Origin of the sequence: Acinetobacter sp. WCHA45 (assembly GCF_002165255.2) — a bacterium.
In the GTDB taxonomy this organism is placed as follows: domain Bacteria; phylum Pseudomonadota; class Gammaproteobacteria; order Pseudomonadales; family Moraxellaceae; genus Acinetobacter.
Genome location: NZ_CP028561.1, coordinates 2,537,279 through 2,594,949, shown reverse-complemented (window position 1 = coordinate 2,594,949; position 57,671 = coordinate 2,537,279). Strand labels below are relative to the sequence as shown.

Annotated in this window: 52 protein-coding genes, 5 tRNA genes and 1 riboswitch (2 of these 58 running past the window's edge); of the genes, 41 read left to right on the top strand and 16 right to left on the bottom strand. The window is 40.3% G+C overall.

Features of this window, described 5'->3' with window-relative positions; genetic code table 11:
- From thrC to xerD, 4 genes are all read right to left on the bottom strand, one after another.
- Positions 1 to 1,119 carry the 5' portion of a threonine synthase gene (gene thrC / locus CDG55_RS13890; RefSeq protein ID WP_004957346.1) on the bottom strand. Its footprint begins 21 nt before the window's first position, so the window shows 1,119 of its 1,140 coding nt (coding positions 1–1,119); the start codon lies at positions 1,117 to 1,119; its stop codon lies beyond the left edge, outside the window.
- Positions 1,120 to 1,177: 58 nt separating this feature from the next.
- Positions 1,178 to 2,479 carry a homoserine dehydrogenase gene (locus tag CDG55_RS13885; RefSeq protein ID WP_005163149.1) on the bottom strand — a complete coding sequence of 434 codons (1,302 nt, stop codon included), beginning with the start codon at positions 2,477 to 2,479 and terminating at the stop codon, positions 1,178 to 1,180.
- A gap of 127 nt (positions 2,480 to 2,606) precedes the next feature.
- Positions 2,607 to 3,422 carry a DsbC family protein gene (locus CDG55_RS13880; protein WP_087536542.1) on the bottom strand — a complete coding sequence of 272 codons (816 nt, stop codon included), beginning with the start codon at positions 3,420 to 3,422 and terminating at the stop codon, positions 2,607 to 2,609.
- A gap of 119 nt (positions 3,423 to 3,541) precedes the next feature.
- Positions 3,542 to 4,462, bottom strand: a complete 921-nt coding sequence (gene xerD / locus CDG55_RS13875) for a site-specific tyrosine recombinase XerD (protein ID WP_005163144.1) — start codon at positions 4,460 to 4,462, stop codon at positions 3,542 to 3,544.
- A gap of 150 nt (positions 4,463 to 4,612) precedes the next feature.
- Between xerD and CDG55_RS13870 the strand changes: the two genes are divergently transcribed.
- The 6 genes from CDG55_RS13870 to ftsW all read left to right on the top strand — a co-directional run bounded on the left by CDG55_RS13870 (position 4,613) and on the right by ftsW (position 10,217).
- Positions 4,613 to 4,873: a FeoA family protein gene (locus CDG55_RS13870; RefSeq protein WP_034600743.1), complete on the top strand. Its 261-nt coding sequence runs from the start codon at positions 4,613 to 4,615 to the stop codon at positions 4,871 to 4,873.
- Positions 4,870 to 6,723, top strand: coding sequence for a ferrous iron transporter B (gene feoB, locus CDG55_RS13865; protein WP_087536543.1), 1,854 nt, complete (start codon positions 4,870 to 4,872; stop codon positions 6,721 to 6,723). Before CDG55_RS13870 ends, feoB begins: the two co-directional genes overlap by 4 nt.
- A 12-nt stretch (positions 6,724 to 6,735) precedes the next feature.
- Positions 6,736 to 6,990, top strand: a complete 255-nt coding sequence (locus tag CDG55_RS13860; RefSeq protein WP_005163132.1) for a DUF6587 family protein — start codon at positions 6,736 to 6,738, stop codon at positions 6,988 to 6,990.
- Between the two features lie 75 nt (positions 6,991 to 7,065).
- Complete coding sequence (locus CDG55_RS13855) at positions 7,066 to 7,353, top strand: hypothetical protein (protein ID WP_087536563.1); 288 nt, start codon at positions 7,066 to 7,068, stop codon at positions 7,351 to 7,353.
- 301 nt (positions 7,354 to 7,654) lie between these two features.
- Positions 7,655 to 9,013, top strand: a complete 1,359-nt coding sequence (gene murD, locus CDG55_RS13850; RefSeq protein WP_087536544.1) for a UDP-N-acetylmuramoyl-L-alanine--D-glutamate ligase — start codon at positions 7,655 to 7,657, stop codon at positions 9,011 to 9,013.
- A gap of 10 nt (positions 9,014 to 9,023) precedes the next feature.
- Entirely contained in the window at positions 9,024 to 10,217 is a 1,194-nt protein-coding gene (ftsW, locus tag CDG55_RS13845; protein ID WP_087536545.1) for a putative lipid II flippase FtsW, read from the top strand.
- A gap of 48 nt (positions 10,218 to 10,265) precedes the next feature.
- On the opposite strand, the gene gluQRS is transcribed toward ftsW, so the two are convergent.
- The 5 genes from gluQRS to thiC form a co-directional block, all read right to left on the bottom strand.
- Complete coding sequence (gluQRS, locus tag CDG55_RS13840; RefSeq protein ID WP_087536546.1) at positions 10,266 to 11,129, bottom strand: tRNA glutamyl-Q(34) synthetase GluQRS; 864 nt, start codon at positions 11,127 to 11,129, stop codon at positions 10,266 to 10,268.
- A gap of 129 nt (positions 11,130 to 11,258) precedes the next feature.
- Entirely contained in the window at positions 11,259 to 11,792 is a 534-nt protein-coding gene (gene dksA / locus CDG55_RS13835) for an RNA polymerase-binding protein DksA (protein WP_005163120.1), read from the bottom strand.
- Positions 11,793 to 11,981: 189 nt separating this feature from the next.
- On the bottom strand, positions 11,982 to 12,797 hold the full coding sequence (cpdA, locus tag CDG55_RS13830; RefSeq protein ID WP_087536547.1) for a 3',5'-cyclic-AMP phosphodiesterase: 816 nt from the start codon (positions 12,795 to 12,797) through the stop codon (positions 11,982 to 11,984).
- Positions 12,798 to 12,817: 20 nt separating this feature from the next.
- A complete protein-coding gene (locus tag CDG55_RS13825) occupies positions 12,818 to 13,429 on the bottom strand; it encodes an NUDIX domain-containing protein (RefSeq protein ID WP_005163115.1) in 612 nt (203 codons plus the stop codon).
- A 75-nt stretch (positions 13,430 to 13,504) separates the two neighbouring features.
- Entirely contained in the window at positions 13,505 to 15,400 is a 1,896-nt protein-coding gene (thiC, locus tag CDG55_RS13820; RefSeq protein WP_087536548.1) for a phosphomethylpyrimidine synthase ThiC, read from the bottom strand.
- A gap of 84 nt (positions 15,401 to 15,484) precedes the next feature.
- A riboswitch (TPP riboswitch) is annotated at positions 15,485 to 15,605 on the bottom strand.
- A gap of 146 nt (positions 15,606 to 15,751) precedes the next feature.
- Here thiC and phoU point away from each other — a divergent pair.
- Complete coding sequence (gene phoU / locus CDG55_RS13815) at positions 15,752 to 16,474, top strand: phosphate signaling complex protein PhoU (RefSeq protein ID WP_087536549.1); 723 nt, start codon at positions 15,752 to 15,754, stop codon at positions 16,472 to 16,474.
- A 473-nt stretch (positions 16,475 to 16,947) separates the two neighbouring features.
- On the opposite strand, the gene CDG55_RS13810 is transcribed toward phoU, so the two are convergent.
- Together CDG55_RS13810 and argH are read right to left on the bottom strand one after the other, a co-directional pair.
- Positions 16,948 to 17,220, bottom strand: a complete 273-nt coding sequence (locus CDG55_RS13810; protein ID WP_004773983.1) for an oxidative damage protection protein — start codon at positions 17,218 to 17,220, stop codon at positions 16,948 to 16,950.
- A 9-nt stretch (positions 17,221 to 17,229) separates the two neighbouring features.
- Positions 17,230 to 18,663 carry an argininosuccinate lyase gene (gene argH / locus CDG55_RS13805; protein ID WP_034602814.1) on the bottom strand — a complete coding sequence of 478 codons (1,434 nt, stop codon included), beginning with the start codon at positions 18,661 to 18,663 and terminating at the stop codon, positions 17,230 to 17,232.
- On the opposite strand from argH, the gene CDG55_RS13800 reads away from it, so the two are divergent.
- The 29 genes from CDG55_RS13800 to CDG55_RS13660 all read left to right on the top strand — a co-directional run bounded on the left by CDG55_RS13800 (position 18,654) and on the right by CDG55_RS13660 (position 47,412).
- Positions 18,654 to 19,796, top strand: coding sequence for a sensor histidine kinase (locus CDG55_RS13800; protein ID WP_087536550.1), 1,143 nt, complete (start codon positions 18,654 to 18,656; stop codon positions 19,794 to 19,796). The two genes, argH and CDG55_RS13800, sit on opposite strands and share 10 nt — an antisense overlap.
- A 58-nt stretch (positions 19,797 to 19,854) precedes the next feature.
- Complete coding sequence (locus CDG55_RS13795; protein ID WP_087536551.1) at positions 19,855 to 20,595, top strand: LytR/AlgR family response regulator transcription factor; 741 nt, start codon at positions 19,855 to 19,857, stop codon at positions 20,593 to 20,595.
- Positions 20,596 to 20,699: 104 nt separating this feature from the next.
- Positions 20,700 to 21,617: a hydroxymethylbilane synthase gene (hemC, locus tag CDG55_RS13790; RefSeq protein ID WP_087536552.1), complete on the top strand. Its 918-nt coding sequence runs from the start codon at positions 20,700 to 20,702 to the stop codon at positions 21,615 to 21,617.
- Positions 21,617 to 22,393 (top strand): uroporphyrinogen-III synthase, encoded by a 777-nt coding sequence (locus CDG55_RS13785; protein WP_087536553.1) that lies wholly within the window; start codon positions 21,617 to 21,619, stop codon positions 22,391 to 22,393. The genes hemC and CDG55_RS13785 overlap by 1 nt, the downstream gene beginning before the upstream one ends.
- The gene (locus CDG55_RS13780) at positions 22,390 to 23,217 is read left to right on the top strand and encodes a hypothetical protein (protein WP_087536554.1); all 828 of its coding nucleotides are present in this window, start codon (positions 22,390 to 22,392) and stop codon (positions 23,215 to 23,217) included. Before CDG55_RS13785 ends, CDG55_RS13780 begins: the two co-directional genes overlap by 4 nt.
- Before the next feature lie 7 nt (positions 23,218 to 23,224).
- A complete protein-coding gene (locus CDG55_RS13775; RefSeq protein WP_087536555.1) occupies positions 23,225 to 24,418 on the top strand; it encodes a heme biosynthesis protein HemY in 1,194 nt (397 codons plus the stop codon).
- 7 nt (positions 24,419 to 24,425) lie between these two features.
- Positions 24,426 to 24,863, top strand: coding sequence for an acyl-CoA thioesterase (locus CDG55_RS13770; RefSeq protein ID WP_087536556.1), 438 nt, complete (start codon positions 24,426 to 24,428; stop codon positions 24,861 to 24,863).
- Positions 24,864 to 25,252: 389 nt separating this feature from the next.
- Positions 25,253 to 25,579 (top strand): H-NS family nucleoid-associated regulatory protein, encoded by a 327-nt coding sequence (locus tag CDG55_RS13765; protein WP_005163077.1) that lies wholly within the window; start codon positions 25,253 to 25,255, stop codon positions 25,577 to 25,579.
- A 178-nt stretch (positions 25,580 to 25,757) separates the two neighbouring features.
- Positions 25,758 to 26,501: a type II secretion system protein N gene (gene gspN, locus CDG55_RS13760; protein ID WP_087536557.1), complete on the top strand. Its 744-nt coding sequence runs from the start codon at positions 25,758 to 25,760 to the stop codon at positions 26,499 to 26,501.
- The gene (locus tag CDG55_RS13755; RefSeq protein ID WP_087536558.1) at positions 26,501 to 27,337 is read left to right on the top strand and encodes a type II secretion system protein N; all 837 of its coding nucleotides are present in this window, start codon (positions 26,501 to 26,503) and stop codon (positions 27,335 to 27,337) included. The genes gspN and CDG55_RS13755 overlap by 1 nt, the downstream gene beginning before the upstream one ends.
- A 41-nt stretch (positions 27,338 to 27,378) precedes the next feature.
- On the top strand, positions 27,379 to 29,631 hold the full coding sequence (gene gspD, locus CDG55_RS13750; RefSeq protein ID WP_087536559.1) for a type II secretion system secretin GspD: 2,253 nt from the start codon (positions 27,379 to 27,381) through the stop codon (positions 29,629 to 29,631).
- 64 nt (positions 29,632 to 29,695) lie between these two features.
- On the top strand, positions 29,696 to 30,319 hold the full coding sequence (locus CDG55_RS13745; RefSeq protein WP_005163069.1) for an FHA domain-containing protein: 624 nt from the start codon (positions 29,696 to 29,698) through the stop codon (positions 30,317 to 30,319).
- Positions 30,320 to 30,388: 69 nt separating this feature from the next.
- The gene (locus CDG55_RS13740) at positions 30,389 to 31,081 is read left to right on the top strand and encodes a phosphoglycolate phosphatase (protein WP_087536560.1); all 693 of its coding nucleotides are present in this window, start codon (positions 30,389 to 30,391) and stop codon (positions 31,079 to 31,081) included.
- Between the two features lie 82 nt (positions 31,082 to 31,163).
- On the top strand, positions 31,164 to 32,657 hold the full coding sequence (trpE, locus tag CDG55_RS13735) for an anthranilate synthase component I (protein WP_087536561.1): 1,494 nt from the start codon (positions 31,164 to 31,166) through the stop codon (positions 32,655 to 32,657).
- Between the two features lie 99 nt (positions 32,658 to 32,756).
- Positions 32,757 to 32,832: transfer RNA gene (locus tag CDG55_RS13730), tRNA-Thr, on the top strand.
- Positions 32,833 to 32,884: 52 nt separating this feature from the next.
- A tRNA-Tyr gene (locus CDG55_RS13725) sits at positions 32,885 to 32,968 on the top strand.
- Between the two features lie 33 nt (positions 32,969 to 33,001).
- A tRNA-Gly gene (locus CDG55_RS13720) sits at positions 33,002 to 33,077 on the top strand.
- A gap of 11 nt (positions 33,078 to 33,088) precedes the next feature.
- Positions 33,089 to 33,163, top strand: a tRNA-Thr gene (locus tag CDG55_RS13715).
- A gap of 164 nt (positions 33,164 to 33,327) precedes the next feature.
- Positions 33,328 to 34,518 carry an elongation factor Tu gene (gene tuf, locus CDG55_RS13710; RefSeq protein ID WP_004659362.1) on the top strand — a complete coding sequence of 397 codons (1,191 nt, stop codon included), beginning with the start codon at positions 33,328 to 33,330 and terminating at the stop codon, positions 34,516 to 34,518.
- Positions 34,519 to 34,572: 54 nt separating this feature from the next.
- Positions 34,573 to 34,648: transfer RNA gene (locus CDG55_RS13705), tRNA-Trp, on the top strand.
- 76 nt (positions 34,649 to 34,724) lie between these two features.
- Complete coding sequence (secE, locus tag CDG55_RS13700; protein WP_087537417.1) at positions 34,725 to 35,165, top strand: preprotein translocase subunit SecE; 441 nt, start codon at positions 34,725 to 34,727, stop codon at positions 35,163 to 35,165.
- A 7-nt stretch (positions 35,166 to 35,172) separates the two neighbouring features.
- A complete protein-coding gene (gene nusG / locus CDG55_RS13695; RefSeq protein WP_004659359.1) occupies positions 35,173 to 35,706 on the top strand; it encodes a transcription termination/antitermination protein NusG in 534 nt (177 codons plus the stop codon).
- A gap of 112 nt (positions 35,707 to 35,818) precedes the next feature.
- Positions 35,819 to 36,247, top strand: coding sequence for a 50S ribosomal protein L11 (gene rplK / locus CDG55_RS13690; RefSeq protein WP_004637639.1), 429 nt, complete (start codon positions 35,819 to 35,821; stop codon positions 36,245 to 36,247).
- A gap of 3 nt (positions 36,248 to 36,250) precedes the next feature.
- Positions 36,251 to 36,946 carry a 50S ribosomal protein L1 gene (gene rplA, locus CDG55_RS13685; protein ID WP_005163060.1) on the top strand — a complete coding sequence of 232 codons (696 nt, stop codon included), beginning with the start codon at positions 36,251 to 36,253 and terminating at the stop codon, positions 36,944 to 36,946.
- Positions 36,947 to 37,234: 288 nt separating this feature from the next.
- Positions 37,235 to 37,741 (top strand): 50S ribosomal protein L10, encoded by a 507-nt coding sequence (gene rplJ / locus CDG55_RS13680; protein ID WP_005163057.1) that lies wholly within the window; start codon positions 37,235 to 37,237, stop codon positions 37,739 to 37,741.
- Positions 37,742 to 37,783: 42 nt separating this feature from the next.
- Positions 37,784 to 38,152, top strand: a complete 369-nt coding sequence (rplL, locus tag CDG55_RS13675) for a 50S ribosomal protein L7/L12 (RefSeq protein WP_004656287.1) — start codon at positions 37,784 to 37,786, stop codon at positions 38,150 to 38,152.
- 309 nt (positions 38,153 to 38,461) lie between these two features.
- A complete protein-coding gene (gene rpoB, locus CDG55_RS13670) occupies positions 38,462 to 42,550 on the top strand; it encodes a DNA-directed RNA polymerase subunit beta (protein WP_087537418.1) in 4,089 nt (1,362 codons plus the stop codon).
- 141 nt (positions 42,551 to 42,691) lie between these two features.
- Complete coding sequence (gene rpoC, locus CDG55_RS13665; RefSeq protein WP_004916929.1) at positions 42,692 to 46,885, top strand: DNA-directed RNA polymerase subunit beta'; 4,194 nt, start codon at positions 42,692 to 42,694, stop codon at positions 46,883 to 46,885.
- Between the two features lie 170 nt (positions 46,886 to 47,055).
- Positions 47,056 to 47,412: a hypothetical protein gene (locus CDG55_RS13660; RefSeq protein WP_004916926.1), complete on the top strand. Its 357-nt coding sequence runs from the start codon at positions 47,056 to 47,058 to the stop codon at positions 47,410 to 47,412.
- A gap of 65 nt (positions 47,413 to 47,477) precedes the next feature.
- Here CDG55_RS13660 and CDG55_RS13655 read toward each other — a convergent pair whose 3' ends face one another.
- Entirely contained in the window at positions 47,478 to 47,963 is a 486-nt protein-coding gene (locus tag CDG55_RS13655; protein WP_087537429.1) for a DUF4442 domain-containing protein, read from the bottom strand.
- A 114-nt stretch (positions 47,964 to 48,077) separates the two neighbouring features.
- On the opposite strand from CDG55_RS13655, the gene CDG55_RS13650 reads away from it, so the two are divergent.
- The 5 genes from CDG55_RS13650 (at position 48,078) to htpG (ending at position 54,102) form a co-directional block, all read left to right on the top strand.
- On the top strand, positions 48,078 to 48,953 hold the full coding sequence (locus CDG55_RS13650) for an alpha/beta fold hydrolase (protein ID WP_087537419.1): 876 nt from the start codon (positions 48,078 to 48,080) through the stop codon (positions 48,951 to 48,953).
- A 123-nt stretch (positions 48,954 to 49,076) separates the two neighbouring features.
- A complete protein-coding gene (locus tag CDG55_RS13645; protein WP_087537420.1) occupies positions 49,077 to 50,498 on the top strand; it encodes a Na+/H+ antiporter family protein in 1,422 nt (473 codons plus the stop codon).
- A 500-nt stretch (positions 50,499 to 50,998) separates the two neighbouring features.
- A complete protein-coding gene (locus CDG55_RS13640; RefSeq protein WP_005163031.1) occupies positions 50,999 to 51,583 on the top strand; it encodes an OmpW/AlkL family protein in 585 nt (194 codons plus the stop codon).
- Between the two features lie 132 nt (positions 51,584 to 51,715).
- Positions 51,716 to 52,066 carry a lysozyme inhibitor LprI family protein gene (locus CDG55_RS13635; protein WP_050042044.1) on the top strand — a complete coding sequence of 117 codons (351 nt, stop codon included), beginning with the start codon at positions 51,716 to 51,718 and terminating at the stop codon, positions 52,064 to 52,066.
- Between the two features lie 116 nt (positions 52,067 to 52,182).
- Complete coding sequence (htpG, locus tag CDG55_RS13630; protein WP_087537421.1) at positions 52,183 to 54,102, top strand: molecular chaperone HtpG; 1,920 nt, start codon at positions 52,183 to 52,185, stop codon at positions 54,100 to 54,102.
- 94 nt (positions 54,103 to 54,196) lie between these two features.
- On the opposite strand, the gene CDG55_RS13625 is transcribed toward htpG, so the two are convergent.
- From CDG55_RS13625 to CDG55_RS13610, 4 genes are all read right to left on the bottom strand, one after another.
- The gene (locus CDG55_RS13625) at positions 54,197 to 55,318 is read right to left on the bottom strand and encodes a hypothetical protein (RefSeq protein WP_087537422.1); all 1,122 of its coding nucleotides are present in this window, start codon (positions 55,316 to 55,318) and stop codon (positions 54,197 to 54,199) included.
- A 171-nt stretch (positions 55,319 to 55,489) separates the two neighbouring features.
- On the bottom strand, positions 55,490 to 56,929 hold the full coding sequence (locus tag CDG55_RS13620; RefSeq protein ID WP_087537423.1) for a hypothetical protein: 1,440 nt from the start codon (positions 56,927 to 56,929) through the stop codon (positions 55,490 to 55,492).
- Between the two features lie 11 nt (positions 56,930 to 56,940).
- A complete protein-coding gene (locus CDG55_RS13615) occupies positions 56,941 to 57,126 on the bottom strand; it encodes a hypothetical protein (RefSeq protein ID WP_005163017.1) in 186 nt (61 codons plus the stop codon).
- 393 nt (positions 57,127 to 57,519) lie between these two features.
- On the bottom strand, positions 57,520 to 57,671 hold the 3' end of the coding sequence (locus CDG55_RS13610) for a DsbA family oxidoreductase (protein WP_087537424.1). 544 nt of this gene lie beyond the right edge of the window; only the last 152 of its 696 coding nucleotides appear in the window; its start codon lies off the right edge, out of view; it ends in the stop codon at positions 57,520 to 57,522.

The window sequence follows — 57,671 nt, the reverse complement described above, 5'->3', positions numbered from 1 at the left end:
ATCTTTAACTTGATCCATCGTTGCATCGATGGATAACATCACAGCATCCGCACATTGTTTGATTGCTGTATCTGGATCTTTCAAACCGTTACCTGTCACAGTACATACGATCACAGAACCTTCAGCAATTTTACCTGCTTTGATGTCACGAATAGCACCACCGATAGAAGCAGCAGAAGCTGGCTCTACGAAAACACCTTCATACATAGAAAGTAAGCGTTGAGCTTCAAGAATTTCGCTATCTTGAAGTTCATCGAACCAACCTTTCGAATCACGTACAACTGCTTTTGCATGATTCCAGCTTTGTGGATTACCAATACGAATAGCCGTTGCAACGGTTTCTGGACTTTCCACTGGAGCACCACGTAAGAATGGCGCTGCGCCAGAAGCTTGATAACCAACCATCGTTGGTAAGCCTTCAGGTTTAGGACCCGTGAATTGATCTGTTGCGGCATCATAGATGACTTGTTCGAACTGATCAGCAGGTTGATTTGCTACTGCTTCTGTATACCCCATCCAGTGTGCAGTGATATTCCCTGCGTTACCTACTGGTAAACAGTGGTAGTCAGGTGCACGCCCTAGAGCTTCAACAATTTCGTACGCAATGGTTTTTTGACCTTGCAAACGGTAAGGATTGATTGAGTTTACGATAGTCACAGGCGCTTGATCTGCTACTTCTTTTACTAGACGCATACCGTCATCGAAGTTACCGCGGATTTGCATGGTGATTGCACCGTACATCATTGCTTGAGCCATTTTACCCATTGCAATTTTGCCTTCAGGAATCAAAACGAATGCTTTAATTCCTGCACGTGCTGCATATGCCGCTGCTGCAGCTGAAGTATTTCCAGTAGATGCACAGATAATCGCTTTTGAACCTTCTTCAACAGCTTTTGTTACAGCCATCGTCATACCACGGTCTTTAAATGAACCTGTTGGGTTAAGACCTTCGTACTTCACATAGATTTCAACGTTTTTGCCAATAATACGTGGAATATTCTCAAGTTTAATAAGAGGAGTATTTCCTTCACCTAGAGAAATTGCACGTGTAGTTGCAGACACAGGTAAACGGTCACGATAACGATCTACAAGACCAGTATAACGATTGGCATTCGACATGATGGTGTTCCAATATGAGGTAGAGCTGGGAGAGGGAATGCATTTTCCCTCAACCTGATTAACTATCGAGCGATTCTAAACGAATTCTTACGATTTCGCCACGAATAGCTGGTAATGCTTGAATTTGAGCAAGTGCTTCATCCATTTTTGATTCAACAATTGGGTCTGTCAAAATCACGATAGGAATCAAATCTTTCAAGCGAGATTGCTGCATGATCGCATCGATGCTGATACCAGCACGGCTAAGGATGGTGGTTATATCAGCGAGTACGCCCGTTTGGTCTTCAGCATTTAAACGGATGTAGTATCCAGTCGTCATTTCTTCACGACTCAGGATAGGCATGTTCGTTAGTGCTTCAAATGCTAATTGTGGAATCGTTCCTGCACCATCTTCGGTATAAGAAATATCACGTACGATATCAATCACATCAGCAACAACTGCAGAAGCCGTTGGACCAGCGCCAGCACCAGCACCATAGTAAAGCGTTGGGCCTACGGCATGTGCTTGTACCAATACCGCATTTTTAACACCGTTCACATTGGCAATCAGTTGTTCTGCTGGAATCAGTGTAGGATGAACACGTAACTCAATACCATTACTTGCACGACGCGCAATACCCAAATGTTTGATACGGAAGCCAAGTTCTTCAGCATATTTCACATCTTGTGCGGTAATTTTGCTAATGCCTTCTGTGTAGACCTTATCAAACTGTAATGGGATACCAAAAGCACATGACGCCAAGATAGTGAGTTTGTGCGCAGCATCAATGCCTTCTACATCAAAAGTTGGATCTGCTTCAGCATAACCGAGTTCTTGAGCTTCTTTGAGCACATCATCAAATGCACGGCCTTTTTCGCGCATTTCAGTCAGAATGAAGTTACCTGTACCATTAATGATACCTGCAAGCCATTGAATATGGTTTGCAGCTAGACCTTCACGAATGACTTTAATAATTGGAATACCACCAGCAACCGCTGCTTCATAAGCGATTTGAACAGCATTATCTTCAGCTGCTTTAAACAACTCATTACCATGTTCTGCAAGTAGTGCTTTATTGGCAGTAACCACTTGCTTGCCATGTTTGATGGCTTCCATGATAACTTCATAGGCAGGATGAATACCGCCCATCACTTCGACTACGACATCAACATCAGGTTGACGTACGATGTCCATGAGATCATCACTTTGTTTGATCCCTTCGAGTTGTAAATCTGGACGTGGACGGCGTGTGCCTACATGTGTAATTTGAATTTCGCGACCGGTACGGCGTTTAATTTCAGCAGCATTTTCTTGTAATAATTTAAGGGCTCCACCACCTACAGTACCAAGACCGAGTATCGCCAGACGAACTGGTTTCACGTCACACTCCATTTTATTCAATCATTTTAATGAAGCTTGATCATAGCTAAAAAAGTGCGCAGACACTAGGGCTAAGATCATCTTTAATCTGTCGCCCGAGTCGTGGTGAGGTGGTGTAGAGAATGTTTTATTTTTCTAGGCGTTTAATGATTTCATCTGGAGTCATGTATCCACCTAAATACACACCTTCAATATTATAAATTGCAGGTGTACCATTCACGCCCATATTTAAGCCTAATTGATATTGATCACGAACTGGATTTTTACATTCTGCTGATGCAACTGGTAAGCCTTGCGCAGCTTGATCGAATGCAGCTTTACGATCTTGACTACACCAAATCGCTTGCATGGTTGGCATAAATTGCTCTCCACGTGGCCATGCGATGTAACGGACTTCAATGCCTTTCGCATTAATTTCGGCAAGATGTTCATGTAGTTTGTGACAATAAGGGCAGCTTGAATCAGTGAATACATAAATGACGTGTTTCGCTTTACCCCCTTGTGCTGGGTAAACGATAAGGTCTTCTGTTTTGAGTGCTGCTAAGTGCTTTTTATTTTCAGTCGCTTGTAAAGCTTCACTCACATTTTTTAATTGTTTTTCACCAAGACGAATGACATCACCTTGAATGATATATTGCCCATCACTGGTCGCATAAACTGATCCCATGCCTTCTAGGCTCACCCAAAATAAATTTGGAACCTCGGTTTTTTTAATGGCAAGAATTTTGGCATTAATATTGGCGGTTTTAAAATGTTTTTCTAAAGTAGAAACCAGACGTTGTTGTGCATTACGTTCATTTAAAGTTGATGCTTCACCCGTGGCTGGTGCACTCGCCGTCAGAGCATCAGGCTTTTGTGCTGAATTTTCTTTTGAACAAGCGCTGATCAAAAGTGTTGAGGTTAATGCACATGCAATGAACAACTGAGACCGAGTAAACAACATAAACAACCTTTGATACTGTATTTATAAGCTTGCCCAAGCATACCAAAAATTTAAACTGAGTTCGTTAAATCTTGCTGATGCCATGTGAATGAAATCATGTTGATTGATAAAAGGTAGTTTTATCCTCTTGGATGGTATTTGTTATGTAGTTCTTGCATCCGATGCTGAGCAACATGCGTGTAAATTTGAGTAGTTGATAAATCACTGTGGCCAAGTAGCATTTGCACAACACGTAAATCAGCACCATGATTGAGTAAATGTGTTGCAAACGCGTGTCGTAAGGTATGTGGGGATAGTTCAGCGAGAATATTCGCTTGTAGTGCATAACGTTTAATCGCATACCAAAAATTTTGCCGACTCATGATGCCGCCATGTTGCGTCAAAAATAAATAATCCGTACTACTTTTATAGAGCTGAGGTCGTGATTCGGCGAGATATTTTTCGATCCACTCACAAGCGTGTTGTCCGAGAGGGACGAGGCGTTCTTTATTGCCTTTACCTGTAATACGAAGAAAACCCTGTTTTAGATTAATCAATTCCAAACGTAAATTAAGTAGTTCTGATACACGTAAGCCACAGGCATATAACACTTCAAACATTGCTCGGTCACGGAGACCAAGCGCCGTATTCACATCGGGTGCATTGATTAATGCTTCTACATCTTGTTCTGATAAATCTTTAGGTAAAGCACGTCCAATTTTAGGAGAACGATGGTTTGCCACGGGATTATCATCTCTTAGTTTCTGTTCTCTCAGAAATTTATAAAATTGACGTAAAGCAGACAAGCAGCGTGCAATGGAGCGTGGGCTTTTGCCTGCTTTAGTGAGTGCAATTAATACATCAGCAATATCATCACTGGACCATTGCGTTAATGTCACATTTGGATGTAACTCAGCACATTGAATAAGATCTGATAGATAGGCATTTCGTGTATGTGGACTCACGGTTTGCGCTACTAAATAATCACGAAAACCGTGTAAAAAACTGAGATGTTCTGGAATTGTGACTGCAGTTGGAATACGAGGTTTTTTATTTAACATAATCAGAAAAGTCCTTCATTCAACTGCACTGTAAAAGAAAAATGAATTGTTGTCGATCTGTCACAGAAGCGAATGCCATTGAGATTGTTTTTGGTAATTATTCTCATTTGCCTGTATACTCTTGGAGAAAAGAGTTTAGGGTTAGAAGCGGTGCGATTGTCAGCATTAAAAGTCAAGCAAACGGCGATGATTACTAAAGTGAATCGCTTAGTCGATGATACCGAACAGCCAGACCTTGTGGCTATTCGTTTAGAGAGTTTAGGCTTTGTGCCTGGTACACAAGTACAGGTGATTACCAAAGGTATTTTTGGTGGCGATCCGATTCTAATCCAAATTGGTTTTACGCGTTTTGCATTACGTAAAACTGAAGCCGATAAAATTGAAATCCAATTTGAAGGAGCACCTGCATGAGTGATGCGTTACGTGTTGCCCTTGTGGGAAATCCAAACTGTGGTAAGACTTCTTTATTCAATCACTTAACTGGAACACGCCAGAAAGTTGCCAATTATGCAGGGGTCACAGTAGAGCGTAAGGTTGGACATTTTCAGTTGCCTTCAGGACGAAATGTTCGAGTACTTGATTTGCCTGGAACATATAGTTTGCAAGCAACAAGCCCTGATGAAGAAATCACGCGTGATGTGTGTGAAGGTAAAATTGCTGAAGAAGGGCAGCAAGATGCATTTTTATGTGTTGTTGATGCGACTAATTTAAAGCTTCATCTCGGATTAGTGCTAGAAATTATTGAGTTAGGGCGTCCGATCCTTGTTGTGTTAAACATGATGGACGAAGCACGTCGCCGTGGAATTCAAATCAATACTCAAAAATTATCAGAGCGATTGGGCGTTCCCGTGGTTGAGACAGTCGCTGTGCGTAACTCAGGTATTGAGAACTTACTGCACGCATTAGATCAACAAAAATATACAGTGCCCCATACCGAACTCAGTGGTTTAACGGGTGAGCATCATCAAAAGATCCAAATTATTTTTAAAGATGTGGTGAACTTTGTTGATCAGGAAGATAAGCGAACCGATTTTCTCGACAAAATATTTTTGCATCCTGTATTGGGCTTATTAAGCCTTGCTGTGATGATGTTTATTGTGTTCCAAGCTGTATTTGCTTGGGCAGCTCCATTTATGGATGGGATTGAAAGCCTTTTCGGATGGTTAGGTACGACACTTGGTACCTATATTTCGCAGCCTTTGCTCCATAGTTTAGTCGTTGACGGGATTATTGCGGGTGCAGGTGGCGTTGTTGTGTTCTTGCCCCAAATTTTGATTCTGTTCTTCTTTATTTTAGTGTTGGAAGAGTCTGGGTATTTACCACGCGCAGCTTTTTTGCTCGACAAATTAATGTTTACAGCAGGCCTCAGTGGTCGTGCGTTTATTCCGTTACTTTCAAGCTTTGCGTGTGCAGTGCCGGGTATTATGGCAACCCGTAGTATTAGTGATCCGCGTGATCGTTTTACCACGATTATGGTTGCACCATTAATGACTTGTTCAGCACGATTACCCGTCTATGCCTTATTGATTGCAGCATTTATTCCAAATCAAATGGTATGGGGAATTTTCAACCTGCAAGGTTTGGTACTCTTTGGCTTATATATGTCGGGTATTGTCAGTGCATTGTGTGTTTCGATTGTGATGAAATTTCTACAAAAAGATAAATCACAACATGCATTATTACTTGAGTTACCAAGTTATCGTATTCCTGATTTAAAAAGTGTCGGGATTGGATTATTAGATCGCGCCAAAATCTTCTTAAAACGTGTGGGTGGAATTATTTTCGCTCTTTCGATTTTACTTTGGTTCCTATGTACTTTCCCACAAGCACCAGATGGTGCGACACAGCCTGCAATTGATTATAGCTTTGCAGGAATGTTGGGGCACCTGATACAACCAATTTTTGCCCCAATTGGTTTCAATTGGCAGATTTGTATTGCATTAATTCCAGCGATGGCAGCACGTGAAGTAGTCGTTGCAGCATTGGGTACGGTCTATGCTTTATCTGGCGCTGATGATGATGCAGTGGCACAAGGTTTATCACATTTAATCAGTATGGATGGTACAGGTTGGTCATTGGCTACAGGTTTATCTTTATTGGTTTGGTTTATTTATGCGCCACATTGTTTGGCAACCTTAGCAACGGTACGCCGTGAGACGGGTTCATGGAAATATGTTGCAATCATGGCAACGTATTTGTTTGGCTTGGCTTATCTAATGTCTTTTTTCACCTACCAAATTGCATCACGCATTTGGGGCTAAAAGGAGTCGCTTATGTTTGAGTATTCGATTGTTGCTGTATTAGTGTTATGGAGTGCTTTTGTCGTTTTTAAGAAAGTATTCCCTAAAACCGCAAGTTCCTTGTCGCTTATTTTGTCAAATCTATGTCAGCGATTTGGTTGGTACCGTTTGGCAACATGGTTAAAACCTAAAATTGTGGTGGGTTGTGGCGGAGGTTGCGGCTGTGCTGTCGATGATAACAATGAACCCAAGAAACAGGAAACCATTCAAGCGATCAAATGGCGTTAAAAGATAATGATTGCTCATATGCTAGGGTATGGGCAATTTTTTAATAATCAAAGAACTAAAATAAAGAGTCACAGAATGAATCAACTAGAAAATATAGAAATAAAAGTATTGAGCCTTAGACATAAGTTAATTTTGTTTGGTTTCATCGTGTTGCTGAATATTTTTGCTATTCTGAATTGGTCGGAAACTCATCATTTAAAAGCAATTTTATCTTGCTTAGGTTCTAATCTCTGTTTTATGTATTTATGGTTAAGACCTGAGATTATTCATTTTCAGCTACGAAATGCCACAGCCAAGAAAATTGATGGGATAATGTATGTTGCGATCATTTTATGGGTATTTTCTTATTTTATTCCTAATTAATTGGGAATGGTGAGCATTTTAGTCAAAGCCCTACAGAGAACGATTGTTGTTGTCACTGCGTTATCTTTCTTCATTCAGAATGACTAAATCTCGCGAAACGTATTTTTATCTAAAAATTTTGCGCTATACGGCTCATATCACAAACATCTTTTGAATGTGAACAATTCCCTATACAAGATATAGATTCACTTTTACGCACTGACACAAAAAAGCCTGAATAAAACGAAAACTGAAAAAGCATTTAAAACAGTAAAGTGCTAACATTTTTGCATTCTGTAATCTGCAAAAAAATGGGGCAAAAATGTTAATACAACGTGGTGGATTAAAAGTTGTAGCTGGCTTAGGGATTTCGGGAGTGTCAGCAGTCAACTTCCTACATGAACAAGGCTACCAAGTTGCAGTAACGGATTCTCGGGAAACACCGCCAGGGCATGATCAAATTCCTACCAGTGTTCGTACCAGTTTTGGAAAGTTGGATACAGAACTTTTATTACAAGCAGAAGAAATTATTCTTAGTCCAGGACTTGCGCCGCAATTGCCAGAAATTCAACAAGCAATTGAACAAGGTATTCCTGTTGTTGGTGATATTCAAATACTACGTCGTGCTACTGAAGTCCCAATTGTTGCAATTACAGGATCAAATGCAAAGAGCACAGTAACGACGCTGATTGGGTTAATGGCACAAGAAGCTGGTCGAAAAGTCGCTGTAGGCGGGAATTTAGGACGTCCTGCATTAGATTTGCTCAAAGATAAGCCAGAGTTAATTGTTTTAGAGTTATCTAGTTTTCAGTTAGAAACAACCTCAAATTTAAATGCAGAAGTCGCAGTTGTTTTGAATATGAGTGAAGATCATTTAGATCGTCATGGTGATATGCTCGGTTATCACAAGGCCAAACATCGAATCTTCCAAGGCGTGAAAAAAGTGGTGTATAACCGCGATGACAATTTGAGTCGTCCGCTGGTACCTGATGTTACACCAATGCAAAGTTTTGGTTTGAATGCACCTGATTTAAATCAATATGGCGTGCTTCGTGATGCTGATGGCACGATGTGGTTAGCGCGTGGCAGGGCACGTTTGATGAAAACCTCTGATATGTATATTCAAGGTATGCACAATGTTGCTAATGCACTCGCATGTTTGGCGCTGGGTGAGGCGATTGGTTTAGATACTGAATCCATGTTGGAAACACTCAAGCACTTTAAAGGTTTAGAGCATCGCTGTGAATATGTGAAAACAGTTTCTGGGGTGCGTTACTATAATGATTCTAAAGGAACCAATGTCGGTGCAACCCTTGCTGCAATTGATGGTTTAGGCGCTGCTATTGAAGTGAAACATGGCAAACTAGCATTAATTCTAGGAGGTCAAGGTAAAGGTCAGGATTTCAAACCATTACGAGATGCGATTCAAAAATATGTAAAATCAGCGATTCTGATTGGTGAAGATGCAGCTGTGATTGAACAAGCTATTCAAGGTACCACTGTAATCCAACACGCAACGAGTTTATCGGAAGCTGTAGCTCTCGCACAGAAATATACTCAGGCTGAAGATGTCGTTTTACTATCACCAGCTTGTGCAAGCTTTGATATGTTTAAAAGCTATAATGATCGTGGACATCAATTCGTGGCATGTGTAAATGCCCTGAATGAAAATAAAAATTAGGAACTGATCTATGGCTGATTTAGCCCAAAATACGGTACAAAAGATTTCACAATTATTGAGTCGGTTGCCCAAGCTTCCTGCGGAAATGACAGCACGTAATATTCTCATTTTTTGCGTCATTTCTTTGCTGTGTTTCGGTTCGGTCATGGTGGCATCCGCATCGATGCCATATGCCGAATATATTCATGAGAATCCATTTTATTTCTTAATTCGTCATGGAATTTCGATTGTTGTTGCTGCTGTGGTGGCATTCTTAACCTATAGAGTTGCCTTGAACTTATGGTTTAAAAATGCTTTTCCATTATGGCTTGTGACGATGGTACTACTATTGGCAGTGTTGGTCGTAGGTTCGGAAGTAAACGGTTCACATCGTTGGATTAAGCTCGGTGGTTTTACTTTACAACCGACGGAAATTGCCAAGATTGTGATGGCGATTTTTACCGCTGACTATGTTGTTCGCCGTGCTAAAGAAGTTCGAACGCATTGGAAAGGCCTGTTGCGCCTGAGTGGTGTCATGGCACTGACAGTTGGATTTATTGTTGCAGAGCCCGATCTCGGTGCAACGGTTGTTATTGTCCTCATGATGGTTGGTGTGTTTTTCTTGGCAGGTGCACCAGCAACACAATTCTTAATTATGTTAGGAGCAATCTTTGCAGGGATTACGGCACTTATTTTATTTGAACCATTCCGTTTCCAGCGTTTAATTTCCTTTACGAATCCTTGGGCTGACCCATTAGGTGTTGGTTATCAGTTATCAAATGCGTTGATGGCATTTGGACGTGGAGAATGGATTGGAACGGGTTTAGGACACAGCGTACAAAAGCTTTCCTATCTTCCAGAGGCGCATACAGACTTTATGTTAGCGGTTCTTGGCGAAGAATTTGGCTTTGTTGGCGTCACCTTGGTGATGGTATTGTCCTTTACGATGTTAGCGTGCTGTATTCGAATAGGACATCGTGCTCTGCAACATAACTACTTACGCGCAGGTTATTTGGCATATGGCATTAGCATTATTTTTCTGATGCAAATTTTGGTAAATGCTGGCATGAATATGGGTTTAATGCCGACTAAAGGTTTGACTTTGCCGTTTATTAGTTATGGCGGTACATCTTTAATGATGTGTGCTGCAATGATTAGTTTAATTCTGAAAATTGATGCATCAACGCAAGAACTTAATCCAGTTAAAGAAGAATCAAATTTCTAATCGTATCGAAAATAAAAAGCTCTACTTTAAGTAGGGCTTTTTTATGGCTTATAAGAAAGTACCTGTGAGATGGATACCTCTAGGAATTACCTTGATGTCCCATTGTTGAACAGCTTGTTGCAGCATGATGCGTGGCTGGTCAAGTTCAACCAAAGGTTGCCCTAAAGCTAAAATAGCCTGCTGTAAGAGGTTTGATGCTTTGCTGATATCCAGTGCTTGAGCCAAATTTTGTTTAGACAGTTTTTGCCCTTGATGATTCATGGCAAGGGGGAGGTGCATATAGTTGAGAGATGGATAATTCAGTAAAGAGCCTAACCAAATTTGTCTGACGGTATTGTCTAAAAGGTCTGCGCCGCGAACCACATGCGTAATACCTTGTAAATAGTCATCTACGACCACAGCCAATTGATAGCTTATAATGCCGTCACGGCGCTTGAGTACGAAATCACCTAAATCATGTTTTAAGTTGGAAGATTGCTGACCTTGTAAGCGATCTTCAAAACAAATCAATTGATCGGCAACTTTCAAGCGAATAGCTTGATCATTGAAATCCAGATGTAAATCGCGGCAAGTACCAACATAAATATGATTTGAACCCAGTATTTTACGGGTACATTGACAGGCATAGATCGCATCTAAGTGTTTTAACTGCTCAAGAACTTGTTCATAAATCTCTAAACGATCTTTTTGGCAAATAATTTCTGCATCGGGTTCAAATTGAAAGGCATCAATACAAGATCGGATATGGTTTTCACTATTGGGATAGATACGAGGAATATCGGTATCTTCAATTCGAACTAGCCATTTGCCGTGGTTGGCTTTGGCATCACAGTAACTTGCGACTGCGGTGAGTAGGGAGCCAAAATGCAATGGGCCAGTTGGAGAGGGGGCAAATCGTCCGATGTAAGGCATAAAGATTTTATGGTTGTGTATTTCAATCCTTCTCCAGTCCCTCCTATAAAGGAGGGGAAATACTCGAATATCATAAATCTTTCAATTCGTAGTATTCCTCCCTTTTCAAAGGGAGGTTGGGAGGGATTATTAACCGTTATTTTGCTTTTCTTTGATTTCAGCCAAAGTCTTGCAATCGATACATAAAGTCGCTGTTGGACGTGCTTCTAAACGGCGTAAGCCAATTTCGATACCACAAGTTTCACAGAAACCGTAATCTTCGTTTTGAATTGTTTCAAGTGATTGTTCGATTTTACGAATGAGTTTGCGCTCACGGTCACGTGTACGTAATTCAATCGCAAATTCTTCTTCTTGCGTTGCTCTGTCGTTGACGTCAGGAAGAGCAGTTGACTCATCTTGCATTGTGTTCAATGTACGATCAACTTCAGACATTAACTCAGCTTTCCATGCATTTAAAATTTGGCGGAAATGCTCAAGCTGTCCTTCAGACATATATTCTTCATTTTTCTTCGGCTGATAAGGTGCAATTCCAAATAAGCTGGCAGTTGTACCACCTTCTGAAGCTTTTGGTTTGGTTTTACGTACGCGTTTCACAGCCGATTTTTGATCGTCGATCACTTCTGTCTGTTCGTCCAAGACTTGATTTTGGTTGTCATTCGCCATATAGGGCATTCCTCATCTTACACGTACTATCTATACGCAAAAAATATGGTGATATGCAAGTGTTTTTATAGAAACCTAAGATGGTTTTTCCCATCAAGGGTCGACATCATATAGAGTTTTTCAGCAAGATGGTAGTCATTCCCGTCCAGATTTTGTGAGAAAACGAGAATGTAATTTGTAATCAAAAGTTTAGTCATATCCCAAGACTTCAGAGCTATTCATTCGCTGTGAAGTTGATAAACGATAGACCTGAGTTTCGATTTCTCCGTTTGCTTTCAGTTTAATAAAGCGGTAACCCGGATGTTCTTCATCGAGTGCGAACTTATCACTTTTAGGTTTGAATTGTATGCAGGTTGATGGCGTTGATAAAAATTGAATATCTTGCCATGTGTTAATGGAATCTTGGTGGACATGACCACAGATGATGGCTTTGATATTTTGAAAAGGTTGAATCCTTTCGAGTAAATCAGATGAGTTCTTTAGTTTATGTTGATCAATCCAAGCAGATTCCATCGCAAAAGGATGGTGATGGCAGGCAATCATAATATGACGATCATGATGTTTTTTTAATAATTCTGTTAATTGTTCAAGGCCAGTCTCTGCAATTTTGCCCTCAATTCTGGTTGGCTGTGCACTATTGAGTAAAATAATGCACCAATCGCCGATTTCTACAACAATAGGTTGATGCGGATCTGCTCCATGAAAAGGGAAGTGAGATACATCATCATGATTGCCAGGCGTCTGAAAAAAGGGAATACCTATACTCTGCATATGCTTAAGATAGCGATCATAAGTCACAGTTGTTGGGTTTTGTGCTAAATCTCCAGTATGCACAATCATATCGATCTGCGGATGTTGTTGGCGCATCAAGTCAATTACTGCATGAAAGCTTTGTTCAGGGTGCATCCCGACAAACTCTAAATGAGGATACTCCAATAAATGAGTATCAGTAATTTGTATAATCACAAAATCTTTTTGTGATAATTTTGAGACTTGAAAAGTCACCGTCTTATCCCCTTTCAGATTTATTGTCGTTGTATATGTTGACTAAGCCATTGTAATGCCATGATGACAGGGGCATTCTTCAAGCGATTATTTTTGAATAACATGGTGATTTCAGCGTAATCAAACAAATGGAGTTGAATATCTTCCCCTTCATCTGGAACGCCAAAGATGCCACCACTGCTTGGTAAATCAACTTCTGCAGCATATAAATGAAAAAACTCAGCGCATGCACCAGCAGAAGGATAAAAACTGAATAAATGCTGCAATTCATTAATTTCGCAGCCTGATTCTTCTAGACTTTCACGACGAATACAGGTTTCTGGAGATTCATTTCCATCCAGTACACCCGCAATGATCTCAAGTTGCCATGCTGACTCGGAGTCATTTAATGCACCAACTCGGAATTGTTCAATAAGTGCGAAACGTTGTTGCTGATTGTTATAAAGTAAAACGCCAGCAGCTTCTGGACGATGTATAAGTTCACGCTGAATAATTGGTGAATATTCAGATCGATGAAATAGTCGGTGCGTAAGATTCACTTTCTCAACTTGAATGAATCCTCGGAATAAAAACTCCCGAGATTCTATCGTAACGTCGGATGCTGAATAGCTGGCGTGGTCAAGAATATTCATCTTCAATCAGGATGAGATTGTACATATCTCATCCTAACCGAGATTGATTCGTGGGCAAATCTTTTTTTAGTCGATTTACAGCTTGTGGTACAATTTTAGACCATGTTCCTGATAAGCGGTTTTCATTGCATTGAGACCTGCTTCAACATCTTTTTCAGCATCATTTGATTGCTTAGCATTGTGCTGATTTTGTGCATAATCTCGCACATTCTGCGTGATTTTCATCGAGCAAAATTTTGGTCCGCACATAGAACAGAAATGTGCAGATTTGTGTGCTTCTTTGGGTAAAGTCTCATCGTGCATGCTGCGTGCTGTATCAGGGTCTAAGCTGAGGTTGAACTGGTCATCCCATCGGAATTCGAAACGTGCTTTCGATAATGCATTATCACGAACTTGAGCACCCGGATGACCTTTGGCTAAGTCTGCTGCATGTGCTGCAATTTTATAAGTGATAATGCCGTCTTTGACGTCTTTTTTGTTTGGTAAACCTAAGTGCTCTTTCGGTGTGACATAACACAGCATTGCTGTGCCATACCATCCAATCATTGCAGCACCAATTGCAGAAGTAATATGGTCATAACCTGGTGCGATATCGGTGGTGAGTGGACCAAGTGTATAGAAAGGTGCTTCTTTACAAACTTCAAGTTGTAGATCCATATTTTCTTTAATCATATGCATAGGCACATGACCGGGACCTTCAATCATCACCTGAACATCATGTTCCCAAGCACGATGTGTCAATTCACCTAAGGTTTTAAGCTCACTGAATTGAGCCTCATCATTTGCATCTTGAATACAGCCTGGACGTAAACCATCACCTAAGCTAAATGAAACGTCATAGGCTTTCATGATTTCACAGATTTCATCGAAATGCGTATACAAGAAGTTTTCTTGATGATGCGCAAGACACCATTGCGCCATAATTGAACCGCCACGAGACACAATACCGGTGAGACGATTGGCGGTCATGGGTACGTAACGTAATAGTACACCTGCATGGATAGTGAAATAATCCACACCTTGTTCAGCCTGCTCAATCAGTGTGTCTTTAAAGATTTCCCAAGTGAGATCTTCCGCGACACCATCTACTTTTTCCAAAGCTTGATAAATTGGAACAGTACCGATCGGAACAGGTGAATTACGGATAATCCATTCTCGGGTTTCATGAATATTCTTACCTGTCGATAAGTCCATGATCGTGTCGGCGCCCCAACGCGTTGCCCATGTCATTTTAGCAACTTCTTCATCAATCGATGAACCTAGAGCGGAGTTCCCAATATTGGCATTAATTTTTACTAAAAAGTTGCGACCAATGATCATTGGTTCAATTTCAGGATGATTAATGTTGGCAGGAATAATTGCACGACCTGCGGCAACTTCTTGACGCACGAATTCAGGTGTAATTTCTCTTAAATTCTGAGCACCAAAGTTTTGTCCTGCATGCTGACGCATGTCTACGCCGTCACCTTGGCGTTGATTTTCACGAATTGCAATATATTCCATTTCAGGCGTAATAATGCCCTGTTTCGCATAATGCATTTGCGTAACATTTTTCCCTGCCTTAGCTCGACGAGGGTTTTGAATATGAGCAAAACGAATGTCAGCAGTACGAATATCTTTTAAGCGAGCCTGACCAAAATCAGAACTTAAACTTGAGAGTACATCGGTATCATCACGTTCTTCAATCCAAGTTTGGCGGACAGAAGGTAGACCTTGATTTAAATCAATTTGGACATCAGGATCGGTATAAACACCCGATGTGTCATAAACCATAACAGGAGGATTATATTCACCCCCTAAACCTGTCGGCGTTTCTGTCAAGCTAATTTCGCGAAATGGAACTTGGATATCGGGGCGAGAACCTTCAACATAAACCTTGCGTGAAGCAGGTAAAATACGGGTTAAATCTTTAGCATCTTGCTCATGTTGAGCAGAAATATCAGCAGAGGGAAGATTCGTTAATTGGTTCATGGCATGATCCTTATGTATTACATTAACGAATCAAGCACGAGCAAAAACGATAGCGCATTTATCTCTTTGATAAATAAAGGCGAGGCTTTTGTTGGGCTTGATTCCTACGCAGGTGTTAACCTGATCAGGTTCAACGGTACTCATCTTTAAATCTTGCGATTAAGATAATCTCAGCAGTTAATTAACTGCGCTCCGTCAAGCTAGGTATTTAGACTAACAGATTTTTAGATTTTTGTTTTATCAATTCGCAGCAATCGACTTTTGGCTCAGCTGTGTTATTGTCATAAAAGTTTCATCATTGCTGTGTTTTAATCACCAATCATTTTTCCATGTGTCTAGTGGAGGCATACTGTGAGTCCAAGTAATCCTGTGTTAAGTCACCATATTTCTTCACAATTTAATGAAGACTTACAAGATGTACATACCAAATTTATGACCATGGGTGGCTTAGTAGAGCAGCAGGTTGCAAATGCAATTCATGCTTTATTAGACACAGATGAAAATTTGGCGATTGATGTTCAATTTAAAGATAATGTTGTTAATCAATATGAGCGTGATATTGATGAAGGTTTGACCTTGATTCTCGCCCGCCGTCATCCTGCTGCAATTGATTTGCGTATGGTCATTGCGATGAGTAAAGCAAATACAGATTTAGAGCGGATTGGTGACGAAGCTTCAAAAATTGCTCGTATTGCGCAAAATTTATGTGAAGAAGGTGAGTCTCCACGCGGTTATATGGAAACACGCCATATTGGTAACCAAGTGCGTGTTATGATTCATGATGCTTTGGATGCTTTCGCGCGTTTAGATGTTGATCAGGCTTTAAAAGTGGTGATGGCAGACGTGGATATTGATCGTGAATATCAGTCTGCAACACGAACTTTGATGACCTACATGATTGAAGACCCACGCCATATTACGCGTGTGATTAATGTGATGTGGGTATTGCGTTCGCTTGAGCGAATTGGCGATCATGCCCGTAATATTTCAGAGCAAGTTATTTATATGGCAAAAGGTATGGATGTACGTCATACCAGTATTGAAGAAATTGAACAAAAAGTGAATCAAAAATAATCATCAAATAAAGATTCAAAGCTGCTACATAATGAGCAGCTTTTTTTATTGCCATACGTTGCATAAAGTCATCGGAAATGAAGTAGTCATTTGGTAAATTTTAAGAGTAGTCATCCAATAATTTCTCAAAATCCTAAGGTGTTTTTTATTATGGGGTTAGCGTAATTTGAACAACGTTGCTGGGCAATTGATTGACCTAATATAACCGTGAATATGATTTTTATATAAATTGATATCATACAAATAAAAAAAATCCCAGACTTCGGGGGAAAGTCTGGGAGAGAAATATTATGTGTTACTTGAGATATCGAACTATCTCTTTTTGCTTCTGATATTCAATATAAGCGGAGAGTGTTGATCTGTCACGTAGACAACTGTGTATACTCTGTAAACCTTTATTACTTATGTAAATGTCATGTAAAAAGAGAGCTATATTTAGCCCTCTTTTATTCAGTGGTGTTAGTTGAAACGATTTACTTTTGTTCCGTCCAACCTTCTGCTTTTTCAACACTTTCGTCATTGTTGAAGAACTTCTCCCGTTGCTCTTCAAGAAACTTCTTCGCATCGGGTTCGAATACATTGAGGCGTTTTTCGTTAATGAGCGTGGTTTGGTGTTTTAACCATTCTTGCCAAGCCTGTTTTGAAACCGTCTCAAAGAATTCTTGACCTTTTGCACCTGGGAATGGTGCAAAGTCTAAACCTTCAAGCTCTTGTTTATATTTGCGGCAAAATACTTGTCTCGTCATGATTTATCCTTAAGCGTATAACTGTTCTAGGCGAGTGTGTGCACGAGTAATGGCTGCTTCAACTTGTTTTGGCGATGTCCCGCCGATATGATCACGCGCATTTACAGAAGCTTCTAAAGTTAAGGCTTTATCAAATACATCTGCTTCGATCAAATCAGAGAATTGTTGAAGCTGTTCCAATGTCAATTCAGATAAATCTTTTTCTTCAGCCACACCAAGCGCAACTGCTTTACCTACAATTTCGTGTGCATCACGGAAAGCAACACCTTTCTTCACAAGGTAATCAGCAAGGTCAGTTGCTGTAGAGAAACCACGAAGCGCTGCTTCACGCATAATTTCAATGTTTGGAACGAGTGCAGGCACCATATCTGCAAAGGCCATTAAGCAACCACGAACGGTATCAATTGCATCAAACAAAGGCTCTTTATCTTCTTGGTTGTCTTTGTTATATGCCAATGGTTGACCTTTCATTAGTGTTAATAAACTAATCAAATCACCAAACACGCGACCTGATTTACCACGTACTAACTCAGGAACATCTGGGTTTTTCTTCTGCGGCATGATAGATGAGCCCGTACAGAAGCGGTCTGGAATGTTGACGAACTTGAATTGAGCCGAAGTCCATAAAATCAGTTCTTCTGACATACGGGACAAATGCATCATAATCAAAGATGCCGCCGCATTAAATTCAATGGCAAAGTCACGATCAGAAACAGCATCAAGCGAATTTTCAGAAACAGCTTCGAAACCCAATAATTCGGCTGTATATGCGCGATCAATTGGGTAGGTTGTTCCTGCTAAGGCTGCTGAACCGAGTGGCATGCGATTAACACGCTTGCGACAATCTTGAAGGCGTTCAGTATCGCGAACCAACATCTCAAACCAAGCCAATAGGTGATGACCAAATGTTACTGGCTGAGCTGTTTGTAAATGAGTAAAACCAGGCATAATCGTATTGGTATTTTTGCTTGCCAGACTGAGTAGGCCTTTTTGTAAGCGTAGTAATAGACCTAAAATGTCATCAATTTCATCGCGTAAATATAAACGGATGTCAGTTGCAACTTGGTCATTACGGCTACGACCTGTATGTAATTTTTTACCTGTGATGCCGATACGTTGAGTCAAGCGAGACTCAATGTTCATATGTACGTCTTCTAAATCAATACGCCATTCGAAATTACCTGCTTCGATTTCAGCCTTGATTGTATTTAAACCTTGGATAATATCATCACGCTCAGCCTCGGTCAGTACACCAACTTTAGCAAGCATGGTTGCATGTGCAATCGAACCTGCAATATCTTGTTTATAAAAACGTTGGTCAAATTGAACAGATGCGGTAAATTCTGCAACAAATGCATCTGTTGCTTCAGAGAAGCGACCGCCCCACATTCCAGAGGTTTGATTAGGGCTTGCTGAAGAAGAGGATTGAGAAGATGTGGTCATGGCGGCTCAGTAAAATAAAAAAGAGTATAGCAAATCCAAACGTAGTTGCTGAAATTCGACGCAAGAAGTTATCGAAAACACGTCAAATGAGTCCAGCAGGGTCCTATTTTTTTACGAAAATAAGGCAATCGCAACACTTATTGGAATTAATTGTAGCAAGTAATGTTTTGGCAATGGTACTCGCACTTGCAGAAGCCCGTTCTTGGCAAGCAGTGGAAAGTATCCGAGTTTTTCAATACATGCTTTTTATTAACTGGATAATTTTATCGTTTTCTGCTTTTGTTGACTATTTTCAAGAGTTTTTTGCCAAATTTAGTCAGAAAATGGCGTTAATTTTAGGTTTTATTTTTCTTCAACTTATTGTTTTACTTACCACGTGTGTCATTAATATAATTCAATATTGGGGTTCATCAACAAATAATTTTTCTGAAGATATCTTATTTCAAGGTGTAAGTCTGCATTTGGGATATGGCATCTTGCTTGGTGCTTTCTGTTTGCGTTATCTCTATATGCGAGAGCAATGGATGAATCAGCAATATAGTGAGCTGAATGCGCGGATTCAAGCCATGCAAGCACGTATTCATCCTCACTTCTTATTTAATAGTTTAAATAGCGTCGTGAGTTTGATTTCAATTGATCCTGACAAAGCAGAAAACATGTTGATTAACTTGTCACGATTATTCCGCGCCAGTTTTCAAGAATTGAAATTGGTGAGTTTGGCTGAAGAAATTGACTTGTGTCAGCAATACTTAAGTATTGAAAAATTACGTTTAGGAGAGCGTTTAAAGGTAGAATGGAACATACAGGCGACGTCTTTAGAATTAAAACGAGTCACGATTCCATTATTAACATTGCAACCTTTGCTAGAGAATAGTATTTTTCATGGGGTAGAAAAAGTTTTACAGCCCTCAACCATTAGTGTATTGGTTGAAATATTGCAAAATCAAGTCAGTATAGTCATTACTAACCCTTATTCTCACGATACAATAAAATCGAGACAAGGGAATGGTATTGCAATAGACAATGTGAAGCAACGTCTAAAAGCCTATTACGGACAGACAGTGAAGTTTCAGGTTTATGGGGGAGTATCGTTATATACCACGGTGGTAAGTTATCACTATCGAGTAAAATAATAAGTTAAGTTAACCATAAAAAATGACGGATGAAGTTAACGGTTACAAGGAGGAGAGGATGAAAGTTCTGATTGCTGATGATGAACCTCTCGCAGTAGAGCGTTTGTCACGTTTAGTGACCCAAATGGGTCATGAGGTGATTGCGACGGCGCATCATGGGCAGGATGTGTTAAACCATATTGAAAATGATTCGCCCGATGTTGTTCTATTAGATATTCAAATGCCTGGAATGAACGGATTGGAGTGCGCTGAGCAGATCAGTCATTTTAGCCCTCGTCCAGCTATTATTTTTTGTACGGCATATGATCAACACGCATTGGAAGCGTTTAAATTTCAAGCACAGGGATACTTGCTCAAGCCTATTGCACAACAAGATTTACAACAGGTGTTCAATAGTCTGACGCAACTTACACAAGCACAAATGACTGGTTTACAACAACAAGACGATATGTACGATACTAAAACTCAACGCCATCAAATTGCTGCGAAAACTTATCGCGGGGTCGAACTTATTCCAATAGAGAATATTTACTATTTTCTAGCAGATCAGAAATATGTCACTGTGCGTCATCGGAATGGCAGTGTATTAATTGATGAAACTTTAAAAGATCTAGAATCTGAGTTTTCAGATCGTTTTATTCGAATTCATCGTAATGCTTTAGTTTCTCTTGATTATTTAGAACGGTTGGAACTGATTGCGGCGGGTCAGTATCAGGTTAGATTACGTGAGCTGGATGAACGCTTATCTGTAAGTCGCCGTCATTTACCAAGTTTAAGAGAATGTATGCATCAATTATAAAATATTGAGCTTAAGTCAGATGAAAAATCAGTTTTTGCTTGCAATTTTAGGTGAGCAAGTTAAGTTTGAAACAATTGTTTTTGATCCATGCTTAACTTGAATTTATGAAGACCTTAAAAATTGCGACTCGACAAAGCCCTCTGGCACTTTGGCAGGCGGAGCATATTCGCTCCCGTTTAAATGCGCTTTATCCAGATTTAACGGTTGAGTTGCTTAAGTTTGTGACGCAAGGTGATAAAATTTTAGATACACCTTTGGCAAAAATTGGTGGTAAAGGATTATTCGTTAAAGAGCTGGAAGCTGCTTTGTTAGATGGTCGCGCTGATTTGGCGGTGCATTCAATGAAAGACGTACCAATGCATTTACCTGTAGGTTTGACGCTCGCTGTGACTTGTGAGCGAGAAGACCCACTTGATGCCTTTGTTTCGAATCATTACCAAAGTTTTGATGAGTTACCTCAAGGTGCCAAAGTAGGTACATCTAGTTTGCGTCGCAAATGCCAAATTTTACAAATACGTCCTGATTTAGAGATTATTGACTTACGTGGCAATGTGGGGACGCGTTTATCAAAACTTGATGATGGTTTATATGATGCGATCATTTTAGCCAGTGCAGGTCTAAAGCGTTTAGGTTTGGCGGATCGAATTCGTCATTGTTTAACGCCTGTTTTAAGTTTACCTGCTGTTGGTCAGGGTGCATTGGGCTTAGAGTGCCGTGCAGATGATGTGGAATTATTAAAAATTATCCAACCATTACAGCATGAAGAAACCTCAATTTGTGTGCGTGCAGAACGTGCGTTTAATGCCTATCTAGAAGGTGGTTGTCAAGTTCCAATCGCAGGATATGCAACTTTAGCCAATGATCAGCTCTACATAGAAGGTCGTGTGGGAAGTGTTGATGGGAAAACCTTGCTAAAACAACAATTGGTTGGAACTCCAGAAGACGCTGAACAATTAGGTGAACAACTTGCACAATGCTTATTGGAGCAAGGTGCAGGTGAATTGTTAAAAGCGCTTTATTAATGCTTTTTATTAATACGCGCCCTGAAGATCGTGCTGTGAACTTAACGCAAGCATTGTTGGACGTGGGTCATCAAGTTATCAATCTGCCATTGTTGGAACTTGTAGCTGAACCTTTTTCGGGGCATTTACGTGAACTGTATCAGCAACTTGAGCAGGTGCAAGTTATTGTTGTTGTCAGCCCGACCGCCGTTGATGTCGGTATGCAATATTTACAACAACAAAAGATATCCTTAGATCAACTCAAGCATGTGCAGTGGATCGCAGTAGGTCAAGCAACTGCTCAAGCACTCGCAAAATTTAATGTAGACAGCCACATCCCTGAGGTTGAAAATTCGGAAGGTATGCTAGATCTCCCAATATTAAATCAACACGTGCATTTGGATAAAGTTGCTTTTTGGCGTGGTTTTGGGGGGCGGCAGTTTATGATGCAGCAGTTGCAACAGCAAGGTGTCGAGATTCTTAATTTTGTTCTTTATCGTCGCCAATGCCCAATACAAAGTGTTACGCTTTTTCCAAAAATTTTAAAAAAAATAATGCCAAGTCAACCTGTTATGGTGTTGATTAGTAGTGAGGCGAGTTGGAATAATTGGCAGCAGCTTTGTGGTCAAAATAATATAGATGCGAAATGGATATATTTGGCGTTAGGTGAGCGTTTAGCACAGTTACTCAAAAATGCACGGTTGCAAACACATCAAGAGATTAACATTATTCAGCTTGATAATTTATCTATATCAGAGATTATTCAACGTATCGGTGCTTGGCAAGGACGTATATGAGAAAGATTGTTTACCTGATTTTATTACTAAGTTTATTATGGTTAGCCAAACTTAGTTATGAAGTAGCACAATATTCTCAGATCGTTCCTCAACTCCAGCAACAGCTTACACAGCAGCAGCAACGTTATTCTTTGCTGAATGATCAATTTGTTGCTCTGCAGCGAAAATTACAAGATGCTCATTTATCTGACCCTTCAGAAGCTTCGAGCTTACCCAGTATGGTCACGGGTGTAGCGCCTGTTATATTAATCAAACAGCAATTACAGTTAGTTCAATTCGCAATAGATCAACAACAGTTCATTTATGCGATTGATCAATTAAATCAGGTACAGCAGCATATTGTCCAATATACGGTTTCTCCTGCTTTACAGCATAGTTTGATGAAAGCGATCGAACAGGATAAACAAGCTATTCAACATTATGTGCTTATGCAAACCCAACAGCAGCAACAGATTGATACTTTATTGCAGCAATTGGATCAAAAGCTTTTACAAGAAGTGCATAACCCAACTATTAAAATGCAAAAAGCTGAAGCCTCTTCATGGTGGTCTTGGTTCAAATTTGAAAGGGTGCAGCGTACACAGCCTGATTTAATCAATCGCCATCTCATTTTAAAAGAAGCTCAGTTACGTTTACTTCTTGCTTCACAAGCCTTACATCAGGGACAAGCATCTGAGTATCGCAAATCCGTTCAAGAGGTAATTCGATTATTCTCAATTTTACCTGATCAAAACAGTCAAATGATCAAGCAAAAATTAGAAAAGCTGTTAAATCTTTCAGTTATTCCGACACCTAAATTAACGACCCTTGGTTTACTGGGGTAATGTAATTATGAAACAACTGGTGTTCATTTATTTACTTGTAAGTCTATTATTTTTTGCTATGTTTGCCATGCTGAGCTATGGCTACGGTAATGGCTATGTTTATATTTACTGGCGCGATTGGCAGTTCCAAAGCAGTTTATGGGGCTTAATCGCACTTTTTATTGTGATTAGTTTATTCGCACAGTTGTTATGGTTTGTGAGTCGCAGATATTTTGCGCGAGAACAGCGTAAGAAAGAAAATATTTTACAATTTAAAGATCTACATCCATATGAGCAGCTCGGTATAGTCTGGCTGCTTGATGCGGCAAAAGAACAGCAGGGATTTATTGAGCGTGTTTTTGCTCAATCAGGATTGCTGAGTAATATTGTTGATGCACAATTTGATTATAAAAATGGTGACTATCAACTCGCTTTGCAGAAACTAGAGAAATCAGCACCGATGGCCTTTGAGCTGGCAGAACTACAGCGGATCGATATTTTCTTAGAACAACATGAAACAGAAAAAGCATTAACCCATCTAGAATTCCTTGCACAGCATCAACTTTCACCTTGGTTGGCTGAGATTGAAACTGCTTATCAACAACGCATTACTGTTTTGTGGGGCAAACTTGCCTTACAACAGCCTTGGTTATTTTTACAATCAATTCAGCATGGTTTATTAAGTGCAGAACATCGAGATCTCTGGTTGCAACAATTACTCATACAGTTTGATCAAGCATCTGTGGATGACTTAGCTGCACTGCAACAGCGGTATATTGCTCTAGAGAATGAAATTCAAGCACGACCATATAGTAGTAAGGTTTTGTGGTTAAAATTATTGGCACGTATGCCAGAAATGGGATTGCAGCATGAGGATCTTGCATTGCATTTATTGCAAGAAAATTTCGATCCAGAGGTTTTTTATCTTTGGTTCCAACAGCAACTACTGAAGCAAATTCCCGATTATAGCTATGTTGAGCAACGTATTATTCAGCTAGAACAGCGTTACATGAGTGTTCCAATGTTGACCTTTGCAAAATGGCATATTTATGTTGCAACTCAACGTTTAGAAGAAGCTGAGCAGTTATTAACTTTATATCCTGATAATATAGTAATGAGCTATTTGCGGATTAAATCAACGCTTGGAGATAATCTGGATTTGATCAGGCAGTTGAATTTAATCTTTGAAAATGATGTTAATTTTTTAAACTTTAAGATATGAGTGAGATATGAAAGAACTGTCTGTCTATCCTGTTGTACATCGACAAACAATTGCTTGGGGTGATATGGATGCTTTTGGGCATGTAAATAATGTGCAGTATTATCGCTATATTGAGAGTGCACGAATTGCTTATTTAATGGCATTAAATATATTTGATCAAGATATAGTGACGGTGGTAGCCTCTAGTCAATGTAAATATTTAAAGCCAGTATTTTATCCTGATGTGCTGCATATTGGTGCACGTATTGAGGAGCTCAGAAATAGTGCTTTTCGAATGCATTATAGTTTATGGAGTGAAACACAAAACCAAATCGTTGCAACAGGAGAGGCAGTGATGGTTTGTGTTGATAAAGTAACCTCCAATAAACTAGCTATTCCTGAATTGATTAAACAAAATATTATTGCTATTGAACAAAGTGTTGGAAATAATCTTGCATTAAAATAATTTTATAAAGACTATTATGTCTATATTTATTTTGAGTGCGTTAATCTCATATAACTTATCTTTTTATTTTGTGAATTAATTCATAGATAGTCTAGATTTGTTATATGGAATTCAACCTATAGAAAGCATCAAGAATTAAGGTAAAATTAATATTCATCAGGTTCTAAAAATTATTTCATCATTTTAAAAAAATTAATACAATGGATTTAATGAAATGCACTTAAGTTTTTTGTTTTATTGTAAGTATAAGATGATTTATGGTTGTATTGTGATTAATTTGACTAATTTAATATTGATTATTTAATTGTATATAAATTACTATGGCAATAGAATTTTTGAATTCTTTTTTATTTTGAGTGATATATTTCTTTTGAGTTGGAGTGGTTCTAATGAAACCAGATATTAGTGATTTATCTGTAGAAGACTTAAAACGTTTACAGGTAGAAGCGGAAGCTTTAATCGCAAGCAAAAAAGATCAAGCAATTGAAGATGCTTATAATGAAATTATTGCAATAGCTGAAGCAGTTGGTTTTAGTGTTGAAGAGTTATTGGAGTTAGGTGAGCAAAAGCGTAAGAAGACAACGCGCAAAGCAGTAGAACCACGTTACCGTAATAAAAATAATACAGAAGAAACTTGGACTGGTCGTGGTAAACAGCCACGTTGGTTAGTTGCTGAATTAGAGAAAGGCGCAAAACTTGAAGATTTTCTAATCTAAGCAAGTTTTACTCGTCATCGTTCTGTCATACGATGATTCTATGCTTCATTAAAGCCAAGCTTAAAAAGCTTGGTTTTTTTATATGAGAGAATTGGCGATGTTGAAAAAGTATGCATAATGTCATTCAGGGGCGAGTGTCTCTAAAAGGATGATAATTTGTGCATTTGGTAAGGGTGGAATGAAGAAAAATACCAAACAATGGAAGTGGTGGGTTTTCACCATTTTTGCATTTTTAATTTTTATTATTTTACAAATTCCAGCAACATGGTTAATTGCGAAATTTTCTAAAGATAATCAAATCTTACATAATGTTAGCGGCAATATTTGGCAGGGACAAGCGGATTGGCAAAAAGGTCAGTTACGTGGTTCTGTACATTGGAAAACCCGTCCTTTAGATTTATTAATGTTGCGTCTTGGCGCAAATCTCGATATTCACAGCGGGAATACCCAATTTAATGGTATTTTGGGTTACGGTTTAGGTCAAAAGATTTTGATCAAAGATTTGCAAGGTGAAATTGCACCTGAGACTTTAAAGTATTTTGCCAATTGGCAGTGGCCTGAGAATTCAATTCAACTTAAAGATGTACAATTTAATTATCAAAAGGAAAAAGGCTTTACTGCAACTGAAGGTAAATTGCACTGGGGTGGTGGTGAATTGAATTATACCTTTGGTCAACGCCAAGATCGTATGAATATGCCTTCATTGACTGCGGAAATGAAAGATGAAAATGGACAATTGCAAATAGATGTTCGGGATCAGCAAAGTCAGAAAATGGCGAATCTAAGTTTAGACCCGAATCTTATGCTCGATATTCAATTGACACAGCGGATGTTATTAAATGTACCATCTTATCAAGGTAAAGCGGGACTCGACACTTACGTGATTAGTTCTCGCCAACCATTGTTGCAAGGTGGTTTTTAATGAAAACAATAGCACAAAAACTACAGCAGTTTCGTTGGCAGCAATTCGATAAAACAAGTGCTTTTATCCTAACTTTACTCATTTTATGGTTGTGTTGGAAGTTAGCTTCTTTATTCTGGTTGGTTGTGGCTCCACCTCAGCCGATGCAGTTTGATCGTGTTGCATTGGGTTCACAACAGGCGCAAGTTCCTAATATTAGTTCTTTTGCACTATTTAATGAACCTGCTACTACGACAGCACAAGATAATGTCAATGTGGAGTTGCAGGGCGTATTGTTGGGTTATCCAAGCTATTTGTCATCGGCGGTTATTAAGTTAAACGATACTGCTGAGCGTTATCGTGTTGGTGAAACCATCGGTTCAACTTCCTATCAACTAGCGGAAGTGTATTGGGACCATGTCATTCTGAAGCAGGATAATGGTGCAACACGAGAAGTTAAATTTAAGGGTTTAGATAATGGTTTATACCAGCCAATTGCCCCTGTATTAAACCCTCAAGCTGCAACACCTCAAACACCTACACCTGCTCAAAACTCATCACAATCTGCGCTGGGACAAGCGATCCAACAAATGCAGGAAAATCGTGAGCAGTATTTAAAAAATATGGGAGTGAGTGGTGGTGGTTCAGACGGTTACGAAATCTCAGATCGAACACCAACGAATTTAAAAAATACCTTGGGTTTGCGGTCTGGTGATCGTATTCTATCGATCAACGGTCAGACAGTCGGGCAGGGTCTTAGCGAAGTGCAATTATTAGAGCAAGTACGTCGTGAAGGACATGCCAAAATAGAAATAAAACGTGGTGATCAAGTGATGACCATACAACAAAGTTTTTAGTGATAACACGTCATCACATTAGTTAGGAATAAGTGCAGGTTATGGCTTTCTTGAATCATCAACGTCCACTTTGGGCATTACTTGCTGCCGCGCCTTTGGTTGCGACCATCAGTACCAATGTGCAAGCACAAACATGGAAGATTAATCTACGTGATGCGGATTTAACAGCATTTATTAATGAAGTCGCTGATATTACGGGTAAGAACTTTGCAGTTGATCCCCGTGTGCGCGGGAACGTTACTGTTATTTCCAATAAACCTCTCAATAAAGATGAGGTCTATGACCTATTTTTAGGCGTGTTGAATGTTAATGGTGTGGTTGCACTTCCATCAGGTAATACGGTCAAGTTAGTTCCTGACAGCAATGCTAAAAACTCAGGTATTCCGTACGATGCTCGAAGTCGTGCAGGTGGGGATCAAATTGTTACTCGTGTCATTTGGTTGCAAAACACGAACCCAAATGATTTGATTCCTGCGTTACGGCCATTGATGCCACAATTTGCACATTTGGCTGCTGTGGCTGGCACCAATGCTTTGATCGTTTCAGATCGTGCGACGAATATTTATCAACTTGAAAATATTATCCGTAATTTGGATGGTACAGGGCAAAATGATATTGAAGCGATCAGTTTGCAATCAAGTCAGGCTGAAGAAGTTATTGGTTTACTCGAAACCATGAGTGCAACAGGTGCCTCGAAAGATTTTATTGGTTCGCGTGTGCGAATTATTGCAGATAATCGAACCAATCGTATTTTAATTAAGGGTGATCCTGATTCACGCAAACGTTTACGCCAGATGATTGAAATGCTCGATGTTCCATCGGCAGATCGCTTGGGTGGTTTGAAAGTATTCCGTTTGAAATATGCGAGTGCCAAGAATTTAGCTGAAATTCTACAAGGTTTAGTCACAGGACAGTCAGTTTCGTCTTCATCAAATACTAGTGCTAGTAAATCAAACTCAATTAGCAATCTAGTTTCAAATAATCAAAATTCGGGTTCATCGACAGGTTCGTCGTCAATTTCTACTTCATCAATTAACCTAAACAATACCAGCAATAATAGCCAAAATAGTGGTGTTACAAGCTTTAATAGTGCTGGTGTGAGTATTATTGCAGATAGCACTCAAAATGCTTTGGTTGTTAAAGCTGATCCGCAATTGATGCGTGAAATTGAGGCAGCCATTCAGCAATTAGATACTCGACGTCAGCAAGTCTTGATCGAGGCTGCTATTATTGAAATTGTAGGTAGTGATGCTGATCAACTTGGTGTCCAATGGGCTTTAGGTGATCTCAATAGCGGTGTTGGATTAATTAACTTTTCGAATGTTGGCTCTAGTATTTCTAAGCTCGCAGCAGGTTATCTAACAGGTGGGGCGGCTGGCGTTGGTTCAGCACTTGGTACAGGTTCATCCATTATTCTGGGTGACTACAAAGAAGGTGCGAATGGCTCTCGTAAATTATATGGTGCTCTCATCCAAGCGCTAAAAGAAAATAAAAAATCAAATTTATTGTCTACACCATCCATCGTGACAATGGATAATGAAGAAGCGTATATCGTCGTAGGGCAGAATGTTCCATTTGTAACAGGGTCAGTTGCGACGACTGGAAACAGTACGGTGAATCCTTACACAACTGTTGAGCGTAAAGATGTGGGTGTTACTTTAAAGGTGATCCCTCATATCGGTGAAGGTGGTTCTGTTCGACTTGAAGTGGAGCAAGAAGTTTCAAACGTTGAAAATAGTAAGGGTCAGGCTGCTGACTTGGTGACAAGTAAACGAGCGATTAAAACTTCAGTTCTCGCAGATCATGGGCAAACAGTCGTGTTAGGTGGCTTGGTTACCGATCAGACTGATATTAGTCGTCAAAGTTTGCCTGTTCTTGGGGATATTCCTTATCTTGGTCGTTTGTTCCGTTCAGATAGTCGTGGCAATGAAAAACGTAATTTACTTGTATTTATCCATCCAACCATAGTGGGTGATGCTGAGGATGTGCAACGTATATCTCAACAACGTTATAACCAGCTATACAGTCTCCAATTGTCTATGGATAAAAATGGTAATTTTGCAAAATTACCTGAAAATGTTGCGGATATTTATCGCCCACAACCTGCGGTAAGTAGCTCACCATACCAAAAAGTTCCAACAACAACGCAAAAAAAGGCTGTTGTTATCACAAAGCCTGTCGTTGTAGTTGAGCCTCAAATACAACGAAAAACGGTGCAGCTTCCAGCCAAAGCAACTGAACGCAGTAAACATACAGTGACAACCACGACGATTCGTCCTGCGTCTTCACAGTAGATGCACAGAAGCGCTTATGTCACAATGTTATGATTGAAAGAAATGATGATAAGGATAAACATCTATGACTTGGAAATTACAAGCCATTACAGGTGAATTTACAGGGCAAGAGATTAGTATTGAGCGTGACATGCTGGTGGGGCGGGATCAGGACGCTGAAATTTTGTTGCAGCTCAAGGACATTTCACGAAAACATGCTGCATTACTGTTTAGAGATGACCATGTTTGGGTAAAAGATTTAAAGTCTACAAATGGAACATTTGTGAATGGTGAGCGTGTTGAGCAGGAACAGGAAATAGAATTGCATGATGGGGATATGCTCCAGTTTGCCAATTTTATATTTATGATTCTTGCTCCTGAGCGTTATAAGGCTGATTTACCTGAAATTGAAGTTGAGCCAGTAGCGGCAACGAATCACGATGCGGGTATGCCAACGCTTGCAGAGCGAGCTGCGGAGACTTCGATTAATCGAGATGGTATGCCACAACAAGTTGGAATTCCAAAACCAGCACCAATTCCTGAAGGTATTGATGTTCATGCTGCTGCTGAACAGCAGCCGATCGCAATTGAAGAACCTATTTCTCGTGTTCAACAAGAAATTGAACAGCAAAAAAATGCATCGATTGGTTTAATTTCAATTGTTGTACTCATCATTTTAGCTGTGATTGCTTGGTTATTCTTTAAATAATTATATTAACCTTTTACAATCAAGGCATGCTCATATGGGCGTGCCTTTTGATTTCTTGAGTCGAAATCTATGTCTGTTGCTCAGTTACAACAACGAAGTTTAATTTTATTTGATCTGGATGGGACGCTTGTGGACTCAGCGGCTGATTTATATCGAGCAATGAATCTAAGTTTGGAAAAGCTGGCATTACCATTGGTAACAGAGGTGCAGATTCGAGCTTGGGTAGGCAAGGGTGCGGCTAAACTATGTGAGACTGTCTTGGAGTATTTGTTTGGGCAGATTGATGCCCAGCAGCAGAAGCAATTGCTTGAGACTTTTGTTGAGATTTATGAACAAGAATTATGTGTAAACACCAACGTATATGAAGGTGTTTTACCATTTTTGGATTACTGCCAACAGCATAATATTACGATGGCTTGCGTAACTAACAAACCAGAGCATTTAGCGCAAGGTATCCTCGATATTTTGCAGTTAAGCCCATATTTTAAGATGGTGGTTGGTGGTGATAGTTTAGCTGAACGTAAACCTCACCCTTTGCCTTTACTACACTGTATGCAGCAACAAAATATTACAGCGTCACAAGCTTTGATGATCGGTGATTCGAGTAATGATGTGGAAGCCGCTAGACGTGCAGGTATTGATTGTATTGTGGTCAGCTATGGCTATAATCATGGGGAAAGTATCTATGACTGTCAGCCACAGCAAGTGGTCGATAGTTTGGCAGAATTGATAGAAGATGATTTAGTCAGGAGACAAGCATGAAGTTTGTTATGGTTTTTCGATGGCGGGCTTGAGAAGGCACTACAGAAAAAACGCACAGAAATTAAAACCATAGAGAAGATTCATGACGACCTTAGTACAATTTGAGCAATTAAAATCAGCAGGCTATAACACCATTCCAGTGTATCGCCAACGTTTAGCCGATACAGAAACCCCACTTTCTGTTTTTGCACGTTTTAAAGAACAAAAACAAGCTTATCTCTTTGAGTCTGTTGAAGGGGGTGAGAATTGGGCGCGCTATTCAATGATTGGTTTAGGGGAGTCGATTGTATTTTCCTGTAATGCAGGTGTATTGACCATTCAGCAAGCTGATGGCTCGCTTCGTCAGCAAGACTGCGCTGATCCATTTCAGTATATCCGTGATTTTCAAAGTCAATTTAAAGTGCCAACCCAAGTTGAATTGCCTGAGTTACCAAGTTTTACTGGTGGCTTGGTTGGGTATTTGGGGTATGATGCGGTACGTTATATCGAACCAAAACTTAAAAACGTTCCCACGGCTGATCCTGTGACGTTGCCAGATCTTTGGTTAATGTTGTCTCAAACCGTGATTGTGTTTGATAATTTAAAGGACACTTTGTTTTTAATTCATCACGCAGATTCGAGTCAGCCTGATGCCTATAAGACGGCTCAGCAGAAGTTGGATCAACTTGAGCAGTTGCTCGCTACGCCTGTCAGCTTACAAGCGAAACCCCATACTGCGCCACATTTCGAATCCATTACGGGTAAAGAAAAGTTTCTAGAAACCGTTGAGAAAGTAAAAGAGTATATCCGTGCAGGCGATGTGATGCAGGTTGTGCCTGGTCAACGTATGGTGTCTGACTTTGATGGTGAGGCTTTACAAGTTTATCGTGCATTACGCCATCTCAATCCATCGCCGTATTTATTTCTAGTGCAGGGACAAACGCTCACAGATCAAAAGCCATTTCATATCGTGGGTTCTTCGCCAGAAATTCTTTCACGCTTAGAAAATGGTATTGCAACAGTACGTCCTTTGGCTGGAACACGACCACGTGGTAAAACTAAGGAAGAAGATCTTGCCTTGGAAAAAGATTTACTTGCAGATGAAAAAGAGATTGCAGAACATCTCATGCTAATCGATTTGGGTCGCAATGATGTTGGTCGCGTTTCTAAAATTGGTAAAGTGCAAGTGACTGATCGTATGGTGATTGAGCGTTATTCTCATGTCATGCATATCGTGTCTAATGTGCAGGGTGAAGTACGTGATGATGTGGATGCTTTAGATGTGTTTAAAGCAACCTTTCCTGCTGGAACCCTTTCAGGCGCACCAAAAATCCGCGCTATGGAAATTATTGATGAAGTAGAGCCAGTTAAACGTGGTGTATTTGGTGGTGCTGTAGGTTATTTAGGCTGGCATGGTGAAATGGACATGTCGATTGCGATTCGTACCTGTGTGATTCGTGATAAAAAGGTCTATGTACAGGCAGGGGCAGGCTTAGTTGCAGACTCAAACCCTGAATCAGAGTGGAATGAAACCCAAATAAAAGCTCGCGCAGTGATCAAAGCGGTTGAATTATCATCAAACGGATTGATTTTATGAGTTTTTAACGGTTTTTTTGAAAAAACCACTTGCATCGATTCAGAGTTTTGCTAAACTGCACACCGTTCCGATACGAAACGTACGAAACACTAAGAAAGAGCCGGCATAGCTCAGTTGGTAGAGCAACTGACTTGTAATCAGTAGGTCCACAGTTCGAATCCGTGTGCCGGCACCATCTTAAAGTGTGGTAGTATAGCGTAAAGAACAGCACTGTGTAAGTGTGATATGGTGAGATTCCCGAGCGGCCAAAGGGGGCAGACTGTAACTCTGCTACGAAAGTTTCGAAGGTTCGAATCCTTCTCTCACCACCATCTAACTTCGATTGAAGTGGTAAGTACCAACATGCGGGAGTAACTCAGTTGGTAGAGTGGCAGCCTTCCAAGCTGCATGTCGCGAGTTCGATCCTCGTCTCCCGCTCCATCGGAGATGTCGCTCTTATAGCTCAGTGGTAGAGCACTCCCTTGGTAAGGGAGAGGTCTCGAGTTCAAATCTCGATAAGAGCTCCAGATATACAGCTTAGTAGAATTTCTACAAAATTTTTAAAGAAGCAGGCTATTATAGTCTGCTTTTCAAGTATTGGGTGTCTAGTTTTTTAGGCGAATGTCGATAAAGAAAGTTTTTCAGGGTTGTTTTTCTCTAAACTGGTGTCGACGTAAACGAGGAAAATCAAATGGCTAAGGCTAAGTTTGAACGTAATAAACCACACGTAAACGTGGGTACAATTGGTCACGTTGACCATGGTAAAACAACTTTAACTGCTGCGATTGCAACGATCTGTGCAAAAACTTACGGCGGTGAAGCGAAAGATTACTCACAAATCGACTCAGCTCCTGAAGAAAAAGCACGTGGTATTACAATTAATACTTCACACGTAGAATACGATTCTCCAATCCGTCACTACGCTCACGTAGACTGCCCGGGCCACGCCGATTATGTTAAAAACATGATTACTGGTGCTGCTCAGATGGACGGCGCGATCCTTGTATGTGCTGCGACTGATGGTCCAATGCCACAAACTCGTGAACACATCCTTCTTTCACGTCAGGTTGGTGTACCTTACATCATCGTATTCTTAAACAAGTGTGACCTTGTTGATGATGAAGAATTACTTGAATTAGTAGAAATGGAAGTTCGTGAACTTCTTTCTACTTATGACTTCCCAGGTGATGACACTCCAATCATCCGTGGTTCAGCGCTTCAAGCATTGAACGGCAATGATGGCGAATATGGTGAGAAATCAGTTCTTGCACTTGTTGAAGCGCTTGACTCTTACATCCCAGAACCAGAGCGTGCAATCGATAAAGCATTCTTAATGCCAATCGAAGATGTATTCTCTATCTCTGGTCGTGGTACGGTTGTAACTGGTCGTGTTGAATCTGGTATCGTTAAAGTTGGCGAATCAGTTGAAATCGTTGGTATCCGTGACACAGTTGTAACGACTGTAACTGGCGTAGAAATGTTCCGTAAACTTCTTGACGAAGGTCGTGCGGGCGAGAACTGTGGTGTTCTTCTACGTGGTACTAAGCGTGAAGACGTACAACGTGGTCAAGTACTTGCTAAACCAGGTACAATCAAGCCACACACTAAATTCGATGCGGAAGTATATGTACTTTCTAAAGAAGAAGGTGGTCGTCATACTCCATTCCTTAACGGTTACCGTCCACAGTTCTACTTCCGTACAACTGACGTAACTGGCGCAATCAAGTTACAAGAAGGCGTAGAAATGGTTATGCCTGGTGACAACGTTGAGATGTCAGTAGAGTTAATCCACCCAATCGCAATGGACCCAGGTCTACGTTTTGCGATCCGTGAAGGTGGTCGTACTGTAGGTGCGGGTGTTGTTGCTAAAGTAACTGCATAAGCCCAATATTATATTACATTCAAATCGAAAGCTTCGGCTTTCGATTTGCTTCATAGGCTAGTAGTTCAATTGGTAGAGCGTCGGTCTCCAAAACCGAATGTTGGGGGTTCGAGTCCCTCCTGGCCTGCCACTTTTTTTAAATAAAAAAGCTTAATTCTGGCTAAGTTGTCATATAATAATTCGCGAATTCTACGACGAGTAAAAAAATGTCGAATGATAAATCGCGTGACGCATTAAGCGACGCGCCAATCCCTCAAAGAAATAATGCTGCAGAAGTTATAAATGCAAGTTCTCCGCTTGATATTGTCTTGTGGTTAATTGCAATTGTTTTGTTAGTTGGTTCAGCATTGGTAAATCAACATTTACCAGCCTATTGGGCACCTGCAAATGATATTTGGGTGCGCGTTGGGGTAATTTTGGCTTGTGTCGTCGTCGCTTTAGGTTTATTATACGCCACCCATCAAGGCAAAGGCTTTGTGCGTTTGTTGCAAGATGCGCGAATTGAACTGCGTCGAGTGACTTGGCCAACAAAACAAGAGACGATCACGACATCGTGGCAGGTTCTTTTGGTTGTGGTTGTTGCATCATTGGTTTTATGGTGTTTCGATTACGGGTTAGGTTGGTTTATTAGGTTAATTATCGGGTAAGAGTGCGATGAAACGTTGGTATATTATTCATGCCTATTCTGGTTTTGAAAAACAAGTGATGCGTTCACTTAATGACCGAATCCAGCGCAGCACTGTTGCTGATAGTTTTGGTGAAGTCCTTGTTCCTACTGAAGAAGTGGTAGAAATGAAGGATGGTAAGAAGCGTAAGTCTGAGCGTAAATTCTTTCCTGGCTATGTATTAGTCGAAATGGAAATGAATGATGATACTTGGCACATCGTTAAAGAGTGTCCAAAGGTTCTAGGTTTTATTGGTGGTACACCAGAAAAACCAGCACCAATTTCTCAACGTGAAGCTGATGCAATTCTTGCGCGTGTACGTAATACAGGTGAAGCACCTCGTCCTAAGACAATGTTTGAGCCTGGTGAAGAATTACTCGTGGTTGATGGTCCGTTCACTGACTTTAAAGGGGTCGTGGAGGAAGTACAATACGAAAAGTCACGTTTAACGTTGACGATCAATGTATTTAATCGACCAACGCAAGTTGAACTTGAGTTTCGACAAGTCGAAAAAACGATTTAATTTGAGTTGGTTGGTAAGCGCCCGATTTGATCGGGCATTGTTGTTCTAACACTTCGGTGTTATTTAATTTTTTGGGGAGCCTGACGGCGTTTGTACCCAGAGGTAATTTTCAATGGCTAAGAAGATTGACGGCTATATCAAGCTGCAAGTTCCAGCTGGTAAAGCAAATCCATCTCCACCAATTGGTCCTGCTTTAGGTCAACGTGGTGTAAACATCATGGCATTCTGTAAAGAATTCAATGCTGCTACACAAAAACTTGAAGTTGGCTTGCCAATTCCTGTCGTGATCACTGTGTACAACGATAAGTCGTTCACATTTATCATGAAAACTCCACCTGCATCTATTCTTCTTAAGAAAGCTGCTGGTATTCAAAAGGGTTCTTCTGTACCTAACAAAACTAAAGTTGGTAAGTTGACTCGTGCTCAATTAGAAGAAATTGCGACTACTAAAGAACCAGATTTAACTGGTGCTGATTTAGATGCTCGTGTGCGTACCATTGCTGGTTCTGCACGTTCTATGGGCTTGGAAGTGGAGCTATAAGACATGGCAAAGTTAACTAAACGTCAAAAAGCCATTGCTGCTGCTGTAGAAGCAAACAAAGTTTATACTTTGGAAGAAGCAGTACAAGTTCTTAACAGCCTTCCAGCTGCGAAGTTCAAAGAATCATTAGACATCTCTGTAAACCTTGGTGTTGATCCACGTAAATCTGATCAGGTTGTTCGTGGTGCGACGACTTTACCTGCAGGTACAGGTAAAACTGTACGTGTAGCAGTATTTGCTCAAGGTGCTGCTGCTGAAGCTGCAAAAGAAGCTGGTGCAGATGTTGTGGGATTTGATGACCTTGCTGAAAGCATTCAAGGTGGAAATCTTGATTTCGACGTAGTGATTGCTGCTCCTGATGCAATGCGCGTTGTTGGTAAGTTAGGTACAATTCTTGGTCCACGTGGCTTAATGCCAAACCCTAAAGTGGGTACAGTAACGCCTGACGTTGCGAATGCGGTTAAGAATGCCAAATCTGGTCAGGCACGTTACCGTGTAGACAAAGCGGGTATCATTCACGCTGCAATCGGTCAACTTGGCTTTAGCGAAGAAGCTGTACGTCAAAACGTTGAGACTTTAATTGCAGATTTAAAACGTTTAAAACCTGCAACTTCTAAAGGTGTATACGTTAAGAAGATCACTTTAAGCTCGACTATGGGCCCAGGTCTTACTGTTGACGTAAACAACGTTTCTAAGTAATTAGATAGAATTTTAAAGCCCTGAGTAAAAATCAAAGTGCTGCTTTGATTTTTACGCAAGAAACGCGCTGTCGTATTTTGCGAACTTAGGCAAACTTTGAATTGGTAAATGAATATTTATCAGCGTCAAAGACCTCAGGCGAGAAGTGTTTTCGGACACTTTTCTTAAAAGTCCAGCCTGAGTAGACGTGGTGGTGTGATTTGTTCCTCCTCCACGTGTAAGTCGAAAGGCTTACGAATTGGGAGTGTGCCTGTATAGGTGCATAAATCACCGTTAGGAGGTTTTACAATGGCTCTTCTTATCGAAGGCAAAAAACAGATCGTTGCAGAAGTAAGTGAAGTTGCTTCTAAAGCGTTTTCTGTTGTTGTGGCTAACTATCAAGGTTCAAGCGTAGAGCAGTTGACACAACTTCGTGTTGAAGCTCGTAAGTTGGGTGTTACAACGCGTATCGTACGTAACACTTTGGCTAAGCGCGCATTAGAAGGTACTCAATTCGATATCTTAAATGACAATCTTGTTGGCCCAACCATTCTCGGTTTCTCAACTTCTGAAGATGACATGGGTGCAGCTGCACGCTTGTTCGAAGAATTTGCGAAAACTAACAAAGCATTTGAACTTAAAGCTGCCGCATTTGACGGTAAGGTTTATCAAGGTGCTGACGTTAGCGTAATTGCAAACCTTCCGAACCAAGAAAAAGCGCTTACTATGCTCGCGTCTGTTCTTCAAGCTCCTATTTCGAAATTGGGTCGCCTTATTACAGCGCTCAAAGAGAAAAACGAGTCAGAAGCGGCTTAATCCTATTTTCACACCATTCAATATCCATTTGGAGTTATTCTCATGGCTTTAACAAACGAAGAAATCTTAAACGCAGTTGCTGAAAAAACTGTTCTGGAACTTGTTGAATTAATCTCTGCTTTCGAAGAGAAATTTAACGTATCTGCTGCTGCTGTTGCTGTTGCTGCTGCTCCAGGCGCTGCTGCTGCTGCTGAAGAACAAACTGAATTCAACGTTGAGTTGACTTCTTTCGGCGCGAACAAAGTTGCTGTAATTAAAGCAGTTCGTGAAGCAACTGGTCTTGGTCTTAAAGAAGCGAAAGATCTTGTTGAAGGCGCTCCTGCTGTTCTTAAAGAAGGCGTTTCTAAAGAAGAAGGCGAAGAACTTAAGAAGAAGCTTGAAGAAGCTGGTGCTACAGTTACACTTAAGTAATGCTGTAGGGAGTCGATTTTTTCAAAATCGGCTCCAAAAAATGGCTGATGGCTCTTGGGTCATCAGCCTTTTTGCGTTACAATAATCGGCTCGTTTTTTGATAGTTTTACGCTTATTGTGCGTATTATTTAAACGAAATTCATGAAATCAAACGCTTACCAATATTTTTTTGCTTATAAAAATATTGTTAAGCGTTTTAATACCACTAAAAATTGCAGCATTTGTAAACAGTGGTGGCCATATCGGCCTGCGTAATTCCTTCTAGACCCGTTCTGCAGGCGGGTTTAGTTTACTTTCCGAGGACTCCAGATGGCATACTCATATACCGAAAAGAAACGGATCCGTAAGAATTTTGGTAAATTGCCCCACGTAATGGAAGCACCGTACTTACTGTCGATTCAGGTCGATTCGTACCGTACATTCTTACAAGGCGGTAAAACTCCAAAAAATCGCGAAGATATCGGTCTCCAAGCCGCATTTCGTTCAGTTTTTCCTATTGAAAGTTATTCTGGCAATGCTGCTTTAGAATTTGTTGAGTATAGCCTTGGTAAGCCTGAGTTTGACGTGCGTGAATGTATTTTACGTGGTTCAACTTATGCAGCACCAATGCGCGTAAAAATTCGTTTGATCATTAAAGATCGTGAAACGAAATCAATTAAAGACGTTCGTGAACAAGAAGTTTACATGGGTGAAATGCCACTCATGACCGATAACGGTACTTTCGTTATCAATGGTACTGAGCGTGTCATCGTATCTCAATTACACCGTTCACCAGGTGTATTCTTTGATCATGATAAGGGTAAAACTCACTCAAGTGGTAAAGTGTTGTATTCAGCACGTATTATCCCTTACCGTGGTTCATGGTTAGATTTTGAATTTGATGCTAAAGATTTAGTATACGTACGTATTGACCGTCGTCGTAAGCTGCTTGCAACGGTGATTCTGCGTGCCTTGAATTACAGCAATGAACAAATCTTGAATTTGTTCTATGAAAAAGTACCTGTATATCTTGATATGGGTAGCTATCAGATTGATCTTGTTCCAGATCGCTTACGTGGTGAAATGGCACAATTCGATATCTTGGATAATGATGGTAAAGCGATCGTTGAACAAGGTAAACGTATTAATGCACGTCATGTACGTCAAATGGAAGCTGCGAACTTAGCCAAGCTTTCTGTACCTGATGAATATTTATATGAGCGTATTACAGCTGAAGATATCACACTGAAAAGTGGTGATGTGATTCCTGCGAATACCGTACTTAGCCATGACATCATGGTGAAGATCGCTGAAGGTGGTGTTAAACAGTTTAACATCCTGTTCACGAACGACATCGATCGTGGTCCTTTCATTGCAGATACATTGCGTGCGGATACAACAACAGGTCGTGAAGAAGCACTTGTTGAAATCTATAAAGTCATGCGTCCAGGCGAACCACCAACGAAAGAAGCTGCTGAGAACTTATTCAACAACTTATTCTTCTCTTCTGAGCGTTATGACCTTTCTCCAGTGGGTCGTATGAAGTTCAACCGTCGTTTGGGTCGTCCTTACGAAGTGGGTACTGACCAGAAGTCACGTGAAGTTGAAGGGATTCTGTCACACGACGATATTATTGATGTATTACGTACATTAGTAGAAATTCGTAACGGTAAAGGCGAAGTCGACGATATCGATCACTTGGGTAACCGTCGTGTACGTTCTGTTGGTGAAATGACAGAAAACCAATTCCGTGTTGGTTTAGTTCGTGTTGAGCGTGCTGTTAAAGAGCGTTTAAGCCAAGCAGAAACAGATAACTTGTCTCCACAAGATTTGATCAACGCAAAACCTGTTGCTGCTGCAATCAAAGAATTCTTTGGTTCAAGCCAATTGTCTCAATTCATGGACCAAAACAATCCATTGTCTGAGATTACACACAAACGTCGTGTATCTGCGCTTGGCCCTGGTGGTTTGACACGTGAACGCGCGGGCTTCGAAGTACGTGACGTACATCAAACTCACTACGGTCGTGTTTGTCCAATTGAAACGCCTGAAGGTCCAAACATTGGTTTGATCAACTCGCTTTCTGTCTATGCAAAAGCGAATGACTTCGGTTTCTTGGAAACACCATACCGTAAAGTTGTAGATGGTCGTGTAACTGATGAAGTTGAATATTTATCTGCAATTGAAGAAGTAGGGACTGTCATTGCACAGGCTGACTCCGCTGTTGATAAAGATGGTAACCTGACTGAAGAAATGGTTTCTGTCCGTCATCAAGGTGAATTCGTACGTATGTCGCCTGAGCGTGTCACACATATGGACGTTTCTGCACAGCAGGTTGTTTCAGTTGCGGCATCATTGATCCCATTCCTTGAACACGATGACGCGAACCGTGCCTTGATGGGTTCGAACATGCAACGTCAAGCTGTTCCTACATTGCGTGCTGACAAACCGCTTGTTGGTACAGGTATGGAAGCAAACGTAGCACGTGATTCAGGTGTGTGTGTGATCGCAAACCGTGGCGGTGCGATTGAATATGTTGATGCATCTCGTATCGTAATTCGTGTCAACGAAGATGAAATGATCGCGGGTGAAGCAGGTGTAGATATCTACAACCTGATCAAATATACACGTTCAAACCAGAATACATGTATTAACCAAAATGTCATCGTGAAATTAGGCGACAAAGTTGCTCGTGGTGACATCTTGGCTGACGGTCCATCGACTGACATGGGTGAACTTGCGCTTGGTCAAAACATGCGTGTCGCGTTCATGACATGGAATGGTTATAACTACGAAGACTCGATCTTACTTTCTGAGCGTGTACTTCAAGAAGACCGTTTAACGTCAATTCACATTCAAGAATTGTCATGTGTCGCACGTGATACTAAGTTAGGTGCAGAAGAAATTACTGCTGATATTCCTAACGTTGGTGAAGCTGCGCTGTCTAAATTGGATGAGTCAGGTATTGTTTATATCGGTGCTGAAGTGACTGCAGGTGACATCCTTGTTGGTAAGGTAACACCTAAAGGTGAAACTCAGTTAACACCTGAAGAAAAATTACTTCGCGCAATCTTTGGTGAAAAAGCGGCTGACGTAAAAGACTCGTCTTTACGTGTTCCGTCTGGTACCAAAGGTACAGTGATTGACGTTCAAGTCTTCACACGTGATGGTTTGGAAAAAGATGAACGTGCTCAAGCAATTGAGAAAGCTCAACTTGACGCATACCGTAAAGACTTGAAAGAAGAATATAAAATCTTCGAAGAAGCAGCACGTGAACGTATTGTTCGTTTGTTGAAAGGTCAGGAATCTAACGGTGGTGGTACAACCAAACGTGGTGATAAACTTTCTGAAGACGTATTGTCTGGTTTAGAGCTGGTTGATCTACTTGAAATTCAGCCAAATGACGAAGCAATTGCTGAACGCTTAACTCAAATTCAAGTGTTCTTGAAAGAGAAGAGTTACGAGATTGACGAGAAGTTTGCGGAGAAGAAGCGTAAACTTTCTACAGGTGATGAATTAACAACTGGCGTATTGAAAGTTGTTAAGGTTTACCTTGCAGTTAAACGTCGTATCCAGCCTGGTGATAAGATGGCGGGTCGTCACGGTAACAAGGGTGTTGTATCAAACATCTTACCAGTTGAAGACATGCCACATGATGCGAATGGTGTACCAGTCGACATCGTATTGAACCCATTAGGTGTACCGTCACGTATGAACGTGGGTCAGATTCTTGAAACACACTTGGGTATGGCGGCGAAAGGTCTTGGCGATAAGATCGAAAAAATGTTGAAAGAACAACGTACAGTGATTGAACTGCGTGAATTCTTAGACAAGATTTATAACAAGGTTGGTGGTGAGCAGGAAGAGCTTGATAGCTTGACTGACGCAGAAATCTTGGCGCTTTCAGGTAACTTGCGTGCTGGTGTTCCATTAGCGACCCCTGTATTTGATGGTGCTGAAGAAAGTCAGATCAAAGACTTACTTGAATTGGCAGACATTTCGCGTACAGGTCAAACAGTATTGTTTGATGGTCGTACAGGTGAACAGTTTGACCGTCCTGTAACTGTAGGTTACATGTACATGCTCAAATTGAACCACTTGGTTGATGACAAGATGCATGCGCGTTCAACAGGTTCTTACTCACTTGTTACCCAACAGCCGCTTGGTGGTAAAGCACAATTCGGTGGTCAGCGTTTCGGTGAGATGGAAGTCTGGGCACTTGAAGCATACGGTGCTGCATATACGCTCCAAGAAATGCTTACAGTGAAGTCGGATGACGTCGAAGGTCGTACACGCATCTATAAGAATATTGTAGATGGAAACCATTATATGGATCCGGGTATGCCTGAATCGTTCAACGTATTGACCAAAGAGATCCGTTCTTTAGGTATCAACATTGAACTGAAAAATGGTGACTAAATCCCCCTCGATCCCCCTTTATTAAAGGGGGAAGTTCTCCTCTTTGTTAAAGAGGGGTTAGGGGAGATTCCAAATTTCAGTAAAAACAATATTTGTGACCCAGTCGGGAGAGCGTAGCTCCCCGACACACGGAGAAAAAAATTGAAAGACTTGCTCGATATCATGCGTAAGAAAACGGATTCAGAAGGTCATGCACCGATTGAATTTGACCGTATCCGTATTGGTCTTGCGTCACCAGAGATGATTAAGTCATGGTCTCACGGTGAAGTTAAAAAGCCTGAAACCATTAACTACCGTACTTTTAAACCTGAACGTGACGGTTTGTTCTGTGCCAAAATCTTTGGTCCAGTAAAAGATTACGAATGCTTGTGTGGTAAATACAAGCGTATGAAATATAAAGGCGTCATTTGTGAAAAATGTGGCGTTGAAGTAACGACTGCTAAAGTTCGTCGTGAACGTATGGGTCACATTGAACTTGCTTCTCCAGTTGCACACATTTGGTTCTTGAAATCATTACCGAGCCGTATTGGTTTACTTCTTGATATGACATTACGTGATATCGAGCGCGTATTATATTTCGAATCTTATGTCGTTACTGATCCTGGTATGACTCCGTTTGAAAAGTATCAACTTTTAACGGATGAAGAATACTACAATGCACTTGAAGAGCACGGTGATGAATTCACAGCGAAAATGGGTGCAGAAGCTGTTCAAGACTTGTTGAAAGACATCGATCTTGAAGCTGAAATTGCTCGTTTACGTGAAGAGATTCCACAAACGACTTCAGAGACGAAACTTAAAAAAGCGTCTAAACGTTTGAAGTTGATGGAAGCATTCAAAGAATCAAACAATAAGCCTGAATGGATGGTGATGAATGTACTTCCAGTACTTCCACCAGACTTACGTCCGCTTGTACCACTTGAAGGTGGTCGTTTCGCGACTTCAGACTTAAACGATCTATATCGTCGTGTGATCAACCGTAACAACCGTTTGAAACGTCTTCTTGATCTTGCTGCACCAGACATTATCGTACGTAACGAAAAACGTATGTTACAAGAGTCTGTTGATGCATTGCTTGATAACGGTCGTCGTGGTCGTGCGATTACAGGTTCGAACAAACGTCCATTGAAATCTTTGGCTGATATGATCAAAGGTAAACAAGGTCGTTTCCGTCAAAACTTACTTGGTAAACGTGTTGACTATTCTGGTCGTTCGGTAATTACCGTAGGTCCTACTTTACGCCTTCACCAATGTGGTCTTCCGAAGAAAATGGCGCTTGAATTATTCAAACCATTTATCTTCGCGAAACTACAAGCATCTGGTCAAGCAACAACCATTAAAGCTGCGAAGAAAATGGTTGAGCGTGAGACTCCAGAAGTTTGGGACGTTCTTGCTTCTGTAATTCGTCAACATCCAGTAATGTTGAACCGTGCGCCAACACTTCACCGTTTAGGTCTTCAAGCATTTGAACCGATTCTGATTGAAGGTAAGGCGATCCGTCTTCACCCACTCGTATGTGCTGCGTTTAACGCCGACTTCGATGGTGACCAAATGGCGGTACACGTTCCATTGACATTGGAAGCGCAGCTTGAAGCTCGTGCATTGATGATGTCAACAAACAACATCTTGTCGCCAGCCAACGGTGAGCCAATCATCGTTCCTTCTCAGGACGTTGTATTGGGTCTTTACTACATCACACGTGATGCAGTAAATGCCAAGGGTGAAGGCATGGTGTTTGCGGATACTCACGAAGTAAACCGCGCATTGGCAACGGGTAAAGTAGCGATTCACGCACGTGTAAAAGTACGTGTACACCAAACTGTGATCAATGAAAATGGTGAACGTGAACAGCAAACGATTATCGTTGATACAACACCAGGTCGTTGCTTACTTTGGGAAGTTGTTCCACAAGGTTTAAGCTTTGATATGATCAACCTTGAGATGACTAAAAAGAACATCTCTAAGTTAATCAACTCTTGCTACCGTAAACTTGGTTTGAAAGATACTGTTATCTTCGCTGACCAATTGATGTATTTGGGCTTCCGTCAAGCGACGCGTTCAGGTGTATCTGTTGGTATGGAAGACATGTTGATCCCACCAACGAAACAAGTCATTATTGACAAAGCTGAAACAGAAGTTCGTGAAATCGAACAACAGTTTGAGCAAGGTTTCGTAACTGCGGGTGAGCGCTATAACAAAGTGGTCGATATTTGGGCGCGTACCAATGACCAGGTTGCGAAAGCAATGATGGATAACCTGTCTTATACCCTTGTGAAAAACAAGCAAGGTGAAGATGAGAAGCAGAAATCATTCAACAGTATCTACATGATGTCTGACTCGGGTGCCCGTGGTTCGGCAGCTCAGATTCGTCAGTTAGCGGGTATGCGTGGTTTGATGGCGAAGCCAGATGGCTCGATCATTGAGACACCGATTAAAGCAAACTTCCGTGAAGGCTTGACAGTACTTCAGTACTTCATTTCAACACACGGTGCGCGTAAAGGTTTGGCCGATACAGCTTTAAAAACAGCAAACTCTGGTTACTTGACTCGTCGTCTAGTAGACGTAGCACAAGACTTAGTAATTACTGAACCTGACTGTGGTACAGCGGGTGGTTTAGTGATGACTCCATTCATTCAAGGTGGTGATGTCATCGAGCCATTACGTGACCGCGTATTAGGTCGTGTAACGGCTGAAGATGTACGTCGTGCATCTGATGACGAAGTTGTATTACCTCGCGGTACACTTATTGACGAGAAAATCGCAGCTCAGCTTGAAGAAGCGGGTGTCGATGAAGTTAAAGTACGCTCAGTAATTGCATGTGAATCTACATTCGGTGTGTGTGCTCGTTGTTATGGTCGTGACCTTGCACGTGGTCACTTGGTGAATCCAGGTGAATCAGTCGGTGTAATGGCTGCTCAGTCAATTGGTGAACCTGGTACACAGTTAACGATGCGTACGTTCCACGTTGGTGGTGCTGCGAGCCGAACTTCTGCTGCGAACAGCGTTCAAGTACGTAACAAAGGTACTGTACGTTTCCACAATGTGAAAACTGTACAACATGCCAAAGGTCACTTAGTGTCAGTTTCTCGTTCAGGTGAAATTGGTATTGCGGATGACTTAGGTCGTGAGCGTGAGCGTTATAAACTTCCTTACGGTGCCAGCATCTTGTTGAAAGATGGTGAGACTGTAGAAGCTGGCGGTATCGTAGCGACTTGGGATCCACATACACATCCACTTGTTACAGAAGTTGCGGGTAAAGCACGTTTCAGCCAAATCGCTGATGGTGTAACTGCAACCTCTAAGACTGATGATGCAACAGGTATGACGACTGTTGAAATCTTGCCAGTAACAGCACGTCCTGCGTCTGGTAAAGATTTACGTCCTGCGATCGTGTTGGATACAACAGATGGCGGCGAACAGTTCTACTTCTTGCCACAAAATACAATCGTGACTGTCCGTGATGGCGAAACGATTGGTGTGGGTGATGTAATCGGTCGTGTACCACAAGAATCTTCGCGTACTCGTGATATTACCGGTGGTCTTCCACGCGTTGCAGACTTGTTTGAAGCACGTAAACCAAAAGAGCATGCGATTTTGGCAGAAGTGTCTGGTATCGTAAGCTTTGGTAAAGAGACCAAAGGTAAGAACCGTTTAGTGATCACACCTGATGATGGTTCAGAGATCTACGAAGAGTTGATTCCTAAATGGCGTCAAATCAACGTGTTCGAGGGTGAGCATGTGAACCGTGGTGAAACCATTTCTGATGGTCCACAAAACCCACATGACATCTTACGTTTGAAAGGCGAAGTTGCTTTAACAAACTACATCGTGAACGAAGTTCAAGACGTTTACCGTCTCCAAGGTGTAAAAATCAACGATAAGCACATTGAAGTCGTCGTACGTCAAATGTTGCGTAAAGTTGAAATCACTGATGGTGGCGATACAAGCTTTATTAAAGGCGAACAAGTGGATTACATCCGTGTTGTTCAAGAGAACCAAGCTGTCTTGGCTCAGAACAAGTTCCCTGCGAAGTTTGAACGTCAATTGATGGGTATTACCAAAGCGTCGCTTTCTACTGACTCGTTCATCTCTGCTGCATCGTTCCAGGAAACAACACGTGTGTTAACTGAAGCGGCTGTAACAGGTAAAGAAGATGATTTACGTGGCTTGAAAGAAAACGTTGTTGTTGGTCGTTTGATTCCTGCTGGTACAGGTCTTGCGTATCACCTAGAACGTCGTCGTCAAGAAGCGGAAGCTGCTGAGTTTGAACTTCACAATGATTTCAGTGAAGTTGATCAAGCGTTTAGCCAAGCGTTAAATTCAGATCAATTCTAATTATGAGTTGATTCAAAAAAAGCACCTTCGGGTGCTTTTTTTATTGGTTTAAAATTGAGTTTAAATTTACAAATATTAAAGCATTAGCTAACTCAAATTACATAACATGATCAAAGTCCACATAAAAGAAGATTATTATTTTTAACATACAGAACAGGAGAGTATCCGTCATGAAAAAAACGATTGGTGTTGTTTCTGCTTTAGTCATATCAACGGTTATGTTTACAGGTTGTCAAAATATGAGCGCATCAGACCAGCGTATAGGTGCAGCAGCCTTAGGTGGTGCAGTAGGTGGTGGTGTTGGTAACCATGTTGGTGGTGGTCTAGGTGCGGGTGTAGGTGCAGCAGCTGGTGCTGGTGTAGGGGCAAATACCCAAGGTGGTAGTAGCCGTACGACTACAAGTAGTGCTATTGGAGCAGGTATTGGTTCAGTTGTAGGTAAAGCGTTATTAGGTGGTGATTCTGGTGCCGCAATTGGTGGTGCGATCGGTGGTGGTGCAGGTGCTGCCATCCAAGAAAAGAAATAATTTCTAATTTCGTAATAAAAAATGCCTGTGATTCCTCTCAGGCATTTTTTATCTAGCTATATAGATTAAGTAGTAGCTTTAGCCTTTTTTCTACGAATGTATAAGGTTTTCTCGACTTCTGCGATCCGAGTACCAGCTTCATCCACAATATTTAAAGTATATGATCGAAGTAAAGGTTCATGATTTTCAGCCAATTGCTTAATTTCCGCAATTTCAGTGGCACTGAGCTGTATATCGGCATAGACGGTGCTGCGACCTGGTGACAGGAAATTAATCGAGGCACTTTTATCCCACACAATATATTTATGGCCTAAATGATGCATGAGCATCAGCATATAAAATGGGTCAACCATTGAGTATAAACTTCCACCAAAATGTGTCCCAACAATGTTACGGTTTTTTCGGGTGAGCGGCATTTTGACACGGATGTGGTAATTGTCCATATCAATGGTTTCAATTGTGATTCCTGCCCCGCGATAAGGGGAATAATGATTCAGCATAAATTTAGAAATCGCTGGAATGGTTCGAATTTTTTTGAAAAAGTCTTTCATGGTCAATTTTTTTTCTTGCAACGCTATTCATACTCCATAAGTATCATTTTTAGTGCATCGCTGGCAATGGCTGTTTTATAACCAAGCCGATAGAAAACAAAATGGGAAAAAATTATGCAAGCACAAGTAAAAACAGTAACCACTTCTGACCAACAAAGCCTCTGTGTCAAAATATGGGGTGATGAAAAGAAAACACCATTGGTGTTAGTACATGGTTATCCCGATAATCAAGAAGTATGGGAGCCGATTATTGAGCAATTGGTTGATGACTATTATGTCGTTACTTACGATGTTCGTGGTGCAGGTTTGTCATCAATTCCAAAGCGTATTAAAGACTATCGATTACCGCGTTTATCTTTGGATTTACAAGAAGTCGTTGATCAAGTGTTACCCAACCGCAATTTCCACATGGCAGCGCATGACTGGGGTTCTTTACAGTCTTGGGAATCAGTAACTGAACCTAAGTTAAAAGGTCGTTTACTATCTTATACAACAATCTCAGGCCCTTGCTTGGATCATGCTTCTTTATATTTGCGTGAAAAGTTTAAATCTGCACCAAGTAATGTACTGAAAATGCTGACTAAATCTTGGTATATTGGTGCTTTCCATTTGCCATTAGTTGCTCCAACCGTATGGACTTTCTTTAGTCCAGAAAAGTGGGGTAAGATTTTAAGTGGCTTAGAGAAAAAACAAAATTTGCCATTAAATGCAAATATTGTGTCAGATGGTAAATACGGTATTAATTTGTATCGTGCTAACTTTATTCCTTCACTGGCTCAACCACGCCAACGCTATGCTCAATGTCCTGTACAGGCGATTGTATTAAAACGCGATGCATTTGTTAGCCCTGAGTACATTACGGAATCAATGCCAAAATGGGTTGAAAACTTGGAATATGTTGAACTTGATGCCAACCACTGGGCAGTTCTAAGTAAGCCAACCAAAATTGCTGAACTAATCCGTCATTTTGTAAAACGCCAGACTGTTTAAGGCTTTAGCGGATTAATCAAAATAAAAATCACTTAAAACAGATTGCAATTTGGCGACATTTTCATCTTCTATACAATGAATCTGCTAGAATGTCGCCTTTCTTTTTGCTCCTAAATTTTGTCCATGAATGCTGTCGTAATTGCGATTGCCGTGATGTTTATTTTGTCACTGGCACGCGTTTCTGTTGTTCTCACTTTGGTCATATCAGCCATTATTGGTGGTTTGGTTGCTGGACTGAGCCTTTCTCAAACTGTAGAAGCTTTTAATGCAGGACTGGGAGATGGTGCTGAAGTCGCTTTGGCTTATGCTGTTCTAGGTGCTTTTGCCTTAGCATTATCTAAATCTGGTTTACCAGATTTACTTGCACATAAACTGATTGGTTTATTAGGAATGGAAGCCAGTAAAAATCAAGAAAAAAAAGTGAAATATCTTTTATTAACGATTTTACTCATCGCTGCAATTTTCTCTCAAAATCTAATCCCAGTTCATATTGCTTTTATTCCTGTATTGGTTCCGCCATTGTTAAAAGTGATGAATCACCTCAAGCTTGATCGACGTGCGGCAGCATGTGTACTGACGTTGGGTTTAGTTGGAACATATATCTTCTTACCTGTGGGCTTTGGTGCCATTTTCCTTGAACAAATTTTGATGGGGAATATCAATAAAATTGGGGCTGCATATGGTTTGCATGTAGAACGTAGCATGATGCCTATTGGCATGGCGATACCTGTTTTGGGTATGGTTTTAGGTACTTTAGTCGCTGTGTTTATTAGTTATCGTAAGCCCCGTGAATATGTTGATCGATCAATTTCACCCGTTACAAGCATTGATTTGGATAAACCACTACGAGCAACAACACAAGCTGAATATGACCTCAAGGCGGATGCTGAAGAGTTGAAGCATGAAGCTGAAAATGTACCTTATATTTCCAAAAAAACCATGCTTATGGCGTTACTTGCAATCGGTTTAACCTTAGTTGCGCAGTTGTATTCAGGTTCGATGATTTTAGGTGGCCTTGTTGGTTTTGCTGTGTTATCCGCTTCTGGCATCTTTAAATGGCAAGAAGCTGATGATGTGTTTGTGCAAGGGATGCGAATGATGGCCTTAGTTGGTTTTATCATGATTTCCGCGGCAGGTTTTGCTTCAGTCATGACGCATACAGGCGACATTGCTCATCTAGTGAATGGCGTTGTACATATCATTGGTGATAATCATGCTTTAGCTGCGTTCTTGATGCTATTTATTGGCTTGTTTGTCACGATCGGTATTGGTTCATCTTTCTCAAGTGTGCCTGTGCTGGCGGTGATTTATGTGCCACTCTGCGTACAATTTGGATTCTCACCTTTGGCGACAATTGCATTGATTGGTACTGCTGCTGCATTAGGTGATGCAGGTTCGCCTGCCTCAGATTCAACATTAGGACCTACAGCAGGACTAGGTGTAGATGGTCAACATGATCATATTTGGGATACTGTAGTGCCAACATTTATACATTTTAATATCCCGCTACTTATTTTTGGCTGGATCGCAGCAATGGTTTTATAATGAATAGAGAATGGTTCCATAAGGAACCATTTTTTATATTAAGAAATAATAAAATATCATTTATATTAAATATAATAATTATGCTTATTAAATAATAACTATATTTATTTTAAACCACCTTGATATGAATAGTTTCTATTTATTTATCATAGAAGAAATAAAGTGAAATTTTTTGTCTTTTTATTCCTGTTTATTATATTAAGTTCTCATTCTATTTTGTAATAAAACTAAATTTATTTAGTTTATACTTTAAAAGATTTATTTTAAATATATATTTAAGCTGGTTAATTCTGATAAAAACACTTGGTTTTCAATTGGTTAATCATAGTAAATTAGTTTGATTTATAAATAATTACATATCTTTACAAATTTATATTGTTGTTAATCAGATATTTGTAAAAATAATTAAATTGGTCGGAATTAATATGTATTGCATAAAATAAAAAGACATGATTATTATTAAATATAGGTTGAAATTTTGATTAAAGAGGTTTTTTTAAATGCTAAAAAAATTATTAGTTATTACATTATTGGGGTTATCATCAACTGCGTTTGCAGGTGGTTTTCAGGTTAAGGTCGGTGGTAGTGTTATTGCGCCAACTGCAGATACAACATTAGCTCCAGGTGTTGTAGTTAAAGGTGATCATGAATTCGCATTTACACCTTCAGTAGAATATTTCTTTGGTGATACGCCTTTTTCAGCTGAGGTTTTGCTTGCTAACCCAATTAATCACGATGTTCTATTAAATGGTGAGAAAGTTGCAAGTGTTCGTCAATTACCACCGACAATCACAGCAAAATATAACTTTAAGAATTCAACTCGATTTACTCCATATATTGGTGTTGGTGGTACAGCCTTCATTGCATGGCACGAAAAGGGCTTAGTTGATGACGTGAAAAATACTTATGGTTTTGCTGGTCAGTTAGGTTTTAATTTCCAACCTGCTGACGCTAAAAACTGGGGTGTATATATGGATGTTCGATATGCAGATCTTAGCCCTGAAGTGAAGTTGGTTAATGGTACGAAGTTTGATTTAGACCTAAATCCAATGGTCTATACTTTGGGCTATAGCTATAAGTTCTAAGACGATTTAGATTTAAAGAAACCTCACAAATCGTGAGGTTTTTTATTTTACAATCGTAATATAAAACAGATACAAGCCTAAAAAGAGCGTGCGGTAAGCTAAGAACTAGTTTTTAATAAGTTGTGATCGGTGATGAAAAAATTATTAAGCTCAGCATTATTTCTTATGTCATTACTCATTTTATCTCAAACCCATGCCGCCAGTTTCTCATGCAAAGCTGCAAAATTGAAATCGGAACAACAGATTTGTAATGATCGTGGTTTAAATGATGCGGATGTAAAACTGGCAACAACTTACCAGATTATTTTGCACGCACTACCTATGGGAGGACGTGATGCAGAAAAAGATAAGCAATTCCAATGGTTGAAACAGCGTAATTCATGTGCAGCAAATACCTCTTGTCTTCGTCGTGCATATGCACAAAGACAACAGCAATTGGATCAACTTCTACAAACACGTATATTGAGCCAAGGACCATTCTAATTGTTCTTTTGTGCATTTTTTAACTGAAAAAATAAAACACAAGGATTGAAATATTCAAGATATGCACCATTCATAAATCATTCCAAATATATAAGCCTCAAGATAAGGAGTGATTTATGAGTGAACAAGCCTCAAAAAATTATAGTTTCCAAGCTGAAGTTGCTCAGTTATTACATTTGGTGACGCATTCCCTGTATTCCAATCCTGAAATTTTCCTGCGTGAACTGATTTCCAATGCATCGGATGCCTGCGATAAGCTGCGTTTTGAAGGAATTAATCACCCTGAATATTATGAAAATGATGCCAACTTGCATGTTCGTGTGAGCTTGGATAAAGAGAATAAAACTTTAACTATTTCCGATAATGGTATTGGTTTGAGCCAACAAGAGGCGATAGAGAATCTTGGTACGATTGCAAAATCGGGCACTAAAGATTTTATGTCCAAGTTAAGTGGTGATCAGAAAGCAGATGCACAGTTAATTGGTCAATTTGGTGTTGGTTTTTATTCTGGCTTTATTGTTGCCGATAAAATCACGGTGGAGTCGCGCCGTGCAGGTCTGGATGCTGCCGAAGGTGTGCGTTGGATCAGTGGTGGAACGGGCGAGTTCGAAGTTCAAACAATTGAGAAAGCAAGCCGTGGTACCGATATCATCTTGCATTTACGTGATGATGCACTCGACTATTTAGAGTCGTGGAAAGTTAAACAAATCATCAATAAGTATTCAGATCACATCAGCTTGCCAATCGAAATGCAAAAAGAAATCTGGCAAGAAGAGGAAGTCGCTGAAGGTGAAGAGCCTAAAGGCGGTCAGATGGTGAAGACGGATGAATGGGAAGCCATTAACTCTGCTAGCGCATTATGGACACGTAGTAAGAGCGAAATCACTGATGAGCAATACATCGACTTTTATAAAAATCTGAGCCACGATTTCGCAGAGCCTTTGGCATGGGCGCATAACCGCGTGGAAGGTAGCACTGAATATACTCAGTTGCTGTATATCCCAAGTCAGGCTAAACAAGATCTGTTTACACGTGAAGCAAAAGCGGGCATCAAATTGTATGTGAAGCGTGTATTCATTTTGGATGAAGCAGACAACCTCATTCCAAACTATTTACGTTTTGTACAAGGCGTGGTCGATAGTGCTGATTTACCATTAAATGTCAGCCGTGAATTACTTCAAGAAAGCCGTGATGTGAAAACCATTCGTGAAGGCAATGCGCGTCGTGTCTTGACTTTATTGGATGGTTTAGCAAAGTCGGAAGATGAAAAAGACCAAGAGAAATTTAAAGCTTTCTACACTGAGTTTGGTTCGGTATTAAAAGAAGGTTTAGGTGAAGACACGGGTAATCGTGAGCGTATCTTGAAGTTATTGCGTTATGCAACTTCAAATCATGATGAGATCAGTACTTCTTTTGCTGATTATAAGTCACGTATGAAAGAAGGGCAGAAAGCGATTTATTACGTGACTGCGGATAATTTAACGGCTGCGAAAAACTCACCACAACTTGAAGTATTCAAGAAGAAAGGCATTGAAGTTTTACTCATGGCAGATCGTGTTGATGAGTGGGCAATGAATTTTGTCTTTGAGTTTGATGGTACGCCATTACAGAACGTGTCTAAAGGTGCAGTTGATCTTGGTGATCTACAGGATGCGGATGAGAAAAAGGCGCTTGAGGAAGCCGCTGAACAATTTAAACCTGTGGTGGAGCGTTTAAGCAGCTCATTGAAAGACAAAACCAAAGAAGTGCGAGTAACGACACGTTTGGTGGATTCACCAGCATGTTTGGTCACCAGTGAGGGTGAGCTTTCTCCACAGTTGATCCGTATGCTGAAACAGGCAGGTCAGGCTGTTCCTGAAAGCAAGCCAACGCTGGAAATTAACCCTGAACATCCATTGGTGAAAAAACTGGAAAGCTCAGCGCAGTTTGATGACCTTGCCAACGTGATTTTTGATCAGGCGGTAATTGCTGAGGGTGGCCTGCCAGAAGACCCTGCGGCTTATGTAAAACGTATCAATAGCCTGTTATTGAAATAAGTGAGCCATTAAATAATAAAAACCTCTGATTCGTCAGAGGTTTTTGTTTTTATGGATAACATTAAAGCTATCCACAGTTGTGCTGATATTTTCATCAGAACAACGTTTCAAGACGAATGAACGTGCTGACATAATGACTACGGTCTTCGCGGTGGTCATTGAAATAGTTCAGATCGCCCTGCACATAAAACCATTCACGCCACAGAGGTTGTCGCCAAGATACAAAAGGTCCCCAACTATTTAGACGTAAATCGTTGTTATCGTAATAGCCACCCGTGTAAATACCGTACTTAAAACTATTGTGTGCGAAAAATTGGTGTTGGCGGAATGTACGGTTGTCCCATCTTAAATCATCATCTTGTGTATCAGCATAGGTCAAACTGAGCTGATTTGATAAAAAAGGTTGGTTTGGGCGTGCGTGAATCAGTTCTAAATTTGTTCGAAGATAGTTTTCACTTTTACTGCCATAGCGATAGATTTGTTCAGCATTGAAATTAAAGTCATGATCTAAATCCCAATATTTTTTTGCTCTCAAACGTAAATAAACATCATCACCAGAGCGAATACCGATATCTGCATCGGTATCAAATGGTAGTCGTTTGGAGAAATTTGACCAACGTAATGCGATTGATCCATTACTGTCTCTAGTTTGTTTTGAATCAAATTTTTTATCAGGATCTTGATTCGGTTGAGTGTTGGTATTGGCAACATTGTTGTCAAACTCATCATCAAGCGAGTCATCACCAAAAACCACACTGAACTTTTTTTCTAAAGTTGGTAGTTTGATTTTTCCACGAATACGAGGTTTAACCTCATATTGATCATATTTATTCCAATAATTATCAACCAAGACCCGAATGGTAGCTGAAGCAGGCTTTTCTGGATCTACATCTCCAAACCAATCATCAATTTTGACAGAAGTTCGGTCTGCCCAATTCCGAATATCTTTTTGTTTGCGATCAATCCATGTTCTATCTTCGGTTTCTGAAGTTGGTGGAACGATAGGTTGATCAGATTGTTCAGGAAGTATAGTGGGTGTAGCATCGACCCATTTAGGTATATAACTTAATAGATTTGCCGACTCTGATGCATGAGCTTGTTCACCCTGAACGGATGTTTCTTCAGTGGCGTAAGTGGCTTGAGTTATTACGCCGAATGGAAGAGCCAAAAGTGTTGGAACAAGGGCGATAGGGACCGTTTTTAAAAAAGTATTCATAATTTAAGCTTATATATTGTTCTTCTTTTCACTCTTTATTATTTCGTTATTAAAATCAATATTTAGACACAAAAAACAGCAATTTATCAGAGAGCTATACAAATAAACTTTAAAAAAATAAGCCACATTCTGAGATGAATGTGGCTATATAAATCTTGTGATAGATTTTTGTTATGCTGAAACGTCCGCCTTAGCTAAAGCATCATACAAGGCGTGGACTGAGATCGGTTGAGCTAAACTACTAATCACTTGTCGAATCAATTGCCATGTATAGCCATTTGTACGATCAAGTAATAAGAATGGATAGGCTTGGTCTTCAGAGGAAAGTTTGATGCGTTCTAAGCCATGTATCACACGAATTTTTTGACGTTCTTTTAACAGAATAATTGGTGTAAGGAAATTAGCCGCTGTTTCATCAAAAGGAATGAACTTCTGTGTATTGATAAATGATGCTGGAATATATGGATAAGCATCTTCATCACGTTGCCAAACTGTATGACCATTCATGATGCATTCATTAAATAGTGTTTCATGTTGGTGGTAATGTTGTTTAAAAATAACCCAGTCTGTTTGATGAATCGAGCTTGTTTGAGTATGACGTTTGTCTGTATAAGCTTGTAAGATTGTTGCAGCATATTCGACACTATGAGTACCAATAAGGACGACATAATGTGAAAACTGTCCTTGAGCATAAAGCTGTTCAGCAACAAAGATTTGAGCTGTTTCCCAAACAGGTTGAACGTCATTCTCAGCTTTTAAATATAACCAATCAATTTTAATATTTTGATTAATCTCATCGTGTAGCTCTACACGATATAAAGATGGAAATGTTTTAGGATCGATACGCTCTAAGCGACATACGAGTCCATCTAAATTAAAATCTTTTAGTGCAACAGGTTTCGCTTTATTTAGATTTGCAACAGGACGCACATTTTGTCTAAAACTTGGTTTAGGCTTTGCGACCGTTGGAATACTTGGTGTTGGAGTATTGGGTACAGATTGAATTCTTTCCTGAATAATTGCTTCGAGTTGTGCTTCAAAATTCGCAGTTTCTTCTCTCATAGCAGATAATCTGTCCTTGTGAATTGTCTGATTTGAATCTAATGATAAATTTGTTGAAGTTTGATGAATTGGCTCTAAAACAGGAATAAGACTTTTGAGTTCATCATCTGTTTTTATATAATCACTTGTACTCGTTTGAATCCATTCAAGTGCTTGTCGAGTAGATGTAAACCAAGGGCTCTTTATAAAAGACAATGCAGGACGAATAACCCAAATTTGCCAATGCTGTGACTGACGTAAAGCTGCCCATCCCATGTCGCCTGATGCAAATAAAGCATGTTCAACATGCCCCATAAATTTAAATGTTCCGCGATAAGTGAGTGCATACCCAAAGCTTTCTAATTCTTCAGCCGAAAATTCTTCTTGTTGAATAAATTCTTTAAATGGAGTGAGTTGTTCTTGAAACAATGGATCGTCACAAGAAGCACAAATATCCTTAATACGTTGCTTTGATTTTGCGATCTCAAAAAGTGAGTTTTTATCGTTGTTTAGCCCAACAATCAGATGTTTGAGCTCATCAACCAATAATGCTTTCTCTAATACGTCCATTGATAGTTTCCTTAGAGATAGGCTTGAGCCTGTTTTAAATAATGAATAAGTACAATATTCACAGCATCATCTAACAGTTTGTATTCAGATGTATTCGTCAAATTATGCTGTCTAGCCAAGGCTACAAGTTGCTCAATACATATTTGTTCGGGTTGAATCTGACCATTTATCAGGGCTTGTAACTCTTGAATTTTCATAACAAAAGAATGTCACTTTATGACGATTATAGAAGAAAAATATGCAAAATCTATAGACTGCAAGTTAGTAAAAAATCTCATTTAGTTATTCCAAATAGAGATTTTGATCATGTTTTGGCTTTCAAAGTATCAACATTTTAAAACAATAAATCGGATAAATAGATCGCACTGGGGAAGTATATCTATAAATCTATCGCTTTAGTGTGATTTTAATCACATTTTTTTTAGTTAAAAGTTGATCAATAAAATACTTAGTTTGTTACAGAATTTACCACTAGAGATAAACGGTATGCTTTTTAAGATAATAGGTGACGTAACCATCACATCTAGTTTGAATAGTTCGCTGCACACAAGCTTCAGACAGTTGCTGAAGCTTGTATTTTAGCTAGCTTGTTAGGGCTTAATTTCGCATTGATCATCGCTACATTGAGCCGCATCTGTTTGCTGAACTTCTTCTGTAGAAGCGGATTGAGCTTGTTGTAATGCCTGTAAGAAAATTTCACGCGGTTGTGCGCCTGAAAGTGCTAGTTTTTGATCAAAAACAA

What these genes read in the sequence shown, in the direction of transcription:
- CDG55_RS13880 (WP_087536542.1), bottom strand. Translation starts at nt 3,422, where the DNA reads ATGTTGTTTACTCGGTCTCAGTTGTTCATTGCATGTGCATTAACCTCA.
- xerD (WP_005163144.1), bottom strand. Translation starts at nt 4,462, where the DNA reads ATGTTAAATAAAAAACCTCGTATTCCAACTGCAGTCACAATTCCAGAA.
- feoB (WP_087536543.1), top strand. Translation starts at nt 4,870, where the DNA reads ATGAGTGATGCGTTACGTGTTGCCCTTGTGGGAAATCCAAACTGTGGT.
- CDG55_RS13860 (WP_005163132.1), top strand. Translation starts at nt 6,736, where the DNA reads ATGTTTGAGTATTCGATTGTTGCTGTATTAGTGTTATGGAGTGCTTTT.
- CDG55_RS13855 (WP_087536563.1), top strand. Translation starts at nt 7,066, where the DNA reads ATGAATCAACTAGAAAATATAGAAATAAAAGTATTGAGCCTTAGACAT.
- murD (WP_087536544.1), top strand. Translation starts at nt 7,655, where the DNA reads ATGTTAATACAACGTGGTGGATTAAAAGTTGTAGCTGGCTTAGGGATT.
- ftsW (WP_087536545.1), top strand. Translation starts at nt 9,024, where the DNA reads ATGGCTGATTTAGCCCAAAATACGGTACAAAAGATTTCACAATTATTG.
- gluQRS (WP_087536546.1), bottom strand. Translation starts at nt 11,129, where the DNA reads ATGCCTTACATCGGACGATTTGCCCCCTCTCCAACTGGCCCATTGCAT.
- dksA (WP_005163120.1), bottom strand. Translation starts at nt 11,792, where the DNA reads ATGGCGAATGACAACCAAAATCAAGTCTTGGACGAACAGACAGAAGTG.
- CDG55_RS13825 (WP_005163115.1), bottom strand. Translation starts at nt 13,429, where the DNA reads ATGAATATTCTTGACCACGCCAGCTATTCAGCATCCGACGTTACGATA.
- thiC (WP_087536548.1), bottom strand. Translation starts at nt 15,400, where the DNA reads ATGAACCAATTAACGAATCTTCCCTCTGCTGATATTTCTGCTCAACAT.
- CDG55_RS13810 (WP_004773983.1), bottom strand. Translation starts at nt 17,220, where the DNA reads ATGACGAGACAAGTATTTTGCCGCAAATATAAACAAGAGCTTGAAGGT.
- CDG55_RS13800 (WP_087536550.1), top strand. Translation starts at nt 18,654, where the DNA reads ATGTGGTCATGGCGGCTCAGTAAAATAAAAAAGAGTATAGCAAATCCA.
- argH (WP_034602814.1), bottom strand. Translation starts at nt 18,663, where the DNA reads ATGACCACATCTTCTCAATCCTCTTCTTCAGCAAGCCCTAATCAAACC.
- CDG55_RS13795 (WP_087536551.1), top strand. Translation starts at nt 19,855, where the DNA reads ATGAAAGTTCTGATTGCTGATGATGAACCTCTCGCAGTAGAGCGTTTG.
- hemC (WP_087536552.1), top strand. Translation starts at nt 20,700, where the DNA reads ATGAAGACCTTAAAAATTGCGACTCGACAAAGCCCTCTGGCACTTTGG.
- CDG55_RS13785 (WP_087536553.1), top strand. Translation starts at nt 21,617, where the DNA reads ATGCTTTTTATTAATACGCGCCCTGAAGATCGTGCTGTGAACTTAACG.
- CDG55_RS13780 (WP_087536554.1), top strand. Translation starts at nt 22,390, where the DNA reads ATGAGAAAGATTGTTTACCTGATTTTATTACTAAGTTTATTATGGTTA.
- CDG55_RS13775 (WP_087536555.1), top strand. Translation starts at nt 23,225, where the DNA reads ATGAAACAACTGGTGTTCATTTATTTACTTGTAAGTCTATTATTTTTT.
- CDG55_RS13770 (WP_087536556.1), top strand. Translation starts at nt 24,426, where the DNA reads ATGAAAGAACTGTCTGTCTATCCTGTTGTACATCGACAAACAATTGCT.
- CDG55_RS13765 (WP_005163077.1), top strand. Translation starts at nt 25,253, where the DNA reads ATGAAACCAGATATTAGTGATTTATCTGTAGAAGACTTAAAACGTTTA.
- gspN (WP_087536557.1), top strand. Translation starts at nt 25,758, where the DNA reads ATGAAGAAAAATACCAAACAATGGAAGTGGTGGGTTTTCACCATTTTT.
- CDG55_RS13755 (WP_087536558.1), top strand. Translation starts at nt 26,501, where the DNA reads ATGAAAACAATAGCACAAAAACTACAGCAGTTTCGTTGGCAGCAATTC.
- gspD (WP_087536559.1), top strand. Translation starts at nt 27,379, where the DNA reads ATGGCTTTCTTGAATCATCAACGTCCACTTTGGGCATTACTTGCTGCC.
- CDG55_RS13745 (WP_005163069.1), top strand. Translation starts at nt 29,696, where the DNA reads ATGACTTGGAAATTACAAGCCATTACAGGTGAATTTACAGGGCAAGAG.
- CDG55_RS13740 (WP_087536560.1), top strand. Translation starts at nt 30,389, where the DNA reads ATGTCTGTTGCTCAGTTACAACAACGAAGTTTAATTTTATTTGATCTG.
- trpE (WP_087536561.1), top strand. Translation starts at nt 31,164, where the DNA reads ATGACGACCTTAGTACAATTTGAGCAATTAAAATCAGCAGGCTATAAC.
- tuf (WP_004659362.1), top strand. Translation starts at nt 33,328, where the DNA reads ATGGCTAAGGCTAAGTTTGAACGTAATAAACCACACGTAAACGTGGGT.
- secE (WP_087537417.1), top strand. Translation starts at nt 34,725, where the DNA reads ATGTCGAATGATAAATCGCGTGACGCATTAAGCGACGCGCCAATCCCT.
- nusG (WP_004659359.1), top strand. Translation starts at nt 35,173, where the DNA reads ATGAAACGTTGGTATATTATTCATGCCTATTCTGGTTTTGAAAAACAA.
- rplK (WP_004637639.1), top strand. Translation starts at nt 35,819, where the DNA reads ATGGCTAAGAAGATTGACGGCTATATCAAGCTGCAAGTTCCAGCTGGT.
- rplA (WP_005163060.1), top strand. Translation starts at nt 36,251, where the DNA reads ATGGCAAAGTTAACTAAACGTCAAAAAGCCATTGCTGCTGCTGTAGAA.
- rplJ (WP_005163057.1), top strand. Translation starts at nt 37,235, where the DNA reads ATGGCTCTTCTTATCGAAGGCAAAAAACAGATCGTTGCAGAAGTAAGT.
- rplL (WP_004656287.1), top strand. Translation starts at nt 37,784, where the DNA reads ATGGCTTTAACAAACGAAGAAATCTTAAACGCAGTTGCTGAAAAAACT.
- rpoB (WP_087537418.1), top strand. Translation starts at nt 38,462, where the DNA reads ATGGCATACTCATATACCGAAAAGAAACGGATCCGTAAGAATTTTGGT.
- CDG55_RS13660 (WP_004916926.1), top strand. Translation starts at nt 47,056, where the DNA reads ATGAAAAAAACGATTGGTGTTGTTTCTGCTTTAGTCATATCAACGGTT.
- CDG55_RS13655 (WP_087537429.1), bottom strand. Translation starts at nt 47,963, where the DNA reads ATGAAAGACTTTTTCAAAAAAATTCGAACCATTCCAGCGATTTCTAAA.
- CDG55_RS13650 (WP_087537419.1), top strand. Translation starts at nt 48,078, where the DNA reads ATGCAAGCACAAGTAAAAACAGTAACCACTTCTGACCAACAAAGCCTC.
- CDG55_RS13645 (WP_087537420.1), top strand. Translation starts at nt 49,077, where the DNA reads ATGAATGCTGTCGTAATTGCGATTGCCGTGATGTTTATTTTGTCACTG.
- CDG55_RS13640 (WP_005163031.1), top strand. Translation starts at nt 50,999, where the DNA reads ATGCTAAAAAAATTATTAGTTATTACATTATTGGGGTTATCATCAACT.
- CDG55_RS13635 (WP_050042044.1), top strand. Translation starts at nt 51,716, where the DNA reads ATGAAAAAATTATTAAGCTCAGCATTATTTCTTATGTCATTACTCATT.
- htpG (WP_087537421.1), top strand. Translation starts at nt 52,183, where the DNA reads ATGAGTGAACAAGCCTCAAAAAATTATAGTTTCCAAGCTGAAGTTGCT.
- CDG55_RS13625 (WP_087537422.1), bottom strand. Translation starts at nt 55,318, where the DNA reads ATGAATACTTTTTTAAAAACGGTCCCTATCGCCCTTGTTCCAACACTT.
- CDG55_RS13620 (WP_087537423.1), bottom strand. Translation starts at nt 56,929, where the DNA reads ATGGACGTATTAGAGAAAGCATTATTGGTTGATGAGCTCAAACATCTG.
- CDG55_RS13615 (WP_005163017.1), bottom strand. Translation starts at nt 57,126, where the DNA reads ATGAAAATTCAAGAGTTACAAGCCCTGATAAATGGTCAGATTCAACCC.